General features: G+C 72.5%; 46 protein-coding genes and 2 tRNA genes (1 of these 48 running past the window's edge). 29 read left to right on the forward strand and 19 right to left on the reverse strand.

Translation table 11 applies throughout. From position 1 onward, the window contains the following. From VMF70_05665 to VMF70_05680, 4 genes are all read right to left on the reverse strand, one after another. On the reverse strand, positions 1–393 hold a 393-nt coding region (locus tag VMF70_05665; protein HTT67498.1), incomplete at its 3' end, for a class I SAM-dependent methyltransferase. A gap of 154 nt (positions 394–547) precedes the next feature. After that, positions 548–1,216 carry a hypothetical protein gene (locus tag VMF70_05670; protein HTT67499.1) on the reverse strand — a complete coding sequence of 223 codons (669 nt, stop codon included), beginning with the start codon at positions 1,214–1,216 and terminating at the stop codon, positions 548–550. Further along, positions 1,213–1,677: a hypothetical protein gene (locus VMF70_05675; protein HTT67500.1), complete on the reverse strand. Its 465-nt coding sequence runs from the start codon at positions 1,675–1,677 to the stop codon at positions 1,213–1,215. The genes VMF70_05670 and VMF70_05675 overlap by 4 nt, the downstream gene beginning before the upstream one ends. Beyond that, positions 1,674–2,270 carry an RNA polymerase sigma factor gene (locus tag VMF70_05680; protein ID HTT67501.1) on the reverse strand — a complete coding sequence of 199 codons (597 nt, stop codon included), beginning with the start codon at positions 2,268–2,270 and terminating at the stop codon, positions 1,674–1,676. The genes VMF70_05675 and VMF70_05680 overlap by 4 nt, the downstream gene beginning before the upstream one ends. A gap of 111 nt (positions 2,271–2,381) precedes the next feature. On the opposite strand from VMF70_05680, the gene VMF70_05685 reads away from it, so the two are divergent. From VMF70_05685 to chrA, 11 genes are all read left to right on the forward strand, one after another. After that, positions 2,382–3,401 (forward strand): hypothetical protein, encoded by a 1,020-nt coding sequence (locus VMF70_05685; GenBank protein HTT67502.1) that lies wholly within the window; start codon positions 2,382–2,384, stop codon positions 3,399–3,401. A 95-nt stretch (positions 3,402–3,496) separates the two neighbouring features. After that, entirely contained in the window at positions 3,497–4,003 is a 507-nt protein-coding gene (locus tag VMF70_05690) for a hypothetical protein (protein ID HTT67503.1), read from the forward strand. A 6-nt stretch (positions 4,004–4,009) separates the two neighbouring features. Beyond that, positions 4,010–4,426 (forward strand): DUF2784 domain-containing protein, encoded by a 417-nt coding sequence (locus VMF70_05695; protein HTT67504.1) that lies wholly within the window; start codon positions 4,010–4,012, stop codon positions 4,424–4,426. A 40-nt stretch (positions 4,427–4,466) separates the two neighbouring features. Continuing rightward, positions 4,467–6,002, forward strand: a complete 1,536-nt coding sequence (locus tag VMF70_05700; GenBank protein ID HTT67505.1) for an aminotransferase class V-fold PLP-dependent enzyme — start codon at positions 4,467–4,469, stop codon at positions 6,000–6,002. Between the two features lie 13 nt (positions 6,003–6,015). After that, positions 6,016–7,842 (forward strand): FtsX-like permease family protein, encoded by a 1,827-nt coding sequence (locus tag VMF70_05705; protein ID HTT67506.1) that lies wholly within the window; start codon positions 6,016–6,018, stop codon positions 7,840–7,842. Positions 7,843–8,018: 176 nt separating this feature from the next. Then, positions 8,019–8,648 carry a hypothetical protein gene (locus tag VMF70_05710; protein ID HTT67507.1) on the forward strand — a complete coding sequence of 210 codons (630 nt, stop codon included), beginning with the start codon at positions 8,019–8,021 and terminating at the stop codon, positions 8,646–8,648. 91 nt (positions 8,649–8,739) lie between these two features. Then, positions 8,740–10,326: a serine/threonine-protein kinase gene (locus tag VMF70_05715; protein ID HTT67508.1), complete on the forward strand. Its 1,587-nt coding sequence runs from the start codon at positions 8,740–8,742 to the stop codon at positions 10,324–10,326. Positions 10,327–10,388: 62 nt separating this feature from the next. Beyond that, a complete protein-coding gene (gene pfp, locus VMF70_05720; protein ID HTT67509.1) occupies positions 10,389–11,696 on the forward strand; it encodes a diphosphate--fructose-6-phosphate 1-phosphotransferase in 1,308 nt (435 codons plus the stop codon). 107 nt (positions 11,697–11,803) lie between these two features. Beyond that, positions 11,804–13,357 carry a DHA2 family efflux MFS transporter permease subunit gene (locus tag VMF70_05725; protein ID HTT67510.1) on the forward strand — a complete coding sequence of 518 codons (1,554 nt, stop codon included), beginning with the start codon at positions 11,804–11,806 and terminating at the stop codon, positions 13,355–13,357. A 133-nt stretch (positions 13,358–13,490) separates the two neighbouring features. Continuing rightward, positions 13,491–13,979 (forward strand): cupredoxin domain-containing protein, encoded by a 489-nt coding sequence (locus tag VMF70_05730; GenBank protein HTT67511.1) that lies wholly within the window; start codon positions 13,491–13,493, stop codon positions 13,977–13,979. Continuing rightward, positions 13,976–15,142, forward strand: coding sequence for a chromate efflux transporter (gene chrA, locus VMF70_05735; GenBank protein ID HTT67512.1), 1,167 nt, complete (start codon positions 13,976–13,978; stop codon positions 15,140–15,142). The genes VMF70_05730 and chrA overlap by 4 nt, the downstream gene beginning before the upstream one ends. Here the strand turns inward: chrA and VMF70_05740 are convergent. Further along, positions 15,139–16,149: a YncE family protein gene (locus VMF70_05740; protein ID HTT67513.1), complete on the reverse strand. Its 1,011-nt coding sequence runs from the start codon at positions 16,147–16,149 to the stop codon at positions 15,139–15,141. The genes chrA and VMF70_05740 overlap by 4 nt on opposite strands. Positions 16,150–16,251: 102 nt before the next feature. On the opposite strand from VMF70_05740, the gene VMF70_05745 reads away from it, so the two are divergent. Both VMF70_05745 and VMF70_05750 read left to right on the forward strand, forming a co-directional pair. After that, positions 16,252–17,415 (forward strand): MFS transporter, encoded by a 1,164-nt coding sequence (locus VMF70_05745; GenBank protein ID HTT67514.1) that lies wholly within the window; start codon positions 16,252–16,254, stop codon positions 17,413–17,415. A 99-nt stretch (positions 17,416–17,514) separates the two neighbouring features. Next, positions 17,515–20,208: a glycoside hydrolase family 3 C-terminal domain-containing protein gene (locus VMF70_05750; GenBank protein ID HTT67515.1), complete on the forward strand. Its 2,694-nt coding sequence runs from the start codon at positions 17,515–17,517 to the stop codon at positions 20,206–20,208. A 58-nt stretch (positions 20,209–20,266) separates the two neighbouring features. Here VMF70_05750 and VMF70_05755 read toward each other — a convergent pair whose 3' ends face one another. Both VMF70_05755 and VMF70_05760 read right to left on the reverse strand, forming a co-directional pair. Further along, positions 20,267–20,689, reverse strand: a complete 423-nt coding sequence (locus VMF70_05755) for a DoxX family protein (protein ID HTT67516.1) — start codon at positions 20,687–20,689, stop codon at positions 20,267–20,269. After that, positions 20,686–23,124, reverse strand: coding sequence for a M1 family aminopeptidase (locus tag VMF70_05760; protein HTT67517.1), 2,439 nt, complete (start codon positions 23,122–23,124; stop codon positions 20,686–20,688). Before VMF70_05760 ends, VMF70_05755 begins: the two co-directional genes overlap by 4 nt. A gap of 157 nt (positions 23,125–23,281) precedes the next feature. Here VMF70_05760 and VMF70_05765 point away from each other — a divergent pair, with 157 nt between their 5' ends. After that, the gene (locus VMF70_05765) at positions 23,282–25,138 is read left to right on the forward strand and encodes a CocE/NonD family hydrolase (protein ID HTT67518.1); all 1,857 of its coding nucleotides are present in this window, start codon (positions 23,282–23,284) and stop codon (positions 25,136–25,138) included. 4 nt (positions 25,139–25,142) lie between these two features. Here VMF70_05765 and VMF70_05770 read toward each other — a convergent pair whose 3' ends face one another. The 4 genes from VMF70_05770 to VMF70_05785 form a co-directional block, all read right to left on the reverse strand. Further along, a complete protein-coding gene (locus VMF70_05770) occupies positions 25,143–26,012 on the reverse strand; it encodes a GGDEF domain-containing protein (protein HTT67519.1) in 870 nt (289 codons plus the stop codon). 52 nt (positions 26,013–26,064) lie between these two features. Beyond that, a complete protein-coding gene (locus tag VMF70_05775; GenBank protein HTT67520.1) occupies positions 26,065–26,409 on the reverse strand; it encodes a hypothetical protein in 345 nt (114 codons plus the stop codon). A gap of 69 nt (positions 26,410–26,478) precedes the next feature. Then, positions 26,479–27,318 (reverse strand): tetratricopeptide repeat protein, encoded by an 840-nt coding sequence (locus VMF70_05780; protein HTT67521.1) that lies wholly within the window; start codon positions 27,316–27,318, stop codon positions 26,479–26,481. Between the two features lie 10 nt (positions 27,319–27,328). Then, complete coding sequence (locus VMF70_05785; GenBank protein HTT67522.1) at positions 27,329–28,216, reverse strand: Ku protein; 888 nt, start codon at positions 28,214–28,216, stop codon at positions 27,329–27,331. 29 nt (positions 28,217–28,245) lie between these two features. On the opposite strand from VMF70_05785, the gene ligD reads away from it, so the two are divergent. Next, complete coding sequence (gene ligD / locus VMF70_05790; protein HTT67523.1) at positions 28,246–30,831, forward strand: DNA ligase D; 2,586 nt, start codon at positions 28,246–28,248, stop codon at positions 30,829–30,831. Continuing rightward, entirely contained in the window at positions 30,828–31,529 is a 702-nt protein-coding gene (locus VMF70_05795) for an alpha/beta family hydrolase (protein ID HTT67524.1), read from the forward strand. The genes ligD and VMF70_05795 overlap by 4 nt, the downstream gene beginning before the upstream one ends. On the opposite strand, the gene VMF70_05800 is transcribed toward VMF70_05795, so the two are convergent. Next, complete coding sequence (locus VMF70_05800; protein ID HTT67525.1) at positions 31,504–32,229, reverse strand: DUF72 domain-containing protein; 726 nt, start codon at positions 32,227–32,229, stop codon at positions 31,504–31,506. The genes VMF70_05795 and VMF70_05800 overlap by 26 nt on opposite strands. A 35-nt stretch (positions 32,230–32,264) precedes the next feature. On the opposite strand from VMF70_05800, the gene VMF70_05805 reads away from it, so the two are divergent. The 7 genes from VMF70_05805 to VMF70_05835 all read left to right on the forward strand — a co-directional run bounded on the left by VMF70_05805 (position 32,265) and on the right by VMF70_05835 (position 38,238). Then, complete coding sequence (locus VMF70_05805) at positions 32,265–33,089, forward strand: dienelactone hydrolase family protein (protein HTT67526.1); 825 nt, start codon at positions 32,265–32,267, stop codon at positions 33,087–33,089. A 22-nt stretch (positions 33,090–33,111) separates the two neighbouring features. After that, entirely contained in the window at positions 33,112–33,747 is a 636-nt protein-coding gene (locus tag VMF70_05810) for an oxidoreductase (GenBank protein HTT67527.1), read from the forward strand. Positions 33,748–33,855: 108 nt separating this feature from the next. After that, positions 33,856–34,896, forward strand: coding sequence for a 4Fe-4S dicluster domain-containing protein (locus VMF70_05815; protein ID HTT67528.1), 1,041 nt, complete (start codon positions 33,856–33,858; stop codon positions 34,894–34,896). After that, on the forward strand, positions 34,896–35,723 hold the full coding sequence (locus tag VMF70_05820) for an FAD/NAD(P)-binding protein (GenBank protein HTT67529.1): 828 nt from the start codon (positions 34,896–34,898) through the stop codon (positions 35,721–35,723). The genes VMF70_05815 and VMF70_05820 overlap by 1 nt, the downstream gene beginning before the upstream one ends. Next, positions 35,723–36,502, forward strand: a complete 780-nt coding sequence (locus VMF70_05825) for a hypothetical protein (GenBank protein HTT67530.1) — start codon at positions 35,723–35,725, stop codon at positions 36,500–36,502. The genes VMF70_05820 and VMF70_05825 overlap by 1 nt, the downstream gene beginning before the upstream one ends. Beyond that, positions 36,466–37,746 carry a nickel-dependent hydrogenase large subunit gene (locus VMF70_05830; GenBank protein HTT67531.1) on the forward strand — a complete coding sequence of 427 codons (1,281 nt, stop codon included), beginning with the start codon at positions 36,466–36,468 and terminating at the stop codon, positions 37,744–37,746. Before VMF70_05825 ends, VMF70_05830 begins: the two co-directional genes overlap by 37 nt. A gap of 12 nt (positions 37,747–37,758) precedes the next feature. After that, positions 37,759–38,238, forward strand: coding sequence for a Crp/Fnr family transcriptional regulator (locus VMF70_05835; protein ID HTT67532.1), 480 nt, complete (start codon positions 37,759–37,761; stop codon positions 38,236–38,238). Positions 38,239–38,324: 86 nt separating this feature from the next. Here the strand turns inward: VMF70_05835 and VMF70_05840 are convergent, their stop codons facing one another. Next, the gene (locus VMF70_05840; protein ID HTT67533.1) at positions 38,325–41,435 is read right to left on the reverse strand and encodes an efflux RND transporter permease subunit; all 3,111 of its coding nucleotides are present in this window, start codon (positions 41,433–41,435) and stop codon (positions 38,325–38,327) included. Then, positions 41,432–42,571 (reverse strand): efflux RND transporter periplasmic adaptor subunit, encoded by a 1,140-nt coding sequence (locus VMF70_05845; protein ID HTT67534.1) that lies wholly within the window; start codon positions 42,569–42,571, stop codon positions 41,432–41,434. The genes VMF70_05840 and VMF70_05845 overlap by 4 nt, the downstream gene beginning before the upstream one ends. Before the next feature lie 142 nt (positions 42,572–42,713). Here VMF70_05845 and VMF70_05850 point away from each other — a divergent pair, with 142 nt between their 5' ends. From VMF70_05850 to VMF70_05860, 3 genes are all read left to right on the forward strand, one after another. Further along, complete coding sequence (locus VMF70_05850; GenBank protein ID HTT67535.1) at positions 42,714–43,328, forward strand: superoxide dismutase; 615 nt, start codon at positions 42,714–42,716, stop codon at positions 43,326–43,328. Between the two features lie 352 nt (positions 43,329–43,680). Further along, positions 43,681–46,419 (forward strand): PAS domain-containing protein, encoded by a 2,739-nt coding sequence (locus tag VMF70_05855; protein HTT67536.1) that lies wholly within the window; start codon positions 43,681–43,683, stop codon positions 46,417–46,419. Positions 46,420–46,458: 39 nt separating this feature from the next. Next, complete coding sequence (locus VMF70_05860; protein ID HTT67537.1) at positions 46,459–46,839, forward strand: response regulator; 381 nt, start codon at positions 46,459–46,461, stop codon at positions 46,837–46,839. A gap of 6 nt (positions 46,840–46,845) precedes the next feature. Here VMF70_05860 and VMF70_05865 read toward each other — a convergent pair whose 3' ends face one another. Together VMF70_05865 and VMF70_05870 are read right to left on the reverse strand one after the other, a co-directional pair. Beyond that, entirely contained in the window at positions 46,846–48,234 is a 1,389-nt protein-coding gene (locus tag VMF70_05865) for an RtcB family protein (GenBank protein HTT67538.1), read from the reverse strand. Positions 48,235–48,319: 85 nt separating this feature from the next. Further along, a complete protein-coding gene (locus tag VMF70_05870) occupies positions 48,320–51,100 on the reverse strand; it encodes a PAS domain S-box protein (GenBank protein HTT67539.1) in 2,781 nt (926 codons plus the stop codon). 51 nt (positions 51,101–51,151) lie between these two features. Between VMF70_05870 and VMF70_05875 the strand changes: the two genes are divergently transcribed. Both VMF70_05875 and VMF70_05880 read left to right on the forward strand, forming a co-directional pair. After that, positions 51,152–51,233 (forward strand) — tRNA-Leu (locus VMF70_05875). A 118-nt stretch (positions 51,234–51,351) separates the two neighbouring features. Continuing rightward, positions 51,352–51,423, forward strand: a tRNA-Thr gene (locus VMF70_05880). Between the two features lie 13 nt (positions 51,424–51,436). Here VMF70_05880 and VMF70_05885 read toward each other — a convergent pair. Further along, entirely contained in the window at positions 51,437–52,021 is a 585-nt protein-coding gene (locus VMF70_05885; GenBank protein ID HTT67540.1) for a PAS domain-containing protein, read from the reverse strand. A 58-nt stretch (positions 52,022–52,079) separates the two neighbouring features. Here VMF70_05885 and VMF70_05890 point away from each other — a divergent pair, with 58 nt between their 5' ends. Then, positions 52,080–55,058: a cellulase family glycosylhydrolase gene (locus VMF70_05890; protein ID HTT67541.1), complete on the forward strand. Its 2,979-nt coding sequence runs from the start codon at positions 52,080–52,082 to the stop codon at positions 55,056–55,058. Between the two features lie 44 nt (positions 55,059–55,102). On the opposite strand, the gene VMF70_05895 is transcribed toward VMF70_05890, so the two are convergent. Continuing rightward, positions 55,103–55,474, reverse strand: a complete 372-nt coding sequence (locus VMF70_05895; protein HTT67542.1) for an Ig-like domain-containing protein — start codon at positions 55,472–55,474, stop codon at positions 55,103–55,105. A gap of 76 nt (positions 55,475–55,550) precedes the next feature. After that, on the reverse strand, positions 55,551–57,671 hold the 3' portion of the coding sequence (locus tag VMF70_05900) for a protein kinase (GenBank protein HTT67543.1). The gene runs 30 nt beyond the window's last position; 2,121 of the gene's 2,151 nt are visible here — the last part of the coding sequence; its start codon lies beyond the right edge, outside the window; the stop codon is at positions 55,551–55,553.

A 57,671-nucleotide genomic window follows, 5' to 3' on the forward strand; every position in this document is an offset into this window, starting at 1 on the left:
GGCCTCCTCGCCGCGGTACCAGGCCCACCGGGAGCCCGGCGCGGGGTCCACGACGACGGTCTCGGGCGCGAGCGTCCTGGCGTGGCGCAGCGCCGCGTCCGGATCGGGCATGGCGTGGAGGCAGAAGGTGAGGAAGACGACGTCCGCCCTGGCGCGCACCGCGGCGAAGTCGCCGCGGAAGACGATCACCCGGCCGAGCAGGCCCTGCTCGCGGAGCGTCTCGCCGAGGCGCCGGACCGCGTCCGCGTCCCGATCCACCGCCAGCACGCTGCGCGCCGCCGCGCTCCAGGCGACGAGACTGCCCGCGCCCACGCCCACGTGGACGACGGCCTTGTTTTGGAAGTCGCAGCACGACCGGATGTTGTCCATCAGGGCCCGGACGTCGGTCGCCATCTGCCCCCCTCCCGGCTCCGGCGCGCGGCCGATTTGGCGGCGCGTCGCGTTGACACGTTAACGCGCGCGCGCCCGCCGAGCCATTGCCGGAGGTCCGCCGGGCGGGAGGGGCACCCGCCGCGCGGATGCCCCCGAAGCCGCCGCTGCGGGACGATCAGTTCGTGAGGAGGTCGGGCCGGACGGTCAGGATGAGCGCGGAATTCGGCGTGCTGCTCCCGACGTTGCCGAGCACCGCCGTCTTGCCGGCCGGGATGCCCACCGTCGTGCCGAACTCGCCGCCGCGGAAGACCAGATGCACGTGCAGGGTGATGACGGCGCTGTCGCCGCTGCCGCCCACGCGGTCGATGCCGGTTTCGAGCATGTACGGGCCGCCGGCCCCCTGGAGGGACTGGCGGAGCCCCGACTGCGCGACGGCGGTGACGATCCCCTCGGACACGAGGGCGTAGCCGGAGAACCGGAACAGGGACTGGAGACTGCTCTCCACGTCGGCGATGCTGGGGTCGGGGCGCGCCGCGCCGTCGGCCCGGATCAGCTTGAACGTGAGGCGCACGCTCGGCGCCGGACGATCGAACTGCGCCAGGACCCGCGCGATGCGATCGAGGTTGTCCGGCGTCTCGCGCACGGTGATGGTGTTTTCGCCGGCGCTCAGGGCGCCCTGGGCGCCGGGACGGTCCGCGAACACGTACGGCGCCACGACCTGCTGCGCGTCGCCGCGACTGAGGTAGTGCAGGGCGAAGGTCCGGGTCTCGAGCCGCGTCGGCGAGCGCCCGCAGGCGGCGAGCGGGCCGGCGAGGAGCAGCACGATCAGGTGACGCGCCTTCATGACGACCTCCGAGAGGGGAGAAACCACACCACGACGATGTCGGGATCTTTCGGCTGCAACACCACGACCTCGCGGCCGGGCGGGGTCGTGATCGTGAAGCCCCGCGCCGCCACGGCGGGCGGCGGAGGCCGCAGGGGACCGGAGACCGGCCGCGAGGGGAGCGCGAGGATCGTGGCCAGCACCGCGGCCGCGGCGAGCGCGAGCGTCCCGCCCGCCCGGCGGACGGCGCGGCGCCGCCGCGCGGTGGTGGCGGCCCGCGCGATGGCGGCCGACCCGTCGGCGCGGGGCGCCTTGGCCGCCAGCCAGTCGGCGAGTCCGGTCTCGAGACTCAGGATCTCGGCAGCCGCGCCGCGGCAGGCGGCGCAGGTGGCGAGGTGCGCGCCGAGATCCGTATCGGGCCGCGGCGTCAGCTCCGACGGGTCCGCTTCGAGCATCAGGCGCCGCGCGCTGCTGCAGTTCATCTCGCCTCCTCGGCGGCCAGCTCAGGCCAACGTTCCAGGATGCCGGCCCGTATCGCTCTGCGGGCGTGGAACAGATGCACCCGCGCCGTGACCGGTAGCATGCCCAGGCGCTCGGCGACTTCCGCGAGCGAGCACCCTTCGAGGTCCGCGAGGTGAAAGACCTCCCGCTGCCGGCGGGGCAGGCCGTGCAGCAGGCGTTCCGCGAGCTCGGCGACGCGGGCGGCGTGCAGCTGGTCGGTGGGATCGTGCGGCGTCACTGGGTCCACTTCCGCCTCCCGGATGACCGCCGCCGCCAGGTGCAGGCGCCGGCCCACGCTTCGCCGCAGATTGGAGGCCTCGTTTCGCGTCACCTGGTAGAGCCAGGTCGTGAAGCGGGACCGGCCGGAGAACCGGCGCAGGGAGCCGTGCAGCCGCACCAGGACGTCCTGCGTGACGTCCTCGGCGTCCGCGGCCTCGCCGGTGTGCACCAGGGCCCACCGGAACACGGTGGGGCGGCAGTCCCGGAGCAGCGCCTCGAGCGCACCGGCCTCCCCGCGCTTCGCGCGCGGGACCAGATCGGCGGCTGCCGCTTCCAGGCTGCTGGTTTCGCTCAATCCCGCTCCGGTGTCGCACGCAGAGATGAGACGTCACGGACCGAGAATGCGTTTAGCGGTGTAACGTCTGCCGGAACGTCGTGCATGCTACTTCCACGAAGGATGGTCAACATGCGGTCGAAACTGCTCGCCGCGGGCGCCCTGGCGCTCGGCCTCGCGGCGGCGCCCCTCGCGGCGCAAACCTACCACGTCACCCATACCTATACGCTGGGCGGCGACGGCGGCTGGGACTACCTCGCCCTCGACACGGCGAGTCACCGGCTGTTCGTCGCGCGCCAGGACCGCGTCATGGTGGTGGACCCGGCGGCCGGCACGCTGCTCGGCGAGATCCCGGGCCTGAACCGCGCGCACGGCGTGGCGTTCGCCTACGCCGCGGGCCACGGCTTCGCGACCTCGGGCGCCGACAGCACGGTCACGATGTTCGACCTCAAGACGCTGGCCGTGCTGCGGCGGACGGTGGCGGCCATCGACGACGACGGCATCCTCTACGACCCGGCCACGAACCGCATCTTCACGATGAACGGCGACGCGGGCTCGGCCACGGCCATCGACCCGGTGTCGGGCCTGCGCCTGGGCTCGGTGGACCTGGGCGGGAAGCCGGAGTTCGGCGTGAGCGCCGGCGACGGCATGTTGTACGTGAACCTCGAGGACAAGAGCGAGGTGGCCGAGGTGGACGCGCGGGCGATGAAGGTGGTGCGCCACTGGTCCATCGCCCCGTGCCAGTCGCCGAGCGGGCTCGCCATCGACCGCGCCCATCACCTGCTGTTCAGCGGGTGCCGCAACGGCCTGATGGGCGTGTCGAACGCGCGCGAGGGCAAGCTCGTCACCACGGTGCCCATCGGCCGCGGCGTGGACGCCTGCCGGTTCGACGCGGGCCAGTCGCTCGCCTTCGCCTCGAACGGCGACGGCACCATCACCGTGATCCGCGAGGATTCGCCGACGGCGTTCACCGTCGTGAGCAACGCCGCCACCAGGATGGGCGCGCGCACCATGGAGCTCGACGAGGCGACCCACCGGCTGTACACGGTCACCGCCGACTTCGGCCCGGCCCCAGCGCCCACGCCGGAGCACCCGCGCCAGCGACCGCCGGTGCTGCCCGGCACCTTCGCGCTGCTGGTGCTGGAGCCGTAGGTCCGGCGCCCCCGGCAACGTCCGTCTTGCTCGGAGCCACGGCGCCGTTCTAGGTTGCTGGACCCTCAACGCCAGGCGGCGCCATGCTCATGCGCGTGAGATGCGTTCTCGCGACCGTCGCTCTCGCCCTGGTCCCAGCGGCGCTCGCCGCCCAACGCCCGGAGGTCGCCCCGCTCGGCGCGTACCTCGGCCGGTGGCACAGCGTGGGCGAATCGCACGCCACGGAGTTCTCCAAGGCCGGCAGCTCGACCGCCGACCTCGAGTGCCGCTGGTCCGCGGGCGGCCGGTTCCTCGCGTGCGACATGCGGATCGTCGCGGGCGGCGACTCGATCGAGCAGCTCAGCGCCTACGGCCCGGCGGACTCCGGCCGCTTCGCGCTCTACGCCGTGACGCCGGGCGGGCGCCCCGCGTACTTCTCGCGGGTCACCATCGCCGGGAACACGTGGACCTACGAGAATCCGAACGCCCCCGCGACCGGCACCCGGTGGCGCACGATCAACGAGTGGGTCGCTCCGGGCGAGATGCACTGGCGCGCCCAGTTCTCCGAGGACGGCGAGCACTGGACGACGACCAACGAGGGCGTGAGCACGAGGGTCGGGTAGCCTTCGGTGCGGTACGTCTGGCTGGCCGACCTGGTGCTGGGGCTCCACCTGGCGTTCGTGGCGTTCGCCGTGCTGGGCGGGCTGCTCGTCCTGCGGCGGCAGCGCCTGGCGTGGCTGCACCTCCCGTGCGTCGCGTGGGCGAGCTTCGTCGAGTTCGCCGGCATCATCTGCCCGCTCACGCCGCTGGAGAACCACCTGCGCGTGCTGGGCGGGGAGCGCGGCTACGCCGGCGACTTCGTCGGGCACTACATCACGGCCGTGCTCTACCCCGACGGCCTGACGCGCGGCATCCAGATCGTGCTGGGGAGCTTCGTCGTGGCGCTGAACCTCGCGGTGTACTGGCGCGTAGTCGCGCGCCATCGGGCGTGGGAAGCCGCGCGCGCGACGGGACCGCGTCCGACTGGCCTCCGGCGGCGATCGTGACCAAATTGCTCTGATTCGCCGCATCACCGAAGGAGTCGTCGTGGCGGCACCATTGGGTCGCGTTCGGAGTCCCGCGCCGGTTCCGTCGGACGCCCTCGAGCAGTACTTCGAGCCGTTCCGCGCCGAGACGGTCGGGTACCACCAGGTGTTTCGCTCCCCCTACGGCGAACAGCGCATCGTGTACGCCGACTGGACGGCGAGCGGCCGCCTGTACCGGCCGATCGAGCGCCGGCTGGTCGAGGCGTTCGGGCCGTTCGTCGGCAACACGCACTCCGAGTCGAGCGCCACGGGCTCGGCGATGACGCTGGCCTACCACGAGGCGCACCGCATCCTCAAGGCGCACGTGCACGCGGGGCCGCGCGACCTGATCCTCACCACCGGCACCGGCATGACCGGCGGCGTGAACAAGTTCCAGCGGCTGCTCGGCCTCAAGGTGCCGGACGGCCTGCGGCGCCACGTGAAGCTCGCCGAGGCGGAGCGGCCGGTGGTGTTCGTCACGCACATGGAGCACCACTCCAACCACACGTCGTGGTACGAGACCATCGCCGACGTCGTGGTGGTGCCGCCCGACGCGCGGGGCGTGGTGGACCTCGCGGCGCTGGACGACCTGCTGCACCGCTACCGGGACCGGCCGCTCAAGATCGGCGCGTTCAGCGCCTGCTCGAACGTGACGGGCATCGGGACGCCGTATCACGCGATGGCGAAGCTGATGCACCGCGCGGGGGGCGTGGCGTTCGTGGACTGGGCGGCCTCCGCGCCGTACACGGCGCTGGACATGCATCCGGCCGACGCCGAGGAGCAGCTCGACGCGGTGCTGTTCTCGCCGCACAAGTTCCTCGGCGGCCCGGGCTCCTCCGGCGTGCTGATCTTCAACCGCGACCTCTACCACAACCGCGTGCCCGACGACGCCGGCGGCGGGACGGTGGCGTGGACCAATCCGTGGGGGAAGTACGCCTTCCTCGACGACCCCGAGGCGCGGGAAGACGCCGGGACGCCGGGCTTCCTGCAGGCGATCAAGGCGGCGCTGGCGGTGGAGCTGAAGGAAGCGATGGGGGTGGAGGCGATGGCGCGGCGCGAGCAGGCGGTGGTGCCGCGGGTGATGGACGCGCTGGAAGCGATCCCCGGCGTGCACGTGCTGGCGCGCGGCCGCCGCGAGCGGCAGGCGATCGTCTCGTTCTACGTCGAGAGCGTGCACTACAACCTGGTGGTGCGGCTCCTCAACGACCGGTTCGGCATCCAGTCGCGCGGCGGGTGCTCGTGCGCGGGCACCTACGGGCACTACCTGCTCAACGTGGATCCGTCGCGCTCGAAACGCATCACCGACCGCATCGACCACGGCGACCTGTCCGAGAAGCCGGGCTGGGTGCGGCTCTCCTTCCACCCGACGACCACGATGGCCGACGTGCGGCACTGCATCGGCGCCGTGGCCCAGACCGTGGAGCACGGCCAGGTGTGGGCGCAGGACTACGTCTACTCGTCCGGCACCAACGAGTACACGCACCGTGCCGGCGACGCGGGCGCGGCCTCGCGCGTGCGCGGCTGGTTCGACCTGGAAGGCCACCCGTCGCACCCGTAGCTTCCCCCGCGCCATGATCGGACGCCGCACCCTCACGCCGGCCCTGCGAGGCCTGCACGCCTATTGGGGCACCGCCGTCCTGCTGGCAGCCGCCAGCGCGACGGCCTTGGCGGTGCTGCTGCCCGCGGCATCGCTGGTGGGACGGGGCGGGGGCGCATTCCCGGCCCGCCTCGCGGTCGCTCCCGCGGGCGCCATGGACCTCGGGATCGCTTGGGGCAGCCTGGTGCGCAGCCCCGACGCGATCCGCGAGACGGCCGTCACGACCCTCTCCCACCTGCTGCTCGGCGTCGCCGCCGGCGTCGTCGCGGTCACCTGGCTCACCACGCTCGCGCTCTCCACGGCCCGCGCGTCCGCCCGCGCGGGGGAGGTCGTCATCCGGCGCGCGGTGGGGGCCACGAGGCTCGACCTGCTCGGCGCGTCGCTGCTCGAGGGCGGCTTCATCGCCACGGCGGCCCTCGCAATCGGCGGTGCGACCGGGCTCGCTGCCGCGCGGGTCGCGCTCGGGGCGTGGCCGGGCCCGGTCGGGCCAGTGGCACCGGCGTTCGGTGCCGCGGCGGCCGCGGCGCTGGTCGCGGGCCTCGTGCTCGGCGCGCTGCTGCCGCTGGCGTTCACGCGCCCGGGCGCCCGCCTCGTTTCCGCCGATGAGGCCGCGCTCGCTCTGGCGGTACCGGCGCTGCAGCTCGGTGTCAGCCTCACGGTGCTGGTGGCCGGCTCCCTCCTCGCAACCCGCGCCCGCGGGCCGGCAGGGGAGGGTGGCACGCCGGGTGCCGGGGCGGCCGGTGGCCAGGTCTACGAGGTCACGGCAGGCGACCCGGCGCCGGCCGAGCGGGCGGCCGCCTACGCGGAGCTGCTGCGGCGGCTTGCCGCCGAGCCATCGGTCGAGGTGGCGAGCCTCACCAGCCCCGGCGCGACGGTGGGACTCGGCCCCGAGGACGTGGTCGCCTCGGATTGTGGCGACTGCCGGTGGGGCGGTCTCCCGCTGCCGTGGCACACCTTCTTCGCTATTCACCACCTGGTGAGCGCCGACAGCTTCCGGGCGCTGGGCCTGCGGGTCGTGGCGGGACGGGCCCTGACCGGCGCCGACCGCTGGGGTGCCCCACGCGTCGCGGTCGTGAGCCGCAGCCTCGCGAACCTGCACTTCGAGGCGAGCGGCGCCGTGGGCCGGCGCATACGGGTCGGGCACGGGTCGGACGCGCTGTACACGGTGGTCGGGGTGGTGGACGACCGCGCGCCGGCCGGCTTCGGCGGCGGCTACGAGCCGCCCGACGTGGTGTATCTCAGCGTGCTTCAGCATCCCGCCACCGCCGTGGAGCTGCTGGTGCGGCCTCGCGGGCCCGCGGCCGCGGGCCCCGCGGTCGACCGCGCGCTGCGCCAGGCCCCGGGCCGGCGACTCGCCGGCCTCGCCCGCGTCTCGGAGGCGGGCCTCCTGGCGGCGGAGGCGGCGCCGCTCGGGTGGTTCGGGCGGATGCTGGGCGCCGCGGGCAGCGCCCTGGTCGCCATCGCCACCCTCGGCACCTTCGCCGTGATGTGGCTGTGGGTGGCGTCGCTGCTGCGCGAGCTGGGAGTGCGCCGCGCGGTCGGCGCGCGCCGCCGCGACGTCCTGGCCTTCGTGCTCTCTCGTGCCGCGCTGGTCGCGGTGGCCGGCCTCGCGTTCGGAGCCTGGGCGGGGATGATGGCCTGGGACGCGCTGAGCGCGGTGGTCGCCGGGCTGCCGGCCTGGGATCCGCACGCGCTGCTCCGCTACGGCTCGCTGCTCGCCGCGGCCACGCTGGCCGGCGCGCTGGCGCCGGCATGGCGGGCGTCGCGGCAGTCGCCGGTGCGGCTGCTCGGTGCGTCGTAGCGGCCCTTCGACGCTCCTGTTGCGAGCGGTGGTCGGGCGGTCCCTCGTGGGCCGCCCGTCGTGTCGTGGGGGCCGGGGTCGCGGCTCCGCGGCGAGGCGGCTCGGGCCGGCGTCCGGCTCTTGCGGGCCCATACTTTGCGTTGTAAAGTACTTCGCCCAATAGCGAAGGCGTGACCGTGACCCTGCTCGATCTGCTCGGGACCCTGCTGTTGCTGGGATCGGTGCTGCTGGTGCTCGTCCTGCTGCCGCGCCTGGCGGTGCTCGCGCTGCGGGGCCGCTGGTCCGGCGTGCGGCGGGGAGCCGGCGGCCTCGGCCTCTACCTCGCCGGCTACGGGGTGATTCTCGTGACGGTGGCGCTGGTGATGCCGCGCGAGCGGCGCGCGCCGGGAGAGCGGGAGTGCTTCGACGACTGGTGCGCGGCGGGAATCGGCGTCGAGCCCGCCGCAGGTGACGAAGCGCGGTGCGCGGACCGGGCCGGGACCCGGGTGTGGGTGGCGACGGTGGAGGTCTCGAGCGACGCCAAGCGCGTGCGTCAGCGGGCGCTCGACGCGCGCGCCCTGCTCGAGGACGCCGGTGGGCGGGAATACGCCGCCTGCGGCTCGCCTCTCGGCGCCCACGTGCTCGCGGACGAGCTGGGCCCGGGCGAGGCGTTCCAGGTGAGGGAGCCGTTCCGGCTTCCCGCGGCGGCGGTCCCGGCGGGCGTGGTGATCAGCCATGGGGGCTTTCCGGGGATCCTGATCATCGGCGAGGACCAGAGCCTGTTCCACCGGCGCACGCTGCTCGGGGTGGCGGTGCGCGGCGGCTGACGCCGGGTCCGGCGGGGGCTGCCGCCGGGCCGCCGCGCGGGTGCCGGCGCGGCGGTACGGAAGCCCGGCCGCCGCAGTAATATTGTAGCCCGTGGCCGATCTCCCCGCCGACCTCCAGGAGGCACTGGGCGCCCGCTACGAGCTGCGCCGCGTGCTCGGCCGCGGCGGCATGGCGACGGTGTACCTCTCCCGCGACCTCAAGCACCGCCGGGACGTCGCGCTCAAGGTGCTGCGGCCGGACCTCGCCGCCTCGCTCGGCGCGGAGCGATTCCTCCAGGAAATCCAGATCGCGGCCCGGCTCACCCACCCGCACATCCTCGCCCTGCACGACTCGGGGGAGGCCGGCGGATTCCTGTACTACGTGATGCCGTTCATCGAGGGCCCCTCGCTCCGCGCGCGGCTCGACGCGGAGCGGCGCTTCGAGCGCGGCGCCGCGCTGGCCGTCGCCTCGCCGGTGGCCGAGGCGCTGAGCTACGCCCACCGGATGGGCGTGCTCCACCGGGACATCAAGCCCGAGAACATCCTGTTCTCGCAGGGGCACCCCATCGTCGCCGACTTCGGCATCGCCAAGGCGATCAGCACGGCGGGGCAGACCAACCTGACGCGCACCGGCTTCCCGCTCGGCACGCCCGGGTACATGAGCCCGGAGCAGGCGGCGGGCCTCACGGACCTCGACGAGCGCACCGACGTGTACAGCCTCGCCGTCGTCGTCTACGAGATGCTGGTGGGCGCGGTTCCGGGGCACTGGCCGAGCGAGGAGGCCGTCCGCAGCGGCCGGTTCCTCGAGGCGCCGCCGGCGCACCGGTCGCGGCTCGCGCAGGTCGGGGGCGTCGTGGAGGGTGCGCTGGCCCACGCGATGGCCATCCGGCACGACCAGCGCACGGCGACGCCGACCAGGCTGATCGAGGAGCTGACGGGCTCGGCGGTGCTGCCGCGCCGGTACAGCGAAGGCGAGGTGCAGGAGATCGTCAAGCGCGCCAGCGAGATCGAGGCATCGCACCCGACGGCCGGTGGCACGATGACGGTGGGCGGGATCGAGGCGCTGGCGGCGGAGGTCGGCATCGCGCCGGAGACGGTGCGTGCGGCCGCGCGCGCTCTTCCCGCGGGTGGCACGCCGGCGGCGCCGGCCGCCAACCGGCCCAACTTCTGGCTGGGTGCGCCGACGAGCCTGGCGTACGAGCGGGTCGTCGAGGGCGAGGTGCCGGACGCCGAGTTCCCGGTGATGGTGGACGAGATCCGGCGGCTCAGCGCCCACCCGGGACAGGTGAGCCAGCTCGGGCGCTCGTTCTCGTGGACCAGTGCGCGGGGCGGGGGCTCGACTCGCTCCCTGGAAGTGGCCGTCGCCGTGCGTGGCGGGCGCACCAGGATCAGCGTGCGGGAAAGCCTCGGCCCGCTCATCGGCGGCTGGTTCGGCGGTTTGGGCGGCGGGCTCGGAGGCGGAGGCCTCGGACCCCTCCTCGGGATTCTCGCCCAGAATGTCGGGGCGGTGGCAGCCGTCGTCGCGGTCCCGTTCTGGCTGGCGGGTGTGTTCGCGACCAGCCGCTCGGCCTACTACTACACGGTGCGGCGCCGGGACCGGCAGCTCACCGAGCTGACCGAACGCCTCGCGGCGCTGGCGCAGCAGCTGGCGCTGCGGCCGCAGGGGCTGCTCGAGGCCGACCGGCGGATGCTGCCGTAGGCCGCCGGTGGATTGCGCCGGACCGGCCGGCGCGGCTAGATACGGGGACGGAGGTTTCGGCCATGACGGTGCGGCACAAGTTCGCGATCCTGGTGGGCGGCGGCCCCGCCCCGGGCATCAACAGCGTCATCGGCGCCGCCACGATCCGCGGCGTCCTGGAGGGTGTGGACGTCATCGGCATCCAGGACGGCTTCGAGTGGATCATGCAGGGCAACATCGAGCACGTGGTGCCGCTCACCATCGAGACGGTTAGCCGCATCCACTTCCGCGGCGGCTCGATCATCGGCATCGCCCGGGCCAATCCGACCACCGACCCCAAGCTGCTCGAGAACACGGTCACGTCGCTGCTGCGGATGAACGTGTCGCAGCTGATCACGATCGGCGGCGACGACACGGCGTACTCCGCGATGCGGCTGGAGCAGAAGGCCGAGGGCCGCATCCAGGTGGTGCACGTGCCCAAGACGATCGACAACGATCTCGATCTGCCGCCGGACATCGACACGTTCGGCTTCCCGACCGCGCGGCACTACGGCGCCGAGATCGTCAAGAACCTGATGGTGGACGCGCACGCCACGTCGCGGTGGTACTTCATCATCACGATGGGGCGGAAGACCGGGCACCTGGCGCTCGGCATCGGCAAGTCGGCCGGTGCCACGCTGACGCTGATCCCGGAGGAGTTCGGGTTCCGCAACGTCAAGTTCAAGGCGATCGTGGACACGCTGGTGGGCTCGGTCATCAAGCGGATCGCCGAGGGCAACCGCCACGGCGTGGCGGTGATCGCCGAGGGCGTGGTCGAGGGCCTCGACACGAACGACCTCGCGGGCCTCAAGGACGTCGAGCGCGACGATCACGGCAACCTGCGGATCGCCGAGGTCTCGATCGGCGAGATCCTCAAGGCGGCGGTGCAGGAGCGGCTCAAGCAGTTCGGCATCAAGATGACCATCGTCGCCAAGAACATCGGCTACGAGCTGCGCTGCGCCGACCCGATCCCGTTCGACATGGAGTACACCCGCGACCTGGGGTACTGCGCGGCGAAGTCGCTGCTCTCGGGGTGCAGCGGGATCATGATCTCGATCCAGGGTGGTCACTTCGTCCCGATCCCGTTCACCGAGATGCTGGATCCGCAGACCGGCCGCACCCGGGTGCGCCTGGTGGACATCCACTCCACCCGCTACGCCATCGCCCGCCGTTACATGATCCGCCTGCGCCGCGACGACTTCGATGACCCGCACGAGTTGGCCCGGTTCGCCGCGACCGCCAAGCTCTCGCTCGACCAGTTCCGCGAGCAGTTCGAGTACCTCGTGAAGGACGAGCCGCCGCCGCTGGACATCGGGCCCTGCCCGCCGGTGGGCTTCGACGAGAAACCCTAGCGACTGACCGCCGTTTCGGGCCGCGGGCACGGGGGCGCGGCTCGAGGGGGCACGGAAAATGCCGCTCTCGGCGGCGTGCGCGAGCGCGCGTCGCGTGAGGGTGTGCGGTGAGTCAGGCCGCGCCGCACAAGTGGGTCGTCGCCGGCACGGTGCTGACCGGCACGTTCATGGCCGTGCTGGACTCCAGCGTCGTGAACGTCGCGCTCCCGCACATGATGGGCACCCTGGGCGCGACGGTCGAAGAGATCACCTGGGTCGCGACCGGCTACCTCCTCTCCAACGTCCTGATCATGCCGATCGTCGCGCTCCTGTCGGAGCGCTACGGCCGGAAGCGCTTCTACATGGCGAGCGTGGTCGCGTTCACGCTCGCCTCGATGGCGTGCGGCGCGGCGCGCAGCCTCCCGCTGCTGGTGGCGTTCCGCGTGATCCAGGGCGTGGGGGGCGGGACGATGATGATCGTCGCGCAGGCCATCCTGCGGGAGACCTTCCCGATCGAGGAGCAGGGCCTGGCGATGAGCATCTACGGCGTCGGGGTCATCGTCGCCCCCGCCGTCGGGCCGACGCTGGGCGGCTGGCTCACCGACCAGTACTCGTGGCCGTGGATCTTCTACATCAACGTGCCCATCGGCATCGTGAATCTGCTCCTGGTGCAGGAGTTCATCCACGACCCCCACTACCTGGTGCGCCACAAGGGGCGGATCGACTGGCCGGGGATCGGGCTGATGGCCCTCGGGCTCGGCTCGCTCCAGCTGATGCTCGAGAAGGGCCAGGACAAGGACTGGTTCGCCTCTTCGCTGATCGTCTGGTTCGCGGTGCTGGCGGCGGTCGGGCTCGGCGGCTTCATCTGGCGCGAGCTGACGACCGACCGGCCGGCGGTGGATCTCAGGATCCTGAGGAACGTGCCGTTCGCGTCCGGCACCGCTCTGGGGGGCGTGCTGGGGATGGGCATGTTCGGCACCCTCTTCCTGCTGCCGGTCTTCCTCCAGAACCTGCTGGGGTTTCCCGCCTTGAAGTCCGGCATCGCGATGCTGCCTAGGAGCCTGGCGTCCGCCGTGATCGGCCCGATCGGGGGGTGGTTCTACAACCGGCTCGGGCCCCGGGTGCTGGTGACCATCGGCATGGCGCTCAACGCGTACTCGTTCTGGCAGCTGGCGCACCTGACGAGCCAGGTCGGGGCCTGGGACATCTTCTGGCCGCAGGTCTGGTCGGGCGCCGGCACGAGCATCCTGTTCGTCGCCATTGCGACGGCGGCGCTCTCGACCATCCCGAAGCCGAGGATGACGGCGGCGACGGGGCTCTACAACGTGGTGCGGATGGTGTGCGCGAGCATCGGGATCGCCGTGGCGGCGACGCAGCTCAGCTACGGCACCAGCCGCTACCACGACGCGTTGGCCGAGCACGTGACGATGTACGGCGAGGGCACGCGCCTGTTCCTGCAGCGGGCGACGGCCGCGATGCGGGCGTCGGGCTCCGACCCGGTCACCGCGGCGAAGCGCGCGGTGGCGATCCTGGACCTGCGGGTCACGCAGCAGGCGGTGGTGCTCGCCTACAACCACATCTTCGAGCTGGCCGCCGCGCTGTTCCTGGTCGCCATTCCGCTGGTCCTGCTGCTCAAGAAGAGGGCGTCCGGCCGGGCCGTCGAGCCCATCGCCGCGGACTGACCCGCCGGCGGCGACGCTGCTGCTCAAGCCGCACCTCCTCGACCCGCGGCGCTACGGCGCTGTTCCGGTGCCTCTAGTCCGCCCGGAGCGCTCCGGGTAGCTTCCCGCCCGACACCCGCACCAGCCGATTCACGTGCCGTTCGCGTCGCGGTTCCCGGCCGTGCCCCTCGCGGGCACCCTGCTCCTGCTCGCCGCCGTCGAGAGCGGCTGCGCCGGGCCGGGCCGGCCCGCGTCCGCGTACCGGCCCGTCACGCGCAACGTCACCGTCACGGCGGTCCCGCTGCTCACCCGGGAGATGCAGCGCATCTACCCGTTCCTCGCGCGCGACTTCGCCGCGGGCGGCGTGCTGGCGGGCAGGGAGGTGTACGCGTTCGAGCCGGGCACCATCACGGCCGTGGAAGGCGACACGCTCGCGCTGACGCTGGTCAATCCCGAGGACGACGCCCACTCGTTCGTGCTGCCGGGGCTCGCCGTGGAGATGCCGGGGCAATCCACCGTGACGGCGACCTGGGTGGCGGCCCGGGCGGGCCTGTACCGCTACAGCTGCGCCGTTCCGGCCCACCTGCCCTACATGGTCGGGACGGTGGTGGTGCTTCCGGCGGCCGCCTTCCCGGCGCGGTGACGTCGACCGCTCGCGCGCGCCTCGGCGAGCTGGCGCGCCTGTTCCTGAAGCTCGGCACCGTCGGGTTCGGCGGCCCTGCCGCGCACATCGCCATGATGGAGGACGAGGTCGTGCGGCGGCGGCGCTGGCTGTCGCGCGAGGAGTTCCTCGACTACGTGGGCGCCACCAACCTGATCCCCGGCCCCAACTCCACGGAGATGGCGATCCACGTCGGCCGCGCCCGCGCGGGGACGCCGGGGCTGATCGTGGCGGGAGCGTGCTTCATCGCGCCCGCGGTGCTCGTCGTCGGCGCCATCGCCTGGGCGTACGTGCGGTTCGGGACGCTGCCCGCCGCCGCCGGCGTGCTGTACGGCGTCAAGCCGGTCGTCATCGCCGTGGTCCTGCAGGCGCTGTGGGGCCTGGGGCGCACGGCCGTGAAGTCGTGGTGGCTCGCGGCCCTCGGCGCGGCGGCGGCGGCCGCCGCGGCGCTGGGCGTGCACGAGCTGCTCGTCCTGGCCGGCGCGCTCGTGCTCGGCACGCTGCGGGGGCGGGCGTCCGAGCCGGGGACGGGAGCGCGCTCCCTCGGCCTCGCGACGGCCTCGGGCGCGGGCGTCGCGGGCGCGCCCGTCGTCGTGGCCGGCGGCGTCGGGGCGGCCGCGCTCGGCTTGTGGCCGCTGTTCGGCATCTTCCTCAAGGTCGGCGCCGTGCTGTTCGGCTCCGGCTACGTGCTGCTGGCGTTCCTGCGTGCCGACCTGGTCTCGCGCCTGCACTGGCTCACCGAGCGCCAGCTGCTGGACGCCGTGGCGGTCGGGCAGGTCACGCCCGGCCCGGTGTTCACCACCGCCACCTTCGTGGGCTACGTGCTGCGCGGCGTCCCCGGGGCCGCGGTCGCCACCGTCGGCATCTTCCTGCCCGCCTTCGTGTACGTCGCGCTCAGCGGCGTCCTGCTCCCGCGGCTCCGGCGCTCCAGCGTGGCGCGCTCGGCCCTGGACGGCCTGAACGTCGCGTCGCTCGCGCTGATGGCGGTGGTGACCTGGCAGCTGGCCGCGGCGGCGCTGATCGATCCGTGGACCGGGGTCCTGGCGGCGGCGGCCGCGGTGCTGCTGCTGCGCTGGCGGGTGAATGCGTCGTGGCTGGTGCTGGGAGGCGGTGTGGCGGGTCTGCTGCTGCGCTCGCTCGCCTAGCGCGCCGGCGGCGTGCCGGCCATGATGCGCAGCAGCGGGCGCCCACCCACGTTCTCGAGCGGCAGGTAGACGAGGTGGGTGCGCGGGTCGACGGCCACCGAGTGCGCGTTGGGGATGTGGATCTCACCTTCGCGCACCAGCCCGCCGCCGGCCTCCGAGAACACCGCCACGGTGCCGATCTCCGACGCCACGTACAGCCGCCCCCAGCCGGGATCGAGCGCGAGGACGTCCGGTCCCTGGCCGACCGACGCCTGGCCGACGACCTTCATGTTCCTGAGGTTGACGGTGAGGAGCGTGGCGTCGCCCTCGTTGGCGACGAACGCGAGGCGCCGTGCCGCGTCGATGACCATCCCGTGCGGGCGCGCCCCGCCCTGGAGATCGAAGCGGCCCAGCACCCGGTCGCCGGCGGGATCGATGACCCACAGCTGGTTGCGGGTCTGCGCCGCGACCAGGATGCACCGCGAGCCCGGGTCGTACACGGTGTTGCCGGCCTCGCCGCCGAGCGGGATCGTGCCGGCGACGCGGCTGGCCCGCGCATCGATCACGAGCTCCCCGCCGCCCGCGGCGTCCGAGACGTACACCTTGCCCTGGTCCGGGGCGTAGGCGATGCCGTCGGGGAACCCGACGTCGCCGACGCGCGCGACGACCCGCAGCGACCGCGCGTCGATGACGGCCACGTGATGCAGGCGGCTGACCGAGGCGTACACGCGTCCGAGGTCGGGCACCGCCCACACGCCGGTGACCCCGGGGACTCCGTCGATGGTGCCCTCGACGCGCCGGCTCTTCACGTTGAACACCACGATCTGGTCCGCGCCCATGTGGGCGATGTACAGGCGGTCGGAGCGGAGGTCGAGGCTCTGGTCGTCGAACCGCACCGCGGGCCCCGGCAGCGGGACGTCGGCCACCGTCGTGAGGACCGGCGCCGCGCCCGCTTCCGGCGGGGCCGGCTGCCAGGCGGGTGTGGCGAGCGCGGCCGCGAGCAGCGCGCCCAGGGTGATGCGGTTCATGTCGCGTCCCGTTGGTGCAGGGTGTAGGATCGGCTCCGGCCGCCGGGTTGACAAGGCGGGAGCCCGGGGCGACCGTCAGCCTCCCCCCGATGACACGCGCCCGTGGCGTCGCGTAACCGCACTCTCGCGTTGCTCGCGCTCGCCGAGCTGCTCGGCATGTCGGTATGGTTCACCGCCAGCGCGCTCGCGCCGCAGCTCGAGCGCGCCTGGTCGCTGAGCCCGGGCGGGGCGGGCTGGCTCACCGCCGCGGTGCAGCTGGGGTTCGTGGCGGGCACGGCGGTGGCCGCGGTGCTCAACCTGGCCGACATCGTGCCGCCGCGCGCGTACTTCGCGCTCGCCGCGCTCGCGGCGGCCGGCTGCAACCTGGCCCTGCTGGCGGCCGGGGGCGTCGCCGGCGCGCTGGTCTCGCGGTTCGGCACCGGCTTCTTCCTCGCGGGCGTCTACCCGCCGGCGATGAAGATGATCGCCACCTGGTACAAGGACGGCCGCGGCTTCGCGATCGGCACCATCGTCGGGGCCCTGACCGTGGGGAAGGCGATGCCCTACCTGGTCCACGGGCTCGAGCGCGCCGGTGCCGCGCCGGTCGTGGTCGGCTCGTCGGCGGCCGCGGCCGTGGGCGGGCTGCTGGTGCTCGCCGCCTACCGCGACGGCCCGCACGGGTTCGAGCGCCGGCCGTTCGCCTGGGGACTGGTGGCCACGGTGGCCCGGGACCAGCCGACCCGGCTCGCGATCGGCGGCTATCTCGGCCACATGTGGGAGCTGTACGCGATGTGGACGTGGATCGCCGTGTTTCTCGCGGGCGGCGCCGGCTTCGGCGCGCGCGCGGGCGACATCGCGGGGTTCGCCGCGATCGCGGTCGGCGGCGCGGGCTGCGTGATCGGCGGCCGGCTGGCGGACCGGTACGGGCGCGAGCGGCTCACGATCTGGGCGATGGCGGCGAGCGGCGCCTGTGGGGCCGTCATCGGACTCGGGGCCGCGGCGGCGCCGGCCCTCGCGCTCGCGATCGCGCTCGCGTGGGGCTTCACCGTCGTGGCCGACTCGGCACAGTTCAGCGCCCTGGTGACGGAGCTGGCGCCCGCGCACGCGGTGGGCACCGCCCTCACGCTCCAGACGTCGCTGGGCTTCCTGCTGACGATGGGCTCGATCCAGCTCGTCCCGCGGCTGGTGACGGCGGTCGGCTGGCGCTGGGCCTTCGTGGCGCTGGCGGCGGGACCGGCCGCGGGCATCGCCGCGATGCGACGGCTGCGCCGGATGCGGGCCGGCTGACGGTGGACGCCGCCCGGACGCCGCGGGCGAGCGCGCGACTCTCACCCGCCCGGATGGACAGCGCCGCGTCGGGCGGATAGCCTAGGGACCATGACGACCATGCGCACTCTCGCCCGGCTCGCGCCGCTCCTGGCCTTCGCGGCCGCGAGCGCCTGTCACTCCGCCACCGGCGCCGCCGGGTCGGGGATCCCGGCGCCGACCGTGGGCGTCGCGCCCGCTTCGGAGCCGTTCCGCAACCCGGATCTCCCGCTCGAGGCGCGGGTCGCCGACCTGGTGGGGCGGCTGACGCTCGAGGAGAAGGTCGGGCAGATGATGAACAGCGCGGCCGCCATCCCGCGCCTCGGCATTCCCGCCTACGACTGGTGGAGCGAGGGCCTCCACGGCGTCGCGGCCGCCGGGCGCGCCACGGTGTTCCCGCAGGCCATCGGCCTCGCGGCGACCTGGGACACGGCGCTGATGCTGCGGGTCGCGACGGTGATCGGGATCGAGGCGCGGGCGAAGCACAACGAGACCATCCGGCGCGGCGCGGGCGCGAGCGGCCTGTTCCAGGGCCTCACGTTCTGGTCCCCGAACATCAACATCTTCCGCGACCCCCGCTGGGGCCGCGGGATGGAGACCTACGGCGAGGACCCCTACCTCACCGGCCGGATGGCGGTGGCGTTCGTGAAGGGGATGCAGGGCGACGACCCGCGCTACCTGCGGGTCGTCTCCACGCCCAAGCACTTCGCCGTGCACAGCGGCCCCGATCCCCTGCGCCACGCCTTCGACGCCGTCGTGGACGCGCGCGACCTCGAGGAGACGTACCTCGCGGCCTTCGGCGCGGCGGTGGCCGAGGGCGGTGCCCAGTCGGTGATGTGCGCGTACAATCGCGTGAACGGCACGCCCGCATGCGCCGACTCGCTGCTGCTGCAGCAGAACCTGCGCGCGCGGTGGCACTTCGACGGCTACGTGGTCTCCGACTGCGACGCCGTGGACGACATCCGCGCCGGTCACAAGGTCGCCGCCGACGAGGCCACGGCCGCGGCCATGGCGCTCCGGGCCGGGGACGACCTCAACTGCGGCAGCGCGTACCGGAGCCTGGTGGACGCGGTGCACCGGGGCCTCATCCCGGAGGCGGAGGTGGACACCGCCCTGGGGCGCCTGATCCGCGCGAGGATCCGGCTGGGGATGTTCGACCCGCCGGACCGCGTGCCCTACGCCAACATCCCGTACTCCGAGAACGGCTCCCCGGACCACCGCGCGCTGGCCCTCGCGGCGACGCGGAAGTCCATCGTGCTCCTCAAGAACGACGGGACGCTGCCGCTGCGGCGCGGTCTCGGCACGATCGCGGTGATCGGTCCCAACGCCGACGACGAGGAAACGCTCCTCGGCAACTACAACGGCCTGCCCGCCGATCCCGTGACGCCGCTGGCGGGAATCCGGGCGAAGGTGGGCACCGGCACGCAGGTGCTGTACGCGCGCGGCAGTGATCTGGCGGCCAACACGCCGTCCCTCCTCCCGATCCCCGCTTCGGCGCTGGTCACGGACACCGGCGCCGCCGCGAAGCCGGGGCTCACGGGGATGTACTTCCCGAACCGCACGCTGGCCGGCGCGCCCGTGGCCACGCGCACCGACCCGCAGGTGCGCTTCGACTGGTGGGACGTGGCTCCGGTGCCGGAGATCACCGCCGATTCCTTCTCCATCCGCTGGACTGGCTGGCTCGTGCCGCCGGTCACCGGCCGCTACGCCCTCGGCGTGAGCGCGCTGGGCCTGGTGCGTATGTACCTCGACGACTCGGTGCTGGTGCAGAGCGGCTGGCCGGGCACGCGCTCGGCGGGCGCGGACCTCGTGGCGGGAACGCCGCGCCGGATCCGCATCGACTTCGTCGGCCGGCAGCCCAACGCCATGGTGCACCTGATCTGGGGCGTCCCGGATCCGCACCTGCTGGACGACGCGGTCGCCACGGCGCGGCGGGCCGACGCCGTCGTGCTGTGCCTCGGCCTGTCGCCGCGGCTGGAGGGCGAGGAGATGCCCGTGCACGTGCCCGGCTTCGAGGGCGGCGACCGGACCAGCCTCGACCTGCCGGCGCCGCAGGAGCAGCTGCTCGAGGCGGTGGCGGCGACGGGCAAGCCGGTCGTGCTCGTGCTGCTCAACGGGTCGGCCGTGTCGGTGCCCTGGGCCGCCGAGCACCTGCCCGCGATCGTCGAGGCATGGTACCCCGGCCAGGCGGCGGGCACGGCCATCGCCGAGGTGCTGTTCGGCGACTACAACCCCGGCGGCCGTTTGCCGGTCACCGTTTACCGGTCGGTGACGCAGCTGCCCGCGTTCACGGACTACCGGATGGCGGGACGGACTTACCGCTTCTTCCGGGGCGACGTGCTGTTCCCGTTCGGCCACGGGCTCAGCTATACGCGGTTCGCGTACCGCGACCTGCGGGTGCCCGCACGGCTCGCGTCCGGTGACACGGCCGACGTCACGGTCGAGGTGGAGAACGCGGGCGCGCTGGCGGGCGACGAGGTGGTCGAGCTGTACGTCACGACGCCCGACACCAGCGCGCGGGCGCCGATCCGCTCGCTGGCGGCTTTCCAGCGGATCACGCTCGCGCCCGGCGAGCGGCGGCGCGTCGCGTTCCGGCTCGGGCCGCGCGCGCTCTCGGCGGTGGACGGGGCCGGACGGCGGGCGGTGGTGCCCGGGCGCTACGAGCTGAGCGTGGGCGGCAAGCAGCCGGGGATGAGCGGACTCGCCGACGCGGCCACGACCGAGGTGCTCACCGCGCGCCTCGAGGTCGTCGGCGGGCCGGTCGCCGTGCCGTAGCGGTACGCCCGTGGGCGCAACGATGCCGGCCCGCGCGCCCGCGCGGGCCGCGTCGCTTCTAGTCGGCCTTCCTGCCGCCGATCAGCTGCCCCAGGGCGAGCCAGCCGTCGCCGAGGAAGACGAGGGCCAGCGCGCCCGCGAAGAGCAGCCCCTCCAGCTCGAAGGCCCGCCCCGTGGGCAGGATCGCCCGGGTGATCGCGACCACCATCTCCACGGCGAAGCACGCGGCCCAGAACCGCGTGAGGAGCCCGGCGACCACGCACGCGGCCCCGAAGGTCTCGAGGACGATCAGGACCACCGCCCAGGCCCGGGCCACCGGGAAGCCCAGGCCGGCGAGGAAGCCGGTCACGCCGCCGACCCCCATGTGGATCTTCATCAGGCCGTGCCGCAGGAAGATCCAGCCCAGGGCGATGCGCAACGCGGTGGCCGCGAGCGGCGTCAGCCGCTGCGCCGCGCGCTCGAACGAGGAGAATCCGATCATGGGTGCAGAACCTCCGAGATGGCGGAACGGACCCGGACCCGCGGCTCGCTCGCGTAGCGCCGGAGCAGGAGTACCCGCGCGGGCGCGCCGCCCACGCGGGCGAGCAGGCGGACCGCGTCCGCGGCGAACAGCGGATCGGGGTCGTCGAGGAAGCGCGTCGCGAGGGCGACGGCGCGGGCGGTGTCGCCCTGCTGCGGCAGCAGCGCGAGGGCGGACGACCTGACGTCCCGTGCCTCGCCGGGCGCGGTCAGCCGCTCCAGGGCGACGGCCGCCTCCGGCACGTGGAACCGGGGCAGCCGGAACAGGGCCGTGCGGCGCAGCCATCCCGAGTGGCCGGGCTCCGCGGCGGTCTCGACCAGCGGCAGGACCTCGGGGTTGCCGTCGCGCGCCAGCAGGGCGAGCGCCGTGCTCCGCACCCGGTCGCTGGGGTCGCCCCCGTAGATGCCGCGGGCCGCGGCGGCCGCCGCCGGCAGGTCGAGGGCGGCGAGCGTCTCGAGCGCCTGGGCGCGGACCCCGCTGTCGGGATCGTTCAGCGCCGCACGCACCACGGCGCGGCCCTCGGCCGTCGTGTCGTGATCCATCTGCCCCAGCGCCATGCTCCGCAGGTCGGCCTCGTGGTCGTTCAGCACCATGAAGCGGCGCGCCGCCGCCGCCGCGCCGTCCTGAGAGGAGGCCAGCTGATCCAGCGCCCACCAGCGCGCCGACACGTCGAGATCGTGCATCGCCACGTCCGCCAGCTCGGCCGGCGTCAGGTCGCTCGTGACCCGGCCGAGGAGCCAGCCGCCCTCGTCGAACCGCACCGAGAGGGGCGCGCCCGGCAGGGGGATGGCGAACGTATCGGCCTGCTTCGTGATCGTGATCTGCTGGCGCACGACCGAGTCGCGCGTCACGACCCGCAAGGTGACCGGGAAGCGGAACAGCGGGTGCAGCGAATCCACCGGCTGGGTCTGTGCCACGATCAGGTGCAGCGTCTTGAGGTCCGCGGCCCAGTGCCGGGACCAGTGCACGACCGGGTATCCGATGCCGTACGCCCACTGGTCGAAGAACCAGTCCAGGTCGCAGCCGCAGGTCTTTTCGAACGCGACGGCGTAGTCCGCCGTGGTCACCGGCCGGTAGGCATTGTCGGTGAGGAACCGCCTGAGGCCGGCCCAGAACAGGGAGTCGCCCAGCAGCCGGCGGAGCTGGTGCGCGAGCTGCGCGCCCTTGGGATAGATGTGGCCGGTGAAGAACAGGTTGATCGGGTCGGTGCCCTGGTAACGCCCCCACACCAGCGGCCGCGCCTGCATCCGGTCCGCCTGCATCGCCTGCTGCTGCTGCCCGATCCACTCCAGCTCGCCGGCGTCGCGGCCCCGGGTCATCTCCGCCTGGACGGACTCGAGGTAGGTGGCCATCCCCTCGTTGAGCCACGCGTCGGCCCAGTCGGCCGTCGTGGTGAGGTCGCCGAACCACTGGTGCGCCAGCTCGTGGGCCACCAGGCCGCGGCCGCTGTTCTCGGGCTCGCCGGCGGCCGAATGCAGCGCCTCGTCGGTCTGGGTCGTGGCCGACACGTTCTCCATGCCGCCGTAGGTGAAGTCGGGGATCGCCGCCTGGTCGTACTTGGCCCAGGGGAACGGCACCAGCAGCCGCGAGAACAGCTCGATCATCGCCGGCGTTTCGCCGAAGGTGCGCCACGCGGCCTGCACGGTGTCCGGGTACACCCAGTAGTCCACGGGCACGCCGCGCCACTGGTCGCGAAGCACGGTGAGCGGCCCCACGACCACCGAGTACAGATAGGTCGAGGCCGGCCGCTCCTGGCTCCAGTGCCAGACCTTCTGCCCGCCCGCCGCCGCGGTCGTGTCCACCAGCCGGCCGTTCGACAGCACCACGAGCCCGGTATCGGCGCTCACCAGCAGCTCCCAGGTGGCCTTGTCGTCCGGCGCGTCGTAGGTGGGCACCCAGGCCCGCGTCTCCGTGGCCTCGCCCTGCGACCACACGATCCGCGCGCGCGGCACGAAGTAGATGCCGCGCTCCGGGTTTCCGTGGTAGCGCAGCGCGAACTCGACGGTGTCGCCGACGGCGGCGCGCGCGGCGAGGCGCACCGTCACGTGGGCGGTGTCGGCGCTGAACCGGAGGCGGCGGCCGGCGGCCGTGGCCTCGTCGATCGTGAGGTTCTCCGCGTCGAGGCGGACCGTGTCGGTGGGCTGGCCTGCGACGACCACGCGGGTCGTGACCGTTCCCGCGACCGCCCGCCGCGCGAGGTCGAAGCGCACCGCGATCCGCTGGTGCAGCAGGTCGAACCCGTGCGGCGGCGCGGCCCAGGTGCGCGGCGGCAGGTAGGCGCCCACGATGCCCGTGGGCCGCTGCGCGGCCGCGCCGCGGGCCGCGAGGGCCAGGGCGGCGGCCGCCGCGGCGCAGGCGAGGGCGAGACGGGCGGCGTGGGCCTGGAGCTGGCGCATGAGTCCCCCGGTGCACGGTGCGGCGACGAGCGGCTGGACGGAGAATCCTAGCCGAGGGCCGGGGCGGCCGGCAACGACGCCCCGCTTGCGTGCCGGCCGTGGGCTTGGCCAGCTTGCACCCCTTCCGCCCCGACCCGCGCCTCCGCCTGGGGGAAGCATGCGCCTGCTCCACGCCGGTTCGCTGTTCCTCGCGCTCGCCGCCGCCGTTCCCGGTTGCGCCCAGCCGCGGCCCGGCGGACCGCCGGTCTTCGACCGCCGCGAGGTGATGATCCCGATGCGCGACGGGGTGAGGCTGTTCGCGGTGGTCATGACCCCGCGCGGCGCCGACGGGCCGCTGCCGATCCTCCTCAACCGGACGCCGTACGGCGCCGGCGGCTGGGGAGCGGGCGAGGAGGCGCCGCCGAATCTCGCGGCGCTGGCGGCCGACGGCTACGTGTTCGTCCAGGAGGACATCCGCGGCCGCAACCGGTCGGAGGGCGCGTTCGTCATGAACCGCCCCAACCGCAGCCCCGGGGACCGCGCCGCCACCGACGAAAGCACGGACACCTACGACACCGTCGAGTGGCTGATCCACAACGTGCCCGGCAACAACGGGAAGGTCGGCCTGTTCGGCATCTCGTATCCGGGCTGGCTCGCCGAGGAGGCGCTGATCGGCGCCCACCCCGCGGTGAAGGCCGTCTCGCCGCAGGCGCCGATGACCGATACCTGGCTGGGGGACGACTTCTTCCACCAGGGCGCGTTCCGCCAGTCGTACGGCTTCGAGTACGGGTGGGGGATGGAATCGCGCGAGGTCGGCGCCGGCCGGATGCCGATCACCGGCAGCGACACCTACGCGTGGTACCTCGGCTTTCCGAGCCTGAAAGCCCTGACCGACTCCACCGGCGCGATGCGGATTCCGACCTGGCGGCGGTTCGTCGAGCACCCGGCGTACGACAGCGTGTGGCAGCGGCGCGCCTTCGAGCGCGTCGTCACCGGCGCCGCCGTGCCCACCCTCACGGTCGGCGGGTTCTGGGACCAGGAGGACCTGTTCGGCCCGCAGGCCACCTTCGAGGCGCTGGCGCGCTTCGACACGGCCGGCGTCGATCACCTCGTGATCGGGCCGTGGAGCCACGGCCAGTGGGGCTATCCGGGCGGCGAGGCGCTGGGCAACGTGCGGTGGGGCAGCGCGACCTCCGACTCCTTCCTGACCGAGATCCAGGCGCCGTGGTTCGCCTGGTGGCTGAAGGGGAAGGGCGACGGCCGCTTCCCGGTGGCCCGGCTGTTCGACGGCGGCGCGCGCGCGTGGCGGAGCCTCGACCGCTGGCCGCCGCGCGATGCGGCGGCGCGCGACCTCTACTTCCACGCCGGCGGCGTCCTGTCCTTCGAGCCGCCCCGCGACCGCGCCGGCGACGATGCGTGGGTCTCCGACCCGGCCAACCCGGTCCCCTATCGGCCGCGGCCGGTCGAGATCACCTACAGCCCGGGCTCGCGGTGGGCGCGCTGGATGACCGAGGACCAGCGCTTCGTGGACGGGCGGCCCGACGTGCGCACCTGGAAGACGGAGCCGCTCGCGGCCGACCTGACGATCGCCGGCGACGTGACGGCGCGGCTGTTCGCGTCCACGACCGGCTCGGACGCCGACTGGGTGGTGAAGCTCATCGACGTGTATCCCGACGCGGATCCGCGCGACACCGTCGCGGCCGACTCCGGGATGGCGGGCTACGAGCTGATGGTGGCGGGGGACATCATGCGCGGCCGCTACCGCACCAGCTGGGAGCGGCCCGAGGCGATTCCCCCCGGCGCCGCCCTGGCGTACACCGTGGACCTGCACCACCAGCTCTACACCTTCCGGCGCGGCCACCGGATCATGGTGCAGGTGCAGAGCACGTGGTTCCCGCTCTACGACCGGAACCCGCAGACCTTCGTGCCCAACATCTTCCTCGCACCGGCGAGCGCGTACCGGGCCGAGACGGTGCGCGTCTACCGCACCGCCGGGGCGCCCTCGCACGTCGAAGTGATGGTGGTGCCGCGCTAGCGGCTCAGGCCGTCTCGACCTTCAGCTGGTCCTTGCCGTCCCGCTTGGCCGCGTACAGCATCTCGTCGGCGCGGTGGAGCAGCTCCTGCACGGTCATCGGCGGCTTGACGAACGTGACCGCGCCGATGCTGATCGTCACGAACCGGCAGTTCTCCGGCAGCGCCGCCACGACCTGGTGGCGCAGGTCGTCGAGCACGGTCCGCGCCGCCGCGACCCCGGTCTCCGGGAGGCAGATCGCGAACTCGTCGCCACCCATCCGGCCCAGCGCGTCGGTGATCCGCAGCCGGTGCTGCATCGTGCCGGCCACCGCCTGGAGCAGCGTGTCGCCGGCCCCGTGGCCGAGCTGGTCGTTGACCTGCTTGAAGTTGTCCAGGTCCACGTAGGCCACCGTGAGCGGCCGGCCGTTGCGCTTGGCGCGATTCAGCTCGGCCGCGGCCAGCTCCTCGAAGTGCCGCCGGTTGTTGACGGTGGTCAGGGCGTCGAGGCGCGCCAGCTCCTGCTCCCGCTCGAGCGCGCGCTTGAGCTCGGTGAGGACCAGGACGAACACCACGAACAGCACCGACCACAACACCAGCATGGTGACGGGGATCAGCCAGGTGCGGTGCGGCGCTCCGGCCAGCTGGTCGCCGCCCACGCTCAGCACCGCGCTGGCGACGGCCAGGACCATCCCCGGCGTGCGGCCCACGTTCCACGTGGCGACGAACACCGGGACGAGGTACACCACCATGATCGGGATCTCGTAGCCGATCAGGTAGTCGATCAGGGCGATGGCGAGCAGCAGCGCGATGCTGGCCCACAGCGCGCCGAGCGCCGAGGCCTTGGGCGTCGCCGTCTCGAGGATGACCTGACCCGTCTTCGTCAGCCTTCCCGGCATGCTGGGGTACCCCTGTGGCGAAAGAGCGATGGAGCCCGGTCGGCCCCGGGATTCAGCCCTGCGCGCGGCTCCGGACGACCGCGATGACGGCCAGCAGCGCCACGGCGCCCGCCGCGAGGTCCACGCCCAGGTGGCCTCCTCCGGACGAGGCGCTGTCCAGCCACACCAGTCCGCCCCCCGCCACGAGCGCGGCCACGAGCGCCGCGGTCAGGCCGGTGGCGACCCGCCGGGGCGTGGCCACCACGTTGGTGGCGAGCCGCGCGGCCTGGCGGACCTCGTCCTCGCTGACGTCGGGGTAGCGCTGCCGGAACTCCGAGATGGCGAGCGCGAGCTTCTGTCCCAGCTCCTGCACCCGCGGAGACGGCAGCTGCGACGGCACGTTCGAGGGAATGATCATGGCACGGAACCTATCACGAGGTGGTCCCGTCCGCACGCGCTTGGCGGCCGGGCGGAGCGCGGCGCGCGGTCAGCCCGTCTCCCGCCCGGCGAGCAGCCGGTAGCGGCTGAGACTGCGCAGCGCGGCGGCGCGCTTGCCGGCCTCCTCGTAGAGGCGCGACAGGTTGAAGTACGCGTCGGCGAGCTTGGGATCGACGGCGATCGCCCGCTCGTAGGCCCGGATGGCGTCGGCGCGCCGCCTCAGGTCCTCCAGCGCGATCCCCAGGTCGTACCACGCCGTGGCGTGCCGCGCGTTCCGCTCGAGGGCCAGGCGGTAGTGCGCCACGGCCTCGGCGGCGTCGCCCCCTTCCTGGAGCAGACGGCCGAGGTTGACGTGCGCGTCGCTGTGGTCGGGATCGAGCTCCAGCGCGCGGCGGTACGCGTCCCGCGCCTCCTCGAGGTCCACGGCCTCGAGGTCGAAGCCGAGGTCGTACCACTCGTCCGCGGCCAGCGGCTCGGCCGCGACCCGCGCCGCGCGCGCGGCCTGCCGGGCCAGCGGCGCCGCCCGGCTCGCCAGATCGGCCACCGCGAAGTCGAGCTGGATCTGCCCGGACTCCGGGTTCCAGGCGGTCGTCCCCTCGCGCACCACCAGCCGGTCGCCGTCGGCGGAGATCCGCACCGCCGAGAGCGGCCGGCCCGCGGGCAGCTGCCGCTTCAGGATGCGCAGCGCGCGGCGGATGCGGCGCGCGGGCACGCGCGAGGCGGCCAGCCCCTTGGCGGTGCGGAGCAGCACGAGGTCCGGGAACGAGAAGCGCAACTCCCCGCGTGGACCGCGGTCGGGAGCGAGGAAGCCGCTGCGGGCGAACGCCCGCACCTGGGAGATGGTGAGACCGAGGAGCCTGGCGACGTCTCGCGTCGCGTAGCCCTTCATCGGAGCGCGGTTACGAGACCTTCCGTTTCCGCTTCGCCGTCTCGGCGGGCTTCTCCAGCTTGAGGCGCGGCGCCCGCTTGGCCGGCTTGCGCTCCTCCGCCTCGGCCGCCTCGCCCCTGGCGCCCGCGCCCTTCGCCAGGCTCGCCTTCAGCGCCTCCATCAGGTCGATGATCTGGGTCTCCGGCGCCGCGGCCGGCTCGGAGGTGATCTCCTGGCCCTCGACCTTGCGCTGGATGCTGTCGAGCATCCGCTTCTTGACGTTGTCCTCGTACTTCGCCGGCTGGAACGTGTCGGACGCGCCCTGCTGGACGATCTGCATGGCGAGCGCCAGCTCGGCCTGCTTCACCTCGCCCTCGGGGATCGGCACCTCGGCGATGTCGCGGATCTCGTCCGCGTAGTGCAGCTGCTCCATCACCAGCCCGGCCCCCAGCGGGCGCACCATCACCAGGTACTGCTTGCCCCGGGACGCGAACTGGCCGAGCGCCGCGCGCTTGGTGACCTTGAGCGCCTCCGCCAGCAGCTTGTACGCGCGCTCGCCGCCCTTGTCCGGGCCGAGGAAGTACGCCTTGTCGAGCCACAGCCGGTCCACCTGCTCGGCCGGCACGAACTCCTGGATGTCCACCGCGCCCGTGGACTCCTCGCCCATCGCCTTCAGCTCGTCCGGCGTGAACAGCACGTACTGGCCCTTGGAGAACTCGTACCCCTTCACCATCTCGTCCTTCTCGACCTTCGCGCCGTCCTTGGGACACACGTACTGCTGCTTGAGGCGCGAGCCGCACGCCTTGTGCAGCCAGTTGAACGTGACGCCCGCCTGGGACTCGCTGGCCGAGAACAGCTTGATCGGCAGCGACACCAGGCCGAACGAGATCGTGGCCGAACCGATTGGACGCGCTGGCATAGGGGGCGGTATGATAAGAATTCTCAACCATGGGCGCAACCAGGAAGCCGGCCGCCGATGCGCTAAGCGCTTATCGCGCCAAGCGTTCCGCCGACGCCACGCCGGAGCCGTCCGGCATCGTCGCGGCCGTCCCGCGGGGCGGCCACCTGTTCGTCGTGCACCAGCACGCGGCTAGGCAGCTGCACTTCGACCTCCGGCTCGAGATGGACGGGGTGCTGCGCTCGTGGGCCGTGCCCAAGGGGCCCTCGCGCAACCAGGCCGACAAGCGGCTGGCGGTGATGGTCGAGGACCACCCGCTCGAGTACGGCGACTTCGAAGGCATCATCCCCGAAGGCAACTACGGCGCGGGCGCGGTGATCGTGTGGGATCGCGGGATGTGGGTCCCGGTCGAGGACCCGCACGCGGGGCTGGAGAAGGGCAAGCTGCTCTTCGACCTCCGCGGCTACAAGCTCAAAGGCCGCTGGACGCTGGTGAAGATCAAGAAGAGCCACAAGGACTGGCTGCTGATCAAGGAACGCGACGCGCAGATGACGACCGGCGACGGCACGGTGTTTCCGGCCGGCTCGGTGCTGTCCGGCCTGCCGGTCGAGGTGCTCAAGGCGCGCACCGACGTGGCGGCGCCGCTGCGGGCGTCGCTGGAGCGGCTCGGCGCCCCGCGCCGGAAGCTGCGGGCGAAGGACGTGGAGCTGATGCTCGCCGAGCCGCGCGACGAGCCGTTCAGCAAGCCGGGCTGGATCTTCGAGCTGAAGCTCGACGGCTACCGGATGTTGGCGTCGCGCGAAGGCGGGGAAGGGAAGCTCACCACGCGCAACGGCAACGACCTCTCGGCGGCGTTCCCCGAAGTGGTGCGGTCGCTGGCGGCGCTGCCCTATGCGGACCTGGTGATGGACGGCGAGCTGGTGGTGTACGACGACGCGGGCCGCCCCAGCTTCCACCGCCTCGGCGAGCGCGCGCGGATGTCCCGCGCCACCGACGTCCGCCGCTGGTCGGTGGAGCAGCCGGCGTCGCTGTTCCTGTTCGACCTGGTCGCGGCCGAGGGCTTCGACGCGCGGGGCCTGCCGCTGGTGGAGCGGAAGCAGCTGCTGCGGACCGTGGTGCCCGAGGTCGGCCCGCTGCGCTACCTCGAGCACTTCGAGACCGACGGCGTGGCGGTATACGCGCAGGTGACGAAGCTGGGGCTCGAGGGCATCGTGGCCAAGAAGGCCGACGCGCCGTACCGCGCGGGCCGGTCGCCGGCGTGGCTCAAGGTGCGCGCGGAGCGCACCGACGACTTCGTGGTGGTCGGCTTCACGCGGCCCAAGGGCTCGCGCGTGGGCTTCGGCGCGCTGCACCTCGCGATGTACGACCGGCCCGGCGGCGCGCTCGTCTACGCGGGGCGCGTGGGCACCGGCTTCGACACCGGCCAGCTGGAGGAGTACGCCGCGGCGCTCGAGGGCTCGCGGCGCCCGGACCCGCCGTGCGGCGGCGCCGTCCCCGCCGGCAGGGAGCACGTGTGGGTCGAGCCGCGCCTGGTGGCGGAGGTGCGGTTCCTGGAGTGGAGTCCGGACGGGCTGCTCAGGCAGCCGGCGTTCCTGAGGTTCCGGAGTGATAAACAGGCATCGGAGTGCGTGCGGCAGGGCGTAGGTGGTGGGTTGTCGGCCGTGGAAGAGGCCCCTTCACTACCACCCACCACCCACCACCCACCACCAGCCTTCACGTTCACCAACCTGGACAAGGTCTTCTGGCCGCGCGAGGGCTACACCAAGGCCGACCTGATCGAGTTCTATCGCGCCATCGCGCCCTGGCTGCTGCCGTTTCTCGAGGACCGCCCGCTGGTGCTGACGCGCTACCCCGACGGGATCGAGGGCAAGTCGTTCTTCCAGAAGGATGCGCCGGCCTACGCGCACGATTTCGTGCGTACCGTGCGGATGTGGAGCGCGGAGTCGCAGCGGGAGCTGAACTATTTCGTGTGCGACGGCGAGGCCTCGCTGCTCTACATCGCGAACATGGCCGCGATCCCGTTGCACGTCTGGGGGAGCCGGGTCGCGACGCTGGAGACGCCGGACTGGTGCATCCTCGACCTCGATCCCAAGGACGCGCCGTTCGAGCACGTGGTGACGGTGGCGCGGGCGGTCCACGCGATGTGCGACGAGATCGCGCTGCCCTGCTTCGTGAAGACCAGCGGCTCCACCGGGCTCCACGTGCTGGTGCCGCTCGGCCGCCAATGCACCTTCGAGCAGGCGCGGACCCTGGGCGGCCTGCTGGCGCGGGTGGTGGCCGCCGAGCTGCCGGACATCGCCACCATCACCCGCCAGGTCTCGAAGCGGGACGGCCGCGTGTATCTCGACTACGTGCAGAACGGCCACGGGCGCCTGCTCGCCGCGCCCTACAGCGTGCGGCCGGTGCCGGGGGCCCTGGTCTCGGCGCCGCTGGCATGGAGCGAGGTCGGGCCGAAGCTCAGCCTGGCGCAGTTCACCATCAGGACGATGCCGGCGCGGATGGAGAAGCTGCGCGGCGACCCGCTGCTGCCGGTCCTGGGCCTCGCGCCCGACCTCGTGGCGGCGCTCGGGCGTCTCAAGGAACGGCTGGACGCGGCGCGGGCGAAGCGGCCTGCGGCGCGGGCGGGGCGCAGGTGACGGCCGGATCCGCCGCGGGCGTTCCCGGCGCGGCCGCTACGCCCGGCAGCTTCGAGGTGCCGGGCTCGGGGACGGTGTCGTCGCTGCTGACCAGGCCCGCGGGCGCGCGGGTGGGCTGCGTGCTCGCGCACGGGGCCGGGGCGGGGATGAAGCACCCGTTCCTCGAGGGCGTCGCGGCGCGCCTGGCCGCGCGCGGGGTCGCGTCCTTCCGCTACCAGTTTCCGTACATGGAGGCCCGGAAGGGTCGGCCCGATCCGCCGGCCGTGGCCGCGGCCACGGTCCGCGCGGCGGTGGAGCGGGCCGGCGCCGATCTTCCGGGGCTGCCGCTCGTGGCCGGCGGCAAGTCGTTCGGCGGACGGATGACCTCGACGGCGGCCGCCGCATCGCCGCTGCCCGGGGTGCGCGGCCTCGCCTTTCTCGGCTTTCCGCTCCACCCGCCGGGCAAGCCGGGCACGGAGCGCGCGGAGCACCTGGCCCGCGTCGCCGTGCCGATGCTGTTCCTGCAGGGCACGCGCGACGAGTTCGCGGGGCTGGACCTGCTGGAGCCGGTGGTGCGCGGGCTCGGCCCGCGCGCCACGCTCCACCTCGTGGAGGGCGCCAATCACTCCTTCGCCGTGCCCAGGTCCTCGGGCCGCGACGCGGCCGCGGTGCTGGACGAGCTGGCGGACGCCCTCAGCTCCTGGGCAGGAGCGCTGTGAACTGGGCGGCGAGCTTGGGTCCCGCGCCGGCCTCCTCGTGCTTGAAGAACACGAAGGCGTCCTTCCAGGCCTGCGACGTCACCCGCCCGGCCCACCCGGCGAGGTCCGCCGCGGTGTAGCCGGCACGCCGCAGCCGGAGGTATCCCCAATCGGCGGTGGCGACGAACGGGACCTGCAGCGCCTCCTTGTCGCCTTCCTCCGCGGGGTCCGCATCGGCGACGCACAGCGAGGCGTTGTGGCCCCTGAGTGCGGTGAAGACCTCGTCGTCGAACCAGGAGGCGTGACGGAACTCGAAGGCGGCGCGCCAGGCCCGCGGCACCAGCGCGAGGAAGTCCACCAGGCGCGGCAGGTCCTTCTTGAGGTTGGGGGGCAGCTGGAACAGGGTCGGGCCCAGCCTGGGGCCGAGCACGTTGGCGACGCGCAGGAAGTACTCGACCTCGCCGGACACGTCCTTCAGGCGCTTGAAGTGGGTGATCTTCTGCGACGCCTTCAGCACGAAGGTGAAGCTCTCGGGCACCTCGGCGGCCCAGGCGAGCAGGATCTTCTCCGAGGGCATCCGGTAGAAGGTGTTGTTGATCTCCACCGTCCCGAACCGCTCGCCGTAGTATCGCAGCATCCCGTCGGCCGGCAGGTCCGCGGGGTAGAACGTGCCCTTCCATTCCTTGTAGGCATAGCCGCTGGTGCCGACGGCGATGCGCATCCGAACCTCGACGTTCCGGGAAGAGGAGGTAGTCTATGCCGAAGCGGGGAATCCTCAAGACGGTCCTCTCGCTCCTGGCCGTGCCGGCCGGCGCCGCCGCGGCGCAGGGGCTGCCGCCGGGCGAGGACAGCGCCGTGGCTCGGCTCAATGCGTCCCCTCGCCACGGCGAGTGGGTGGCCTACGACGCGGGCGGCGGCGACAGCGTGAAGGCGTGGATCGTGTACCCGGAGCGGAGCGACCGGGCGCCGGTGGTGGTGGTGATCCACGAGATCTTCGGCCTCACCGACTGGATCCGCGCGGTCAGCGACCAGCTCGCGGCCGAGGGCTTCATCGCCATCGCGCCGGACCTGCTCACGGGCAAAGGCCCGAACGGCGGCGGCACGTCGTCGGTGGACCGGCAGGGCGCCATCGCGCTGATCCAGGCGCTGAAGCCCGACGAGGTGCAGCGCCGGCTGCGGGCGGCGGGCGAGTACGCGATGGCGCAGCCGGCCGCCCGCAAGGTCGCCGGGAGCGTCGGCTTCTGCTGGGGTGGCTCGACCAGCTTCGCGTTCGCCACGAGCTGGCCGGACCTGGGGGCCGCGGCCGTCTACTACGGCACGCCGCCGGCCGACGACGCGATGGCACGGATCCACGCTCCGGTCTACGGCTTCTACGGCGGCGACGACGCTCGCGTGACCAGCACCGTCGAGCCTGCGCGCGCGGCGATGCAGCGCCTCGGCAAGCGCTACGAGCCCCACGTCTACGAGGGAGCGGGGCACGGGTTCTTGCGCGACCAGGCGGGGAGGAACGGAGCGAACCTGAAGGCGGCGCAGGCGGCGTGGCCGGCGACGGTGGCATTCCTGCGGGCGGAGCTGAAGTAAGCCGCCGGTCTCGGGTCCCCCTATGCGCGCTCTCCTCGTCGGTGCCACCGGCCTCGTCGGCCGCGAGATGCTCAAGCTCCTCGTCGACGAGCCGGCCTGCACCCGGATCATCGTCCTCGCCCGGCGACCCCTGCCGTCGCCGCCGGCCAAGGTCGAGGCCCACGTCGTGGACTTCGATCATCTCGAGGCCGCGGCGTCGCTCGTGGACGCCGACGCGGTGTTCTGCGCCCTCGGCACGACGATGCGACAGGCCGGATCGCAGGAGCGGTTCCGCCGGGTGGACTACGGCTATGCGCTCGCGGTCGCGAGGCTCGCGCGCGAGCGGGGCGCGCGGCAGTTCCTGCTCGTGAGCGCGCTCGGGGCCGACGCCCGCTCGCGGATCTTCTACAACCGGGTCAAGGGCGAGCTGGAAGAGGCCGTGCTCGCCCTTGGCTATCCGGGCGTGACCATCGTGCGGCCGTCGCTCCTGCTCGGCGAGCGCGAGGAGTTCCGCCTCGGCGAGCGGATCTTCGCGCACCTCGGGTGGCTCGTGCCGCGACGCTTCAAGCCGGTGCGCGCGGCGTCGGTGGCGGCGGCGCTGGTGCGCTCGGCCGTCGAGGGCGCGCCGGGAGTGCGAATCGTCGAGTCGAGGGACATTCAGGGACACGCCGGCGGCTAGGCCCTGTCAATCACGACTCCATTCACGCCGTATCCCGTCCGCAGTGCTTGATGGACGAACCACGCCTCCGCGCCCCCCGGCACGCTCATTGCGCTCTCTCGTAGTTGAATGGACAACGAGATCTACCGGCTCCCGCGGGAGCGGCTGGATGGCCTGATCGAGCGGCTGGGGCGCGACTACCGGGTCGTGGGGCCCGTGAAGCACGGGGGGACGTGGGCCTGGACGGACGTTCGACCCGGCATGCCGCTCGCGCTCGACTATCCCACGACCATGCTGCCGCCCCGCCAGTTCTTCGCCCCGCCCCGCGAGACGCTGTTCCACTACCGCCGGGGTGGTGACGGGCGCTTCGTCTTCGACGAGCCCGGGACCGAGCGGCCGGTCGCGCTCGTCGGCGTGCACGGCTGTGACCTCACGGCCCTCCGGGTGCTGCGCGCCTTCCACGAGTCCAGCTGCCGCGACCGGCTGGTGCCGGGGCGGCTCGACCGCTCCTTCGTCGTCGGTCTCGCCTGCTGGACGCCGTGCCTCCCGGAATCGTTCTGCCGCGACATGGGCAGCCTCGAGAACGAGAGTCCCGCGTCGCTGTACCTGTGGGACGTCGGGAGCGTGTTCCTCGCACGGGTCCAGTCGGCCCGCGGCCGCGAGGTCCTCAAGGACGTGACGGCGCTCGAAGCGGCGACGCCGGAGGAGCTGGTGGCGCTGCGCAAGCGGCTCCGCGCCAGGCCCGAGGCGTTCCCCGCGCAGCTGCAGTTCGCGCCGGAGCGGCTCGCGACGTCGCTCAAGGCGGCGGAGTCGGACATCCTGTGGGAGGCGACGGCCGACCGGTGTCTCTCCTGCGGGCGCTGCAACCTGGTGTGCCCGACGTGCACCTGCTTCGACGTCAGCGATCGGGCGTCGCTGGGCGGCGGCGACGGGACGCGGACCCGCGCGTGGACCGGGTGCCAGGTGCCGGGCTTCTCGCGGGTGGCCGGCGGCCACGATTTCCGGCCGACGCGGGCGCAGCAGCTGCGCTACCGGATCTTCCGCAAGGGCAAGTACATGCCGGAGCGGTACGGGATCGTGGGCTGCACCGGCTGCGGGCGCTGCGCCACGCACTGCCCGACGCGCATCTCGATCCGGGACATCTTCGTGCAGGTGGGGAGAGCGCCCTGATGGCCCAGGCCTCGATGATCCCCCAGCCCTGCCGCATCGTGTCGGCCGTCGCGCACAACGCCCGGGACGTCCACTTCGTGGTGGAGGCGCCGGCGGGCTTCGCGCCCGAGCCGGGCCAGTTCGTGATGGTCTCCGTGCCCGGCATCGGCGAGGCGCCGTTCTCGCTGGCCGCGCTGCCGGGCGAGGGGACGGCGGAGGGCTGCTTCGAGATGCTGATCCGCCGCGTCGGCCGGCTGACGAACCTGATCACCCGGCTGCAGGCGAACGACCTGCTGTACGTCCGCGGGCCGTACGGGCGGCGCGTCGAATGGGACCAGTTCGAGGAGTCGAACCTGGTCCTCCTGGCGGGCGGCCTCGGCCTGGCGCCGCTGCGCTCGTTCGTGCGCCGCGCGCTCGGGCGCCGCGACCGGTTCGGGCGCATCGACCTGCTGGTGGGCGCGCGCAGCCCCGACGAGCTGCTGTTCCGCACCGACCTGCTGGTGTGGGCCTCGCGGCAGGACGACGTCCACGTGCACCTCACGGTGGATGCGGCGCGCGAGGGCTGGGACGGGCGCATCGGGGTCATCACCTCGCTGCTGGACGGCCTCGCCCTCGACAGCGCCCGCACGGTCGCGTTCCTGTGCGGGCCGCCGGTGATGTACCGCCACTGCCTGCGGCGCCTGCTGGCGATGGGCCTGTACGAGCACAACGTCTGGCTCACGCTGGAGCGCCGGATGAAGTGCGGGCTGGGCCTGTGCGGCAACTGCCAGATGGACGGGCACTACCTGTGCTGCGAGGGGCCGCTGGTGAGCTGGCGCGAGGTGCGCGGCCTGCGGGAGGTGGTGTGATGCGGCCCCGGGTCGCGTTCTTCTCGTTCGGCTCCTGCGAGGGGTGCCAGCTGCAGGTGCTCTCGGTGGAGGACGTGCTGCTCGATCTCCTGGGCGCGGTCGAAGTGGTGAACTTCCGCGAGGCCATGGACGACCGGCGCGACGACTATGACATCGCGTTCGTCGAGGGCTCGGTGATCCGTCCGGAGGACGTGGCCGAGCTGCGGGAGGTTCGCGGCCACGCCCGGATCCTCGTGGCCATCGGGGCCTGCGCCTGCCTGGGCGGCGTGAACGCGATCCGCAACCGGCGCCCGCTGACTGAGCTGGCGCGCGAGGTGTACGAGGGCCGCGAGGACGGGGTGTTCGCCGCGCTGCCGGACGCGAGCCCGCTCGCCGCGGTGGTGCAGGTCGACTACGAGATCCGGGGCTGTCCGATCGACCGGCCCGAGTTCCTCGAGGCCGTGCGCTCGCTGCTGGCCGGCACCGTCCCTTTCGTGCCGCCCCACGCCGTGTGCGTGGAGTGCACGCTCCGGGGCACGCCCTGCCTGCTGGAGGCCGGCGTCGCGTGCCTGGGCTCGGTCGCCCGCGCGGGCTGCGGCGCCGTCTGCCCCGCGTACGGCGCACCCTGCGAGGCGTGCCGCGGCTTCCACGACGTGCCGAACTTCGAGGCGCTGGGCGAAGCGTTCCTCCGCCACGGGCTGCCCCGCGCCACGGCGGCCGAGAAGCTCGAGCTGTTCAACAACTATCGCGAGGTGCGCCAGGCATGGGAGCCAACCGTGCCGTCGTCGTCCGCCACGTAACCCGCATCGAGGGCCACGGCAACATCGTGGTGGACCTCGAGGGCGACACGATCCGGCGGTGCGACCTCGAGATCGTGGAAGCGCCGCGCTTCTTCGAGGCGCTGCTCCGGGGCCGTCCCTACGACGAGGCCCCGCGCATCGCCTGCCGGATCTGCGGGATCTGCTCGGTGGGCCACGCCACCGCGTCGGTGCACGCGGTCGAGGCCGCCCTCGGCATCACGCCCGGGCCGAAGCTGCGCGTGGTGCGCCGGCTGAACATGGCGGGAGAGTGGCTGCAGTCGCACGTGCTCCACGTCTGCTTCCTGGTGGCGCCCGACGCGCTCGGCGTGCCGTCGATCGTGCCGCTGGTGGGCAGCCATCCCGACGTCGTGAAGCGGGCGCTCCGCCTCAAGCGGCTCGCGAACGACGTCTGCTGCACGGTGAGCGGGCGGCACGTGATGCCGATCTCGTACCACGCCGGGTGGATGGGGCACTGGCCCGACCGGTCCGAGCTGCGCGCCCTCCAGGAGCAGCTGATCGCGGCGGAGGAGGACCTCGACGCGCTGGTGGAGCTGTTCGCCGCCCTGTCGTGGCCGCAGGTGGAGCGGAGCACCGAGCTGCTGGCGGCGCTGGAGCCGGGCGGGGCGTACCCGATGATGGGCGGTCCGCTGCATTCGACGTCCGGCACCGTCACGGCGCCCGAGGCGTACGGCGACGTGCTCCACGAGTACCTGGTGGACCACTCCGCCTCGAAGCACGTGCGCGGGACCGGGGGGGGCGGCACGATCCGCGTGGGCGCGCTGGCCCGCTATGCGCTGGCGCACGACCGGCTGCACCCGCGGGCCCGGGACGCCGCGCGGCGGCTGGGCCTGCGCCCGGGCTCCGGCAACCCGTTCGACTTCGTCGCCGCGCAGCTGGTGGAGTCGGTGCAGGCGCACCAGGAGGCGGTGGAGGCGGTCAGCTCGCTCCTGGCGGATCCGGCGCCGGAGGAGCCGGCGCGGCCGACGCGGCCCGAGGGGGGACGCGGGGTCGGGATGGTCGAGGTGCCGCGCGGCACGCTCGTGCACGACTACACCATCGGCGCGGACGGCCGCCTCGCCGCCGCCAACTGCATCATCCCTACCAGCCAGAACCTGGCGTCCATCGAGGCGGACATGCGCGCCTTCCTGCCGTCGCTGGTGGGCCGGCCGTCGCCGGAGATCGCCCACGGGCTCGAGATGCTGGTCCGCGCCTACGACCCGTGCGTCTCCTGCTCGGTGCACTGAAGGAGGGACACCATGATTGACGACCTCAAGCGGTCCGACTTCTTCGTCGGCTTCGACGACCAGGCCCTCGCCGACATCGCGACCTTCGCGCGCCGGGAGACGTTCGAGGCCGGACGCGTCCTGTTCGACCGGGACGAGGAAGGGCGCACCGCCTACATCATCCTCAAGGGGCGGATCCGCCAGGGCTTCGAGGTCTCGCCGGGCACGGAGGTGTGGTTTCTCACCGGCGAGCCGGGCGACCTGTTCGGCTTCGGCTCGCTGATCGCCCCCCGGACCCGCGCGATGCGCGCCAAGGCGTCGGAGAAGACCGAGGTGGTCGCGGTGGACGCCGATGCGCTGCTGGAGTACCTCGAGGCACACCCGCGCTTCGGCTTCATCTTCATGGAGCGGCTGGCCCAGGTGATCTACCAGCGGCTCAACAACTGCCGCCTCCAGGTCATCCACCTGATGCCGCCGAAGGAGAGCGAAGGGCCGGTGCTGGGAAGAAGCTGAAACGTCGATAGCCGGTCGGTTGTACGTGGTGAACCGGTGCGGCGCTTGCTTGGCCACCACCTACCACCTACCACCTACCACCTGCCTCAGTCCGCTCCCGCCGTCGCCGGCAGCGCTTCCGCAGCCGCCTGCGTCCTGATGACGCCCCCGAAGACCCGCCCCAGCCAGTGCTGGAACCTGTCCATGTACGTGTAGACCACCGGCGTCACGTACAGGGTCACGACCTGCGAGAACGCGAGCCCGCCCACCACCGCCAGGCCGAGCGGCCGCCGCGACTCGGCGCCCGCGCCGAGGCCCAGCGCGATCGGCAGCGTCGCCATCAGCGCCGCCATGGTCGTCATCATGATCGGGCGGAAGCGGATCAGGCAGGCCTGGACGATCGCGTCGGCCGGGGCCTTCCCTTCGGTGCGCTCCGCGTCCAGGGCGAAGTCGATCATCATGATGGCGTTCTTCTTCACCAGTCCCACCAGCATGATGATGCCGACGAACGCGTACACCGACAGGTCCACGCGGAAGATCAGCAGCGTCAGCAGCGCCCCGAAACCGGCGAACGGCAGCCCCGAGAGGATCGTCAGCGGGTGGACGAAGCTCTCGTACAGCACCCCCAGCACCAGGTAAATCACCGAGATCGCCAGCACCAGCAGGAAGACCAGGCCCGCCTGGCTGGACTGGAAGGCCTGGGCCGTGCCGGCGAACTGGGTGGCGATGGAGGACGGCAGCACCTGCCGCGCGATCCCCTGCACCTCGGCCACCGCCTGTCCCAGCGCGACGCCGGGCTTGGCGTCGAACGACATCGTCACCGACGGCAGCTGGCCGGAGTGGTTGACCGAGAGCGGGCCCACGTCCTGGGTCAGCGTGGCGACGGACCCGAGCGGGACCAGCACGCCCTTGTCGTTCAGCACGTACAGCAGGTTGAGCGCCGTCATGTCGCGCTGGTACTGGGGCATCAGCTCCATGATGACCCAGTACTGGTTGTTGGGCGTCAGGATGGTCGAGATCTGGGCCTGGCCATAGGCGTCGGCCAAGGCGTTCTCGATCTGAGCGGCGTTGAGGCCGAGCGCGGCGGCCCGGTCGCGGTCGATCTCGACGTTCACCTGCGGATTCCTGATCTGCAGGTCGCTGGTCACGTTCTGGAGCAGCGGCGAGGCGCTCATCTTCGTCTGCAGGATCCCCGCGTACTGGTAGAGCGCGTCGATGTCGGCGCCCTGGAGCGTGAACTGGTACAGCGCCTTCGAAACGCGGCCGCCGACGCTGATCGGGGGCGGGTTCTGGAGGTAAACCCGCATCCCCGGGATCTGGGCCACTTTGGGCTGCAACTCCCGGATCACCTGGTCGGCGCTCAGCTTGCGATCGGCGCGCGGCTTGAGATGGATGAACAGGCGTCCCTGGTTGCCGCCGCCGACCGACGACATGAAGTCGAGGACGTTGGGGTCGCGCTTGACGATCGCGGCCACCTGCTGCTGGTGCCGCACCATCTCGTCGTAACCGGTTCCCTCGGCCGCCTCGGTGGTGCCGGAGATCTGCTCGGTGTCTTCGCTGGGGAGGAAGCCCTTGGGGACCTTCATGAACAGCACGACCGTGGCGACCAGGATCGCCCCGGAGAAGATCATCGTCTGGCGGCGCCGCTGCATCACCCACCGGAGACTCACGTCGTAGGCGTGGATGGTGCGTTCCCACACGTGCTCCGACCACTGGAACAGCCGGCCATGCTGCTGTTCCTTCGCGGCACGCAGGAAGCGGCTGCACATCATCGGCGTCAGCGTGAGCGACACGAAGCCCGAGACGAGGATGGCCACGCCGATCGTGACGGCGAACTCGTGGAACAGGCGGCCGATGATGCCGCCCATGAACAGCACCGGGATGAACACCGCGACCAGCGACATCGTCATCGAGAGGATCGTGAACCCGATCTCCGCCGAGCCGTCGAAGGCCGCCTGCATCACCGGTTTGCCCATCTCGAGGTGGCGCACGATGTTCTCGAGCATCACGATCGCGTCGTCCACCACGAAGCCCACGGAGAGCGTCAGCGCCATCAGTGAGAGGTTGTCGAGGCTGTAGCCCAGCAGGTACATGACCGCGAACGTGCCGACGATGGACATCGGCAGAGCGAGACTCGGGATGACCGTGGCCGAGACGTTCCTGAGGAAGAGGAAGATCACCATCACCACGAGGCACAGCGTCAGCAGCAGCGTGGCCTTGACGTCGTTCACCGAGTTGTGGATCGAGAGCGAGCGGTCGTAGAGGGTCTGCACCTCGACCGACGGCGGCATCTGCGCCTGGAGCTTCTTGAGCAGCGTCTTGACGTCGCTGGCGACCTGCACCGTATTGGTTCCCGGCTGGCGCTGCACCGCCATCACGATGCCCCGCACCCCGTTGAACCAGCTCGCCTGCTGCGCGTTCTGCACGCTGTCCACGACCTGGGCGATGTCCTCGAGCCGTACCGGGGAGCCGTTCCGGTACGCCACGACCATCGGCGCGAACTCCTTGGCGTCGGCGAGCTGGCCGTTGGCCTGGACCGTGAAGGCCTTGTGCAGGCCCCACAAGATCCCGGTCGGCAGGTTGACGTTGGCGTTGTTGATGGCGTTGTACACCTCGTCGATCCCCACGCCACGCGACGCCATCGCCCGCGGGTCCACCCGGATGCGGACGGCGTACTTCATCGAGCCGAACACCTGCACCTGCGCGACGCCCTGCACCATCGACATGCGCTGCGCGAGATAGGTCTCGGCGTACTCGTCCAGCGTCGTCAACGGGAGCGAGGCCGACGTGAGCGCGAGAAACAGAATCGGCGCCTGCGCCGGATTCACCTTCTGGTAGCTCGGTGGCAGAATCCCCAGCGGCAGCTGGCGCAGCGTCTTGGCGATCATCGACTGCACGTCCGCCGCCGCGGCGTCGATGTCCCGGTCCAGGCTGAACTGCAGCGTGATGTTGGTGTTGCCCTGCGTGCTGGTCGACGTCATCTGATCGATGCCGGCGATGGTCGAGAACTGCTTCTCGAGCGGTGTCGCGACCGCGGCCGCCATGGTCTCCGGGCTGCCGCCGGGGAGGCTGGCACTGACCGAGATGGTCGGGAAGTCCACGTTGGGCAGGTCGCTCACCGGCAGGAGCCGGTAGCCCATCACCCCGAACAGCAGGATGCCCGTCATGACCAGCGTGGTCATCACGGGCCGCTTGATGAACCCGCCGGAGATGGTCACAGGCCACCCCCGGGCACCGCGCCGCCGCCGGCCGCCGCGCCGCTACCGGAGTCGCTGCCGGCCTTGATCTCCACCCTGGCGCCGGGCACCAGCCTGAGCTGGCCGTCGGTCACCACCTGTTGCCCGGTGGTGAGCCCCTTCTCGATCACCACGAAGTCGCCCGCCGACCGGCCGACCGTCACGTCCTGGGCGCGCACCGAACGGTCCGGGGTCACCAGGTAGACGTAGGTCCCGTTCTGCCCCTGCATCACCGCCTGCGAGGGAATCGTCAGCGCGTCGCGGTCGACGCTCAGCACGAGGCGCACGACCACGAACTCGCCGGGCCAGAGCTTCCGGTCGGCGTTGGCGAAGGTGGCCTTGAGCTGGATCGTCCCCGTGGTGGTGTCCACCTGGTTGTTGAGGAACGTGAGATTACCCCGCAGCACGGCGGTGGTGTCGTCCGACGGTCGGATCTCGACCGCGAGCGGGCCCTGGGCGCGGAAGCGCTGGATGTCGTCGAGGTACTTCTGGGGCACCGAGAAGCTGACCGCGATGGGGCGGATCTGGTTGACCACCACGAGCGGCGTCGCCCCGTTGATCGGCACGAGGTTGCCCTCCCGGAGCAGCAGGCTGCCGGTGCGGCCCGCGATCTGGGCCCGGATGGTGGTGTACTCGAGGTTGAGGCGCGCCGTCTGCACCGCCGCCGAGTCGGCCGTCACCGCCGCTGCCGCCGCGTCGGCGTTGGCCTTGAACTGGTCGAACTGCTCCTGCGTCGCCAGGTCGTTCTGCACCAGCTGCTGGTAGCGGGACACCTCCTGCCGGGCGTTGACCAGCTGCGCGCGGTCCTTCGCCAGGTTGGCCAGCGCCTGGTCCAGCGCCGCCTGAAAGGGCCGCGAGTCGATCTGGAAGAGCAGCTGCCCCGGCTGCACCTCGTCCCCCTCCTGGAACGCCACCCGGACCAGCGTGCCGCTCACCTGGGCGCGCACCGCCACCGTCTGGATCGGCGTCACGGTGCCGATCGCGCTGATCTCCTGGGGCACGGATCGCTGTTCGACGCGCGCGACGGTGACGGGCACGGTGGGCCGTGGCGGGGGGGCGTCCTTGCGGCAGGCACAGGCCAGGACGGCGAGGACGGCGGACAGCGCGGCGTGGCGCACGGAAGAGACCCTGGTCGAGAGCGTGTATCTGAGAGCCATCCGGTGAGTTACGCACACCGGGCGCCGCCCGTTGGCTCGCAGTTGCGCGAACGTCGTCGCCCCGGAATCTTTCGGTCACTTCCCGGACAAAGGAAACGTTAACATGTCGCATCCGTATTCGCTTCCGGCGCTGCCGTACGCGTTCGACGCGCTGGAGCCGCACGTCGACGCGCAGACCATGCAGATCCACCACGGCAAGCACCACCAGGCCTACGTCACCAACCTCAACACGGCGCTCGAGAAGGCGCCCGAATGGCAGAAGAAGGGGCTGAGCGAGCTGCTCGCCAATCTCGACAAGGTGCCGGAAACGGTCCGCACGGCGGTCCGCAACAACGGCGGCGGGCACTGGAACCACACCGCGTTCTGGAAGTTGATGGCCAAGGGGGCGGGCGGTACGCCGAAGGGCGACGTCGCGGGCCTGATCGACAAGAGCTTCGGGGGCTTCGACAAGTTCAAGGAGCAGTTCGCGGCGGCGGCGATGGGCCGGTTCGGCTCGGGCTGGGCATGGCTGATCTTCGAGGGCGGCAAGCTCGCCATCATGAGCACCCCGAACCAGGACAACCCCGCGATGGAAAAGAAGGCGGCGATCCTCGGCCTCGACGTGTGGGAGCACGCCTACTACCTGAAGTACCAGAACCGGCGGGCGGACTACATCGCGGCGTGGTGGAACGTGGTCAACTGGGAACAGGTCAATGCCAACCTCAAAGAAGTGAGATAGCAGGGGGCAGAGAGCAGGGCAGTTGCGAGACGCCGAGTTGCGAGTGGTTGCGAGACTGCAGACTGCAGAGGGCGGGCCGGACGGTCCGCCCTTTCTGCGTCCGTGCCGCAGCCCGGCGGGACGCGTTTGCTCGATCAATGTCGTGACGGGTCAAACCCCTACGCGGCAGGGTCGGCGGCTGGTACGTGTAAGGGCTATAACAAGTTATAGTGCTCCGACCCTCCCCCGTTCGAGGTTGACAGCGGCAACCTCAGACCCAAGTGTTTAGCCGAGTCACCGTATCCCCTTTCTCCGCCGCCCGTTGGCGGCGGGTCAGGGCAGGGCGTCTCGTGCCAGACCGAGGGGGCATGGTATGCGGCGTGGCGGCGGGAGTGCCGGGGGGCGCAAGCCGCGCGGTCGCAAGCCCGCGGACGGCTCGGCCGCCGGCGACGCCAAGGACGCGACGGCGCGGCGAGGCCGGGAGGCCATCGACCAGTCCCTGTTCGAGAACCTGGCCGAGGGCGTTGCCGTGTGCCGGGCGGTCTTCGAGCACGGAGTGCCGGCCGACTACGTGTACCTCGCCGTCAATCCGTCCTTCGAGCGGCTGACCGGCCTGAGCGCCGTGGTCGGGAAGCGGGTGACCGACGTCATCCCGGGCATCCGGGACTCCAACCCCGACTTGATGGAGGCTTACGGCCGGGTTGCTGCCACGGGCAGACCCGAGCGGCTGGAAGCGTGCGTTCTGGGGGTCTGGTTCACCGTCTCCGCCTACAGCTCCGAGCCGGGGCAGTTCACGGTCGTCTTCGACAACATCACGGAGCGCAAGCGGGCGGAAGAGCGGCTGACCCTCCAGAATCTGGTGCTGGCGACGCAGCAGGAGACCTCGCTCGACGGCATCCTCGTGGTGGACGACGGCGGGCACATCGTCGCGTACAACGGTCGGTTCGTGCAGCTGTTCAGGCTCCCGCCCGAGCTGGTGGCGGCGCGGGACGACCGGCCGGTGCTCGAGTCGGTGCTGGCCAGGGTCTCGGATCCGCAGGGCTTTCTGGCGCGGGTGCGCTACCTGTACGAGCACCGGGAGGAGAAGAGCCAGGAGGAGGTGGCGCTCACGGACGGCCGGACCATCGAGCGCTACTCCGCTCCGATGTTCGATGCCGGGGGCGGTTACCACGGGCGGGTGTGGTACTTCCGCGACGTCACGGAGCGACGGCAGGCGGAGGCGACGCTGCGCTGGGAGCGCTTCCTGATGCGCACGCTGATGGAGAACCTCCCCGATCCGATCTACTTCAAGGACGCCGACAGCCGGTTCCTGACGGCGAACCAGGCGTGGGCACGGCGGGTCGGGCTGGCCGATCCCGGGCAGGCGGTGGGGAAGACCGACTTCGAGTTCTTCGCCAGCGACCACGCCGAGGCGGCGCGCAGGACGGAGCAGGAGATCCTGCGGACGGGGCTGCCGGTGGTGGACCTCGAGGAGCTGGAAACCTGGCCCGACCGGCCCAGCGCCTGGGTGTCCACCACCAAGATGCCGCTCCGCGACGAGGACGGCCGGATCATCGGAACCTTCGGGATCTCCCGCGACATCACGGAGCGGCGTCGGGCGGAGGACCTGCTGCGGCGTTCGGAGGCGGAGTTCCGCAGCCTCGTCGAGCACGCGCCCGTGGGCATCTACCGGTCGACGCGCTCGGGGCGCTTCCTCACGGTGAATCCCGCGCTCGTCCGGATGCTCGGGTACCGCTGGGCCGAGGAGCTGCTCCGTCTCGACATGGCGCGCGACGTGTATGCGGAGCCCGCGGAGCGGGCACGGCTCCTCGCGGAGCGCTCGGAGCGCGCGGAGGTCACCTGGAAGCGGCGGGACGGCAGCCCGATCACGGTGGAGCTGACCTTCCACGGCATCCCCTCGCCCGAGGGCGAGGAGGAGCAGTTCGAGGGTGTGGTCGTCGACGTCACCGGGCAGCGGAGCCTCGAGAACCAGTTCCGTCAGGCCCAGCGGCTCGAGGCGGTGGGGCGGCTCGCCGGCGGCGTGGCGCACGACTTCAACAACGTGCTCACGGCCATCACCGGCTACAGCGATCTGGTGCTCGAGGATCTGGCGCCCGACGATCCCAAGCGCGCGGACCTCGAGGAGATCCGGACGGCGGCCCAGCGGGCGGCGGCGCTCACCCGGCAGCTGCTGGCGTTCAGCCGCAAGCAGGTGCTGCAGTCCCGCGTGCTCGACCTCAACACGGTGGTGCAGTCGCTGGAGAAGATGCTGCGCCGCCTGATCGGCGAGGACGTGCAGCTCGCGTTCTCTCCCGGCGCGGAGCTGTGGCGGGTGCGCGCCGACCCGGGTCAGATCGAGCAGGTGATCCTCAACCTCGCGGTGAACTCGCGCGATGCGATGCCCAGCGGCGGCCGGCTCACCATCGAGACGGCCAACGTGGAGCTCGACGCGGCGTACACGCGGGAGCACGCGGGCGCCACGCCGGGCCGCTATGTCCTGCTCGCCGTGAGCGACACCGGCACGGGGATGGACGCCGAGACCCGGTCGCACATCTTCGAGCCCTTCTTCACGACCAAGGAGCAGGGCAAGGGCACCGGCCTCGGGCTCGCGACGGTGTACGGCATCGTCAAGCAGAGCGGCGGCTACGTCTGGGTGTACAGCGAGCCGGGGCGCGGCGCCACGTTCAAGATGTACCTCCCCCGCGTCGACGCGCCGGTCGAGGAGCAGGAGCCGTCGGGCGAGGGCGCCGACGTCCCGGGTGGCGGCGAGGCCGTGCTGGTGGCCGAGGACGACCCGGCCGTGCGGGCGATCGTCGCCGACGTGCTGTCGCAGAAGGGGTACCGCGTGATGCGGGCGCCGGACGGACAGTCCGCGCTGGGGATGGCCGGTGCCCACGCCGGGCGCATCGACCTGCTCATCACCGATCTGGTCATGCCCGGGATGACGGGCCGTGAGCTGGCCGAGGCCCTCGCGGCCGTCCGGCCCGGGGTTCGCGTGCTGTACATCTCCGGCTACACCGACGACGCGGTGGTGCGGCACGGCGTGCTGGAGGAGGGGCTGGCCTACCTCCAGAAGCCCTTCACGCCGCGCGCGCTCGCGCGTAAGGTTCGAGAGATGCTGGACCGTCCCTGACCTCCGGGCGAGGGAGCCCGCGGCCGAGCGAGGTGCAACGTGGCGCACGTGCTGGTCGTCGACGACGACGCGGATGTCCGGGCGGTCGTGCACAAAGGCATCGCGAGACTCGGCCACCAGGTGTGGGACGTGGCCGACGGCGCCGAAGCGCTCGAGCTGCTGAAGACCACCCCCTTCGACCTCATCATCAGCGACGTGTACATGGCCGACATGGACGGGATGGAGCTGCTGGTGCGCATCCGGCAGCTCGAGCTCGGCGTGCCGGTCATCGTGATCTCGGGCGGGGGCTTCAAGTCGCGGGAGGAGGTGCTGAAGATGGCGGCCGCCTGCGGCGCGGTGGCCACGCTCGACAAACCGTTCAGCCTGGAACAGCTGCGGGACACGGTCGAGCCGTTCCTGCCGCCGACGGGGAAGGCGTAGCGCGGGCTAGTGCCGCCGCCGGCCGCGCTCGTCGGTGCCCTTGAGCGAGGCCAGCGGACGCAGCTCGAACTCCACCGTCGCCAGCCCCGCCCCCACCACCGCGTCCACGACTTCCCGCGCGGGCTTGTAGGCCGGCCCCGCCTCGTCGATCGGCACGCGCCCGTCGGTGTTCACCAGGATCCCGGCGCTCCGGTACTGGTCCTCGATCTCGCGCCGGTCCAGCTCCCGGAGCGCCGCGCTCCGGCTCATCCGCCGCCCCGCTCCGTGGTTCACCGAGAACAACGACTGCGCCGCCCCCGCCGCGGGCCGCAGCACGAACGAGCGGTCCTGGTTCGAGCCGGGGATCAGCACGGGGTGGCCGGCCCGTTCCCAGCGCGTGCCCGCCAGCAGCGGGTGCCCGGCGGGGAACGCCCGCGTCGCCCCCTTGCGGTGCACCCACACGTCGCCGAACTCCGGGTGCGGCTCGAGCTGCGCGAGGTTGTGCGAGATCTCGTATACCAGCTCCAGCGCCTCGCCGAACGCGTCGAAGAACGCGCGCGCCACCTGCTCGAAGATCACCAGCCGGTTCACGATCGCGAAGTTGCCCCCGGCGGCCACCGCGTTCCGGTAGCTCCGCCAGTGGCGCGAGTCCGGCGTGAAGTAGCCCAGGTCGAGCGAGGGCAGCGCCGGGTTCTCCTGCTTCGCCAGCTGGAAGAAGTTGGTGGTGAGTCCGTGCCCGAAGCCGCGCGAGCCCGTGTGCACCATCACCCACAGCTTCCCGTCCTGGTCGGCCTGCAGCTCCATGAAGTGGTTGCCGCCCCCCAGCGAGCCCACCTGGCTGACGCCGCGCTCGGGCTTGCCGCGACCGCCCCAGGGAATGTCCCAGTCGTCGTCCACGGGGATGCGGTGCCGCTCGGCGTTGCTCCGGTCGAACGCGGCGCCGTACCTGGCCACGTAGTGGTCCGCGCCGCCGCGGACGATCGCCTCGAACTCGGCCCGGGTCAGGTGCTTGAGGGAGCGGCTCTGCCCTCCGGCGCCCATCTCCACCCGCCGCATCACCTCGCGGTTGAACGCCAGTCGCCGCTCGGACGTGGCCGCGCCCACCGGCACGGACGAGCGCGCCGCCATCATCCCGCACCCGATGTCGAACCCGACGGGCCCCATCGCGAGCGTCCCGTCGGTCGCGATCGCGCAGCCGACGGGCACGCCGTAGCCGTAGTGCACGTCCGGCGTGACCACCACGCAGCGGACGCCCGGGAAGGCGCAGGCGTTGAGGATCTGGGGGAGGAGGTTCTCCTCAGTTGTCTCGAGGAGGTGCTCGGTCAGGAACAGGCGGACGGGGACGCCCCTGGTCAGGGCCGGATCGAGAACGAAGTGGCCCGCGGCGTCGCGCGTGAGCCGGTCCTGCCATGGCATGCCCGCAAGTATGCGGGGGTGCGAAGGGAGAATCCAGTTGGGTTGCGTCTCGCAGCGGTCCTGCCCACGGCTTCCCCGGCACCTGCTAACTCTCCTGCAGCGCCTCGTGCACCTCGCGCGCCAGCGTCCCCAGGTCCACCGGCTTCTGCAGGAACCGCTCCTCGCCGAGGGCGGCCTTGCGGCGGAGCACTTCGTCCTCGGTGTAGCCGGACATGAAGATCACCCTGAGCGTGGGCCACCGCTCGCGGAGCCGCGCGGCCAGCACGGCGCCCGACATCCCCGGCAGCACCATGTCGGTCAGCAGCAGCGTGAACGGCTGGGGCGCGGGCAGCAGCTCCGCCTCTTCGGCGCTCCCCACGGCCCGGACCTCGTAGCCGAGCCGCACCAGCAGGCGCTCGAACGCGCGCCGCACGGCGTCGTTGTCCTCGACCAGCAGCACGCGCTGGCCGTCGCCGCGGGGCAGCGTCGCGGCGTGTGCGGCCGCCGGAGCCGCCGCGTCGGTCTCGTCCGCCCGCCGCGGGAGCAGGACCCGGAAGGTCGTGCCCCGGCCGACCGCGCTCTGCACCTCGACCTCGCCGCCGTGCTGTGTCACGATCCCGTGCACCACCGCCAGACCCAGGCCCGTGCCGCGCTGGTCGCCCTTGGTGGTGAAGAACGGCTCGAAGATGTGGTCGCGGATGTCCTCCGGGATGCCGTGCCCGGTGTCGGCCACCGAGAACCACACGTCGTCGCCCTGCCGGCCCGAGCGCACGGTGAGCGTGCCGCCCTCGGGCATCGCGTCGGCGGCGTTGACCGCGAGGTTCATGCAGACCTGCCCGATCTGGCCGCGATCGGCCTCGACCGGCAGCGGCTCCGCCGCCAGGTCGAACGTCAGCGCCACGTCGGCCCGCAGCAGCCGCTGCAGCAGCTTGGCCGTCTCGCGGATGCCGTCGTTGAGATCGAACCGCTCGGCCTTGGGCTCCTCGCGGCGGGAGAACAGCAGCAGCTGCTGGGTGAGCTGGGCGCCGCGGCGCAGCAGCTCCTCCATCTCCTGGAGCCGGTCCGCGGCGGTCGCCGGGTCCCCGCCGCGCAGCCGCTCCAGCTGCGTGAGGCCGAGCATCGCCTGGAGGAGGTTGTTGAAGTCGTGGGCGACGCCGCCCGCCAGCCGGCCGACGGCCTCCATCCGCTGCGCCCGCCGCAGCTGGTCCTCCATCTGCTTCAGGGCGGTCACGTCCTCCTTGACCGCCACGAAGTGCGTGATCGCGGCCGTGCCGCTGCTCCCCGAGCTTTCCAGCACCGGCGTGATGGTCATCCGCTCGGTGTACAGCGAGCCGTCCTTGCGGCGGTTGACCATCTCGCCCCGCCACACCTTGCCCGCCAGGATGGTGTGCCACAGGTCGGCGTAGAACCCGGCCGGCTGCTTCCCGGAGCTGAGGATCCGGGTCTTCCGGCCGATGGCCGCCGCCGCCTCGTAGCCGGTCAGCCGGGTGAACGCGGGGTTGATCCACTGGATCGTCGAGTCGGGCGCCGTGATCACGATCGCGTTGGCCGCCGCCTCCATCACGGCGCTCTGCAGGGACAGCCGCTGCTCCGTGCGCCGGCGCTCCAGCTCCGTCGCCGCGCGGATGGCGAACATCCCGAGCAGCGACTCCGCCAGCGACAGGCGCTCCATCGGCCCGTCGTGCATCACCGCCAGGTTCCCCAGGATCCGCCCGCTCGGGTCCCGCAGCGGGATGCCCACGTACGCCTCCGCGCCCAGGCGCTGGACCAGCGCGTCGCGCGGGAAGCGCTCGCGGAGCCGGTCCGGGAACGTCACCAGGCCGCCCTCGAGCACCTGCTCGCACGGTGCGCCGGCCAGGTCGTACTCGACGCTGTCCTCGAGCCGGCCGTCCGCCCACAGCGCGAGGGTGCGCACGCGCGCGTAGTCGGGCTCCACCAGCTCCCCCACGAAGGCCCAGCGCACCCCGAGCACCGTGGCCAGTTGCCGGGTCAGCGTGCCGAAGAACTCCTCGCCGGTCGTCGCGGCCGTGGCCAGCACGACCGAGCGCAGCGAGTCGGCCGCGCGCCGGCGCTCGGAGACGTCGCGGGCGACGCCGAGCGTGCCCTGGGCGACGCCGTCGGCGCCCCTGAGGAAGCTGATCCGCAGCTCGACCCAGACCCGCGTCCCGTCCTTGCGCACCAGCTCGACCTCGAGCGTCCGCCCGCCGGGGACCTTGCCACGGGCCGCGTTCTCGGCCGTCGCCTCCGCGAGGTTGCTCCGCGCCTCGTCGGCCGAGGCGGGCGTGAGCAGGCGGTCGAGCGGCAGCCGCATCGCCTCCTCGACCGTGTAGCCCGTGAGGCGCTCGATCGACGAGCTGACGTACGTCATCGCAAGCCGGAGGTCCGTGGTCCAGATGACGTCGATGATGTTGTCCGACACCAGCCGGTAGCGGTGCTCGCTCTCGCGCAGCGCATCCTCCGCGCGCCGCCGCTCGGTCACGTCGCGGAAGCTCCACACGCGGCCCGTGACCTTCCCGCCCACGCGCTGCGGCTGCGAGTAGCGCTCGAAGACCCGGCCGTCCTTGAACTCCAGCACGTCGAAGCTCGCCGCCTCCGGCGAGTCGTACAGCGCGCGTACCTTGTCCAGGAACGCCTGCGGGTCCTTCAGCTGCTCGAGCACCGTCGCGAGGGCGCGGTCGTCCTCGCCCGTCGCCATCACGGCGTCCGGGACGCGCCACAGCTCGACGAACTTGCGGTTGTAATCCTCGATCCTGCCGTGCCGGTCCACCACCAGCAGGCCGTCCGCCGTGGACTCGAGGATGCCCCGCAGGATCGACAGCGACGTCTCGAGCCCGGGCTTGGCGGGTCGAGGCGGAGCCTTGGCGGTGCGGCGCGGAGCCTTGGGCATCAGGGGCAAGTTGACGCTGTTTGCGGCGGCCCGCTAGCTTTCTGCGCCCGGGCCCTGGTGGTGGAATTGGTAGACACGCCATCTTGAGGGGGTGGTGGAGAAATCCGTGCCGGTTCGAGTCCGGCCCAGGGCATTGCCACCACAGTTGCGAGGCGCCGAGTTGCGAGACGCCGAGTTGCGAGGGGCGGGTCGCAGCAGCGGGCGGGGCGGGGTCTCGGGACCCGCGTCTCCCAACTCGCAACCAGTCTGTCGCCACCGTAGCTCAGTGGTAGAGCTCTCGATTCGTAATCGAGCGGTCGTCGGTTCAAGTCCGACCGGTGGCTCTGGGCAGCAGCGCTAGTCGTCGGTCGCCTCCGCGTATACCTTCCGCTGGCACGACGGGCACACGCCGTGCGTGAAATCCACGCCGAGCCGATCCCGGAGGTAGCGCTCGACGCTGCGCCAGTACTCCTGGTCGTCCCGCACCCGCTTGCAGCCCGCGCAGATCGGAACGATGTCCTGCAGCGCCGACAGCTCGCTCATGTCCTCGAGAATCAGCAGCGCCCGCGGCGCGCCCCGCGCCGGCATCGGGCTCGCCGAGACCAGCAGCTCGTAGTCCCGCTTCAGGCCCGCCGACACCAGCGTCACCCTGGTGCGCCGCCGCGAGATGCGCGCGCCGCGCAGGCACTCGGCGACGGAGTTGCGGATCGCGCAGTCCGGACAGAAGGGCCCGCTCCCGCAGCCCGCCGGTGAATCCAGCGCGTGGAGGCAGTGCAGCACCTCGCCGCCGCGCCGGCTGAGCACCGAGGTTCCCTCGGGGGCGAAGACCTGGGCGGCCGCCGCGTTGAGATCGAGCACCCGCACCGCGTCGTCCACCACGAACGCCCACACCGGCAGGGCATCGAGCAGCGCCCGGTACCGCGAGTCGGCCTCGTCCTCCATGGAACCCACCCCGGGCGTGGCGCCTCGTGGCCGCGCCGCCGTGCGCTATAATTGGAGAATGACCCCTACCCTCAGCCGGCGCCGGTTTCTCGAGGCCACCGGTGCGTCGGCGCTGATCGGCGCATTCGGGAGCACAGGACACGCAATTACCGGACCACCTCCCGCGCCGGACCGCATCCGGGTGGCCGTTCTCAACGAGCCCGGCTTCCCCGCGGTGGACGCGCCGGGCGGTGCCGTGAACGAGCTGGCCCGGGCCCTGGGGGGGGCGGAGACGACGTGGCTGCGGACCCAGGATCTCGCGGAGACCCTCTCGCCCGACCGCTTCGACGTCTTCGTCACGCCGTACGGCAGCGCCTTCCCGCGGGAGATGTGGCACACCCTGGTCCGCTACCTCGAGGCGGCGGGCCACTGGGTGAACCTGGGCGGCGTTCCGTGCGCGGTGCCGGTCGAGCGCGGCGACGGCGGCGGCTGGCGCGTGCTGCCCCGCGAGGACACCTATCAGCGCCAGCTGGGCATCGTGCTCGCGTGCGCCGTGCCCGCGTCGGCCGTCCAGGCCTGGCGCGCGAACGACGCGCTGGCCTGGACCGCGCCGCTCGCGGCCGATGTCGCGGCCGAGCACGTCTGGGAGCCGTACTGGCGCCTCTCCGGCGTAGCCGATACGCCCGGGGAGTCCGGCTCCGCGGGGGCGCGTGAGGCGACGGTCCAGCCGCTCGTCTCGGGCCTCGACGCCCGGGGGTGCGCCGTGGTCGCGCCCTACCTTCTGGTGAGCCGGCTCGAGGGCCGGTTCGCGGGCGGACGGTGGATCTTCGCCACGGGGGACGGCCTGGTTCCGGCCGCCGCGATCCGCACCCTCGTGGAGGCGGCCGGCACGCCCCATTGGGAGCTCGCCGTCTGGCCCTCGTCGGCGTGCCGTCGCGAGGGCGATTCGAGCAGCGTCGCGGTGGCCCTGCGCGGCTTCCCGCGCGGCGCGGCCGCCCGGCTCAGCGCCACCTGCGCCCTCACGATCTCGGATGCGCGCGGCGAAGTGCAGGACACGGCGGAAGTCACCGTGACCGGCACGGACGCCGAGGCCACCGGAGCGGCGGCGCTCACCGATCGGCTCGAGCCGGGACTGTACCGCATCGACGCCAGGCTCACGGTCGGCACGCCGCCGGTGGAGCTGCGGCACTCGACGGGCTTCTGGGTGTGGGACGACGACCTGCTCGGGTCCGGGGCGCCGCTCACGGCGGGACCCCGCGCCTTCGCGCGCGGCGGCGATCCGTATCCGGTCACGGGCACCACGTACATGGCCTCGGACGTGCACAGGAAGTTCCTGTTCGAGCCCAACCCGTGGCTGTGGGATCGCGACTTCGACGCGATGAAGAGCGCCGGCGTGAACCTGGTCCGCACCGGGATCTGGACCGGGTGGAAGCGCCTGATGCCCCGGCTGGGGGAGCTCGACGAGGGCGCGCTCCGCGCGCTCGACGCCTGGCTGCTCACGGCCCGCCGCCACGACATGCCGGTCATCTTCACGCTGTTCGCCTTCCTGCCGGAGACGTGGGGTGGCGAGAACCCGTACCTCGATCCGGCGGCCGTCGACGCGCAACGCGCGTTCGTCACCGCCCTCGCACGCCGCTACGCGCGGATGCACGAGCTCGCGTGGGACCTCATCAACGAGCCCTCGTTCTGCAACCCGAACCACCTGTGGAGCTGCCGGCCGAACTACGACCGCTTCGAGCGGGCGGCGTGGGCGTCCTGGCTCGCGAAGCGCGGGCAGCCGGCGGCCGACCTGCCGCCGCTCGAGGACTTCGCCGAGGGCGACGCGGCGCCGGACCATCCCACGATGGTGGTCGAGTACCGGCGGTTCGCGCAGGCGATGTTCGCGCGCTGGGTGCGGACGATGCGGTCCGCGCTGGCCGCGGCGGGCGCCGGCCGGCAGCTGGTGACGGTGGGCCAGGACGAGGCCGGCACGCGGGACAGCCCCAACAACCTGTTCCTCGCGTCCGTCCTCGACTTCACCTGCGTGCACACCTGGTGGCTCAACGATGGGCTTGCCTGGGACGAGGTGCTGACGCAGGCGCCGGGCCGGCTGAACCTGGTGGAGGAGACCGGCGTGATGTTCGCGCAGCATCCGGCCGGGGTCGAGGAGCGCTGGGAGGCGTACGCGCGCGACCTGCTGGAGCGGAAGATGGTCCTGGCCCTCGGTCCCGGCGGCGCCGGCTTCATCGAGTGGGTATGGAACTCCGACTGCTACATGCCCTCGGACAACGAGGCCGCCATCGGCCTGTTGAGGGCGGACGGCACCGCCAAGCCGGAGTTGGACGCGCTGCGTGGCGTGGCCGCGTTCGCGGCGGAGGCGGGTCGGCACCTGGTGGGACGGGAGGCGGAGCGCGTGCTGCTGGTGGTGCCGCACTCCAACATGTTCTCGGCCCGGAACACCGCGACGGACGCGACCAAGCGCGCGGTGCGCGCGATGCTGTACGGATGCCGGATGGGCCTGACGGCGGTGTCCGAGTTCGCCGCGTCGGCGGCGCTGCGCGCGCCGGGCCTGGTGCTGGTGCCGGCACCGCGCGTCCTCGCCGCGCCGGCATGGAACGCGCTTCGCGCCTGGGCCCGGCGCGGCTCAACGGTCCTCGTGACCGGCCCCCTCGAGCAGGCGGAGCGGCTCGGTGCAAAGGCCCGCCCCGCGGCGAAAGGGCCGAGGGGCGCGGTGCGGATCCGGGCCGGCAAGGGTGCGCTCCTGTGGTGCGCGGAGCCCGTCGAGCTGTCGCCCGACGAGGCGCCGGCCGTCGAGCTGTATCGCTGGGCGCTGGCGCAGGCGCGGCTCAGCCCGTCGTTCACGGTCGAGGGCGCCGACGCCGCCACGCTGGTCCACGCGGCGGCCTACCGGGACGCGGTCCTGTACACCGTCGTGGCGGAACAGTCCGCGGTGAACCTGCGGCTGCGCCACGGCCAATTGCGTACGGCCCTGGAGCTGGCGGTGCCGGCGGGCCGCGCCGCCCTGCTCCTCGCGGACCGCCTAAGCGGCCGTGCCCTGGCGAGCTACGCCCCGGCCTGATCCCGGCCGGCGTCGCGCGCCGGTGACCCTCGCGGCGCCGCCGCCTAGGGGCCGGCCCGCCGGACGCGGATCGCGGCTTGGCCGTGCCTGGGCGGGCTCCCCGAGCCGAGGGCCTCGGCGCTGACCACGGCAATCCCGACCCCGACGGCGGTGACGAACCCGGTCGAGTCCACGCGCACCACGTTCACGTTGTTGGACGACCAGGCGTAGCGCACGCCGGTCGCGATCACGTTGCCGCCGGCGTCGTAGGCGAGCGCACTCAGCCGGTGCGTCGCGCCCACGCGCAGGTTGACGTACGGGGGCGCGACCTGCACCTCGGCGACGGGCTTCTGCGCGAGGCCGGCGTCGGGCAGCGCCAGCTGCAGTGACGCGGCCAGAAGGGCCGGCGCCAGCGAGAAGTACTTGGTGATTCTCATGCCGCACACTCCATTCTCGTAACCACTCGCCACTCTCCGTCCCGCACCTCCACCGTCCACTCGCTCCCCTTGCCGCTCACTGGGCGGGCGAGATCGGCACCTGCGTCCACGCCTCGACGGGCTGCCCGTTCTTCTGCGCGGGCATGAACTTCAGGTTCTGCGCCGCCGCCAGCGCGGCTGCGCTGAATTCGCTCTCGCTCGAGGTCGCGAGCGGCACCACTCTCTCGACGGCCCCCGTGGCACCGACCTGGATCCAGAAGGTGGCCGGCGTGGGCGTACCGGGTCCGGTCCACGGGATGGTGGGAGCGGCCATCGGCTGCGGCCGCGTGTCGAAGCACGCCCGGCTCGGGTTGCCATACGCGTAGTCCCGGCACTGGGAGGGAAGGGCGACGGCGGTGCGCGCCGCCTGGCCGGACCGGATCGCCACCGAGACGGTGGTCCACGCGTCGGTCGGCTGTCCGGCCTTCACGGCCGGCACGTAGATCGCCTGCTGCACCGCGGCGAGGGCGAACGAGTTGATGTCGTCGTGGTTGGAGGGCGTCTTCACGCGCACGTCGGTCGCGTCGCCGCTCCGCGCGACCCGCACCAGGTACGTGGGCACGGTGGGCGGCGGCTCGCCCGGCTGCGGCACGTCGGTCACCGCCAGCGCGTCCCTCGGGCGCGCCGGCGTGTCGTAGCAGAGGCGACCCTCGTTGAACTCGGGCTGCGTGCACATCGCGGTGGCCACCGGCGCCGCGAGCCGGTCCATCACGGCTTGGAGGCTGTCCTCGCTCCCGGAGGTCTCGCCGTGCGCGAGGCGGGTGAGGTTGTGCGTGTCGTACACGTCCACCGAGAGAAGCAGGCTCTTGCCCGACCCGATGGCGGAGCCGATCACCATCTGGTTGGCTCCCAGGCCGTAGGCGAAGGCGGCGTTGTCGGCCAGCGGCGCGACGATCTTGCGGTGCTGCTCGGTCCAGCGCCCCACCAGGTCGCGCGTGTCCACGGCCGGCACCGTGTAGCGCGCGGACAGGCGGTCCGCGAGGATCCTCGGCAGGCTGTTCGCCAGCGAGGAGTCGGCGCCGGAGACGTCGAAGGGCAGGACGGCGATCCTCGGGTCGCTCGAGCGGGCCGAGTCGGCCCGCGCCGCGGACGCGGCCGTGCGCGACCCGCGGCTCCGCCACAGCAGGGCGGCGCCCAGCGCCACCACCACGACCGCGCCACCGACCGCGGCGACGAGGGGCACGGGCAGGCCGGGGCGCCGGGCGCCGGGCGCGGCGGCCGCGCAGGCGCGGAGCGCGTCGGCCAGCTCGCCGGCGGTCTGGTAGCGGTTCTCGGGCTTCTTCTCCGTGCAGCGCGCCACCACCTTGCCGAGCTGCGCATTGACGGCGGGGCGCTTGGTGCGGATCGCGGGCATCGCCTTGGTGAGGTGCTGGATCAGGATGCCCTGGCTGGAGGTGGCGTCGAACGGCACCTCCCCGGCGAGCATCTCCCACAGCACGATGCCGAGCGAGTAGATGTCGCTGCGCGCGTCCACGTCGGGCGCGCCGCTCGCCTGCTCGGGACTCATGTAATGCGGCGAGCCGATGATGACGCCGGTGCCGGTGAGCCGCTCGCCGCTGCCCGCGGCGGCCTTGGCGATCCCGAAATCGGCCACCAGCACCCGCTGCTTCGGGCCCTGCAGCATCACGTTCTGCGGCTTCACGTCGCGGTGCACCAGCTGGTGCGCGTGCGCCTCGGCCAGGGCGTCGGCGATCTCGGTGCCGACGCGGAGCACCTCGGCCTCCGGCATCTGCCCTTCGCGCCGGAGCTTCGCGTCCAGCGACTCGCCCTCGACCAGCGGCATCGCGAAGTAGACCAGGCCCTCGCCTTCGCCCACGAAGAAGATGGGGAGGATGTTGGGGTGGTTGAGCTTCGCGGCCGACTCGGCCTCGCGGACGAACCGCTGCACGCTGGCCCGGTTGCCGGTGAACTCCGGGCGCAGGACCTTCACGGCGATCCGGCGCGACAGCTTGCGATCGGTCGCCGCGAAGACGTGCGCGAACCCGCCCTCGCCCAGCTCGTGCTCGACGAGGAAGTTGGGCCCCAGCGCGCTCTGGAGCTTGCGGGCCAGCTCGTTCTGCTCCAGGAGCTGCGTCTCGTCGCCGGACGCGGCCGCCGTGGCGGGCGCGTCGGGGTTCGGCGTGCCGCAGGAGGGGCAGAAGGCGAACGCGGGCGGAAT

The organism is Gemmatimonadales bacterium (assembly GCA_035502185.1).
GTDB lineage: Bacteria > Gemmatimonadota > Gemmatimonadetes > Gemmatimonadales > JACORV01 > Fen-1245.

Coding starts and splice junctions, on each gene's coding strand:
- VMF70_05670 (HTT67499.1), bottom strand. CDS start 1,216: ATGAAGGCGCGTCACCTGATCGTGCTGCTCCTCGCCGGCCCGCTCGCC.
- VMF70_05675 (HTT67500.1), bottom strand. CDS start 1,677: ATGAACTGCAGCAGCGCGCGGCGCCTGATGCTCGAAGCGGACCCGTCG.
- VMF70_05685 (HTT67502.1), top strand. CDS start 2,382: ATGCGGTCGAAACTGCTCGCCGCGGGCGCCCTGGCGCTCGGCCTCGCG.
- VMF70_05705 (HTT67506.1), top strand. CDS start 6,016: ATGATCGGACGCCGCACCCTCACGCCGGCCCTGCGAGGCCTGCACGCC.
- pfp (HTT67509.1), top strand. CDS start 10,389: ATGACGGTGCGGCACAAGTTCGCGATCCTGGTGGGCGGCGGCCCCGCC.
- VMF70_05740 (HTT67513.1), bottom strand. CDS start 16,149: ATGAACCGCATCACCCTGGGCGCGCTGCTCGCGGCCGCGCTCGCCACA.
- VMF70_05750 (HTT67515.1), top strand. CDS start 17,515: ATGCGCACTCTCGCCCGGCTCGCGCCGCTCCTGGCCTTCGCGGCCGCG.
- VMF70_05755 (HTT67516.1), bottom strand. CDS start 20,689: ATGATCGGATTCTCCTCGTTCGAGCGCGCGGCGCAGCGGCTGACGCCG.
- VMF70_05760 (HTT67517.1), bottom strand. CDS start 23,124: ATGCGCCAGCTCCAGGCCCACGCCGCCCGTCTCGCCCTCGCCTGCGCC.
- VMF70_05765 (HTT67518.1), top strand. CDS start 23,282: ATGCGCCTGCTCCACGCCGGTTCGCTGTTCCTCGCGCTCGCCGCCGCC.
- VMF70_05770 (HTT67519.1), bottom strand. CDS start 26,012: ATGCCGGGAAGGCTGACGAAGACGGGTCAGGTCATCCTCGAGACGGCG.
- VMF70_05775 (HTT67520.1), bottom strand. CDS start 26,409: ATGATCATTCCCTCGAACGTGCCGTCGCAGCTGCCGTCTCCGCGGGTG.
- VMF70_05780 (HTT67521.1), bottom strand. CDS start 27,318: ATGAAGGGCTACGCGACGCGAGACGTCGCCAGGCTCCTCGGTCTCACC.
- VMF70_05785 (HTT67522.1), bottom strand. CDS start 28,216: ATGCCAGCGCGTCCAATCGGTTCGGCCACGATCTCGTTCGGCCTGGTG.
- ligD (HTT67523.1), top strand. CDS start 28,246: ATGGGCGCAACCAGGAAGCCGGCCGCCGATGCGCTAAGCGCTTATCGC.
- VMF70_05800 (HTT67525.1), bottom strand. CDS start 32,229: ATGCGCATCGCCGTCGGCACCAGCGGCTATGCCTACAAGGAATGGAAG.
- VMF70_05805 (HTT67526.1), top strand. CDS start 32,265: ATGCCGAAGCGGGGAATCCTCAAGACGGTCCTCTCGCTCCTGGCCGTG.
- VMF70_05810 (HTT67527.1), top strand. CDS start 33,112: ATGCGCGCTCTCCTCGTCGGTGCCACCGGCCTCGTCGGCCGCGAGATG.
- VMF70_05815 (HTT67528.1), top strand. CDS start 33,856: ATGGACAACGAGATCTACCGGCTCCCGCGGGAGCGGCTGGATGGCCTG.
- VMF70_05820 (HTT67529.1), top strand. CDS start 34,896: ATGGCCCAGGCCTCGATGATCCCCCAGCCCTGCCGCATCGTGTCGGCC.
- VMF70_05825 (HTT67530.1), top strand. CDS start 35,723: ATGCGGCCCCGGGTCGCGTTCTTCTCGTTCGGCTCCTGCGAGGGGTGC.
- VMF70_05830 (HTT67531.1), top strand. CDS start 36,466: ATGGGAGCCAACCGTGCCGTCGTCGTCCGCCACGTAACCCGCATCGAG.
- VMF70_05835 (HTT67532.1), top strand. CDS start 37,759: ATGATTGACGACCTCAAGCGGTCCGACTTCTTCGTCGGCTTCGACGAC.
- VMF70_05850 (HTT67535.1), top strand. CDS start 42,714: ATGTCGCATCCGTATTCGCTTCCGGCGCTGCCGTACGCGTTCGACGCG.
- VMF70_05855 (HTT67536.1), top strand. CDS start 43,681: ATGCGGCGTGGCGGCGGGAGTGCCGGGGGGCGCAAGCCGCGCGGTCGC.
- VMF70_05865 (HTT67538.1), bottom strand. CDS start 48,234: ATGCCATGGCAGGACCGGCTCACGCGCGACGCCGCGGGCCACTTCGTT.
- VMF70_05870 (HTT67539.1), bottom strand. CDS start 51,100: ATGCCCAAGGCTCCGCGCCGCACCGCCAAGGCTCCGCCTCGACCCGCC.
- VMF70_05885 (HTT67540.1), bottom strand. CDS start 52,021: ATGGAGGACGAGGCCGACTCGCGGTACCGGGCGCTGCTCGATGCCCTG.
- VMF70_05890 (HTT67541.1), top strand. CDS start 52,080: ATGACCCCTACCCTCAGCCGGCGCCGGTTTCTCGAGGCCACCGGTGCG.
- VMF70_05895 (HTT67542.1), bottom strand. CDS start 55,474: ATGAGAATCACCAAGTACTTCTCGCTGGCGCCGGCCCTTCTGGCCGCG.